This is a genomic window from Burkholderia cepacia ATCC 25416 (assembly GCF_001411495.1).
Taxonomy (GTDB): Bacteria; Pseudomonadota; Gammaproteobacteria; order Burkholderiales; family Burkholderiaceae; genus Burkholderia; species Burkholderia cepacia.
The window spans coordinates 2,426,606-2,484,276 of record NZ_CP012981.1 but is presented as its reverse complement, the minus strand read 5'-3'; the positions used below and the strand labels follow the sequence as shown (position 1 = coordinate 2,484,276).

Sequence of the window (57,671 nt, the reverse complement as noted above, 5' to 3'; positions counted from 1 at the left end):
TGCCTCCGACGCCTGCGTACGCTCGAGCAAGTGCTTCGAGAAGAAGCCGGAGCCTGCACCGACATCGAGTATCCGGTTCGCACCCGATGCACCCAGGAACCGGCGGATCGCACTCGCCTTCGACGCGTAGTACCAGTGATCGCCCACGCCCGCACCCAGTACGTCGACTTCCTTGAGATCCATGACGCTTCCCCGTGATGGCTACTTGTGCTTTGGTCGATACAGCCACTGTTGCCGATCTTACCTCGCCGCTGCCACCGATCCTACCCGTCGACGACGCACATCCGCTATCGGTATCCCGTATTCCGCCCTAATCGAAAAGGACGATGGCCGGTTCGCCGCAAATCGCTACCGTGCGCTTACCCGGTGCGAGACCGATGCGCGCGGGCGATCCGTCCGACTGCATGCCGATCGATCCGGCCCGCCCCGGCTTTGCCGCGTCGCGTGCGAGACACGAGGCGGCGGCGGTCACCACCGCGGTCGCGACCGCTTGCAACCTTCTTCGACAAAGGACATTGAATGCATCAGAAAAACGAAATTTCCCGTCGGCATTTTCTCCGGCTGGGTGCCGGCACGATAGGTGCGGCGCTCGGGAGCGCGTCATTTCTGTCGGCATGCGGGGGCGACTCGATTTCGGTCGCGCCGGTCGCGACGCCGCGGCTGGGTTCCGCATCGAATTTTCGCGACACGGCCGGGCCGGACGGAACCGGCTATGTAACGACGAGCGGCGCGAAGATGAAGAAAGGCGTGATCTATCGGTCATCCGCGCTCGCGTTGTCCGCCGCCGACATCGCCACCGTCGGCACGCTCGACATCAGGCAGGTCTGCGACCTGCGTACGCCCGCCGAGATCAAGACGCAACCGGATGCGCCGCTGGCCGGTGCCGCATGGCAAAACCTCAACGTGCTCGGAGTCGCCAGCATCACCCCGATCCCGACGACCGGCGCCACCGCGACAGCGTTCATGCTGAGCATGTATCGTGCGTTCGTCACGTCGGACTCCGCGCATGCCAGCTATCGTGCACTCTTCACCGGCTTCGCTGCCTCCGGCGAAAACCTGGTGTTCCACTGCACGGCCGGCAAGGACCGCACCGGCTGGGCCACCGCCATTCTGCACACGATCCTCGGCATCTCCGGGCAGACGATACTCGCCGACTACCTGTTGACCAACGCCTACAGCGCGTCGGAAATCTCCGCCTCGATCGCCCAGGCACAAAAAGCCGGCGGGCAAAATGCGGCAGACATGATGACCGCGCTGCAGGGCGCGCACGCTGACTATCTGCAGGCGGCATTCGATCAGGTCACCGCGTCGTACGGCTCGATGGCGTCGTATATCGCGAACGGCCTGCAACTCGACCAGGCAACGCTGAACGCCATCCGGCAGCACACGCTGGTCTGATCCACCTGCGGGCCGCTTCGACGGGGCCGGATCGAATCTGCGCTTCGATCGCAGCGGCAGCTGCACCTCGTATCCGGCGGAACCCTTACCAGCCAAGGCCTGGGCGGGTTTTCCCGGTCGCAACGAAAGCCGCCTGAGGCGGGCCGTGAGAACCAAACGACCGTTTGATCCGCGCGCCCGACCACCCCGAATCCATTGTCCCGCAGCACGCTGGCCCACTCTGCCCGGGCGCCCGTTGTTTGGTAACGCCGCTCTAGCGTGCTATGCCACACTGCACGGCATCGACGCTCGCGCCGTGTAGTGGCGCGCACCGCCGTCGATCACGACAAGACATGGAGACAGACGATGCGGAATGCGGTCCGGCGCGGCCATCGCTCGCCTTTGGCAATTTTCGACTGGATTTCCGGCCCGCAACGCGCGGCCCGGCCTATCTCGCCCGGAACATCCCGCGTGTTCGGCTGCGGCATGCTGGCGCTTGCGCTGCTTTGTACCGGTTGCGCGGAATCGTCGGCGCAGCGTGACGGCAACACGTCGGTCGCGTCGACGAAGATCGAACGCACCAAGGCCGAGCGGCTCGCCCGCGAGCAGCAGCTTGCACGTACCGTGCCGTCGCTCGCATCGATCAGCCTGACGCAACCGCGCCAGTTCACGCTGCGCGACTCGGGCCAGAACGGCGCGATGACGTTCCTGCGCGACGTCGATTTCCGTATCGTCAACAACCTCGGCTTCTTCATCCATCAGTTGTCCGCCACGCTGGTGCCGACGCAGGCCGGCGCGCCGATCGTGTTCGACGATCCGACGAGTTTCGAGATCGACGTGCATGAAGGCACGGTCACGCTCGACAACGCGAAGCTGACCGCGCTCTTCAACACCTACATCTTCGGCTACCGCAACGCGCCGCTGCGCAAGCTCGCCGTGTCGGCCGGCGACGGCGTGATTCACCTCCAAGGCGAGATGCAGCGCGACGGCTGGGTGCCGTTCTCGCTGACCGGCACGCTCGCGATCCGCGACGGCAGCCAGCTCGTGTTCCATCCGACGGGGGTGCGCGTTTCGGGCATCAACGCGCAGCCGGTGATGCGCGCGGCCAACGTGAAAATGGCCGACTTGCTGAAAGTCCAGACGCCGATCGCGCAACTCGCCGGCGACGATCTCGTGATGTCGGTCGACAAGCTGATGCCGCCGCCGCGCCTGAAACTCACGATCACCGCGGTGCGCGTGACACCGGCCGGCCTCGACCTGAAGCTCGACGACGGCACGCACGCCGGCTTCGCGATGCCTGCGAATGCGCCCCAGCAAGCCATGTACATTCGAGGCGGCGACGTGAAGTTCATGCGCTCGATGCCGATGAACGCGGACATCCTGATCGGCCCGGTCGACCCGGCGAAGCGCGACCAGACTTTCGTGTTCGACCTGTATCACTATCGCGACCAGGTGTCGGCCGGTTACTTCAATTTCGACGAAAGCGGTGCGATGGCGATCCGGATGCCTTCGTACACGGGCCCGGCCAGCGGCGCGCTGCTCGGCAACGCGGCCGCGCGCCTGAACGACAGCTTCCTCGCCGCGCAGCAGACTGCGCTGCGTGACATACGCCAGCACTGGGAAGCCTACGCACTCGCGGCGAACGCCACGCACCCCGGCATGCAGAAGGTCGCCATGCGGCGCACATCGACCACGCCGTTCAACGAGCGGCACGTGTCGAACCGCAACCCGACGATCCATCTGCGCAACGTCGATTTCAACCTGTCCGGGGATATCGGCTTTCACGTCGAGGATCTCGACGTGGAACTCGTATCGAAGCGGCCCGGCGAACCCGTCGATCTCGACGACCCGAACCAGTACGACATCCGGATTCTCGGCGGCACGGTCGTCGAGTCGTGGAAGGCGATGTCCGCGCTCTTCAACGACTATCTGCTCGACTACTCGCCGCGCTCGCTCAATGACCTGCAGCTGAGCGCGGACGGCACGAACCTGCGTGTCCAGGGCGGCATCAAGCTGTGGAACCATGTGCCCGGCGTCTGGCTGCCGACCGACATGAAGGGCTCGCTGTCCGTGCTCGACGACCGGCATCTCGCGTTCAAGCCATCCCAGGTGTCGGTGCTCGGGATTCCGCAGGCGAAGCTGCTGCGTTCGCTCGGCATCGAGCTCGCTTCGCTGACGCCGTTGCAGCGTCGCGGCGCGGAACTGCGCGGCGACACGCTCGTGCTCGACCAGTACACCGTGTTCCCGCCCCCCGTGCTGAACGGCAAGCTCGGCCAGGCAACGGTCGAGCGCGACGGGCTGCGCCTCACGTTCAGGCGTCTGGCGGGCTCGCCTGCGCCGCAACGGCCGCAGATCGATGCGCCGAGCTACATGTGGATGGAAGGCGGCGACATGAAGATGTTCAACGTGCTCGAACTGAACGTGCGCGCGCTGATCAGGAATTCGGCCGAGGCCGGCCCGATGCGTTTCGACCTGTACGGCTACCGCAGCCAGGTCGCGCAAGGTTCCGTGCGGATGCTGCCGGACGGCACGCTGGTCGTCGACATGGGCCAAAAGAATCCGCTCGCATCGCGTTGATGTGCATGCGCGACGCGCAGCAAAAAGCCCGGTGGCGCGTCGCCAACCGGGCTTTTCATTTACTCAGTCGTGCTTCAGTCCATCGATCACGTCGAGCAGCGCCTGCCGCAATGCAATTACGTCGACGGTTGCGCCCGGCTTGCCCGGTGTGCGCGCATCGGCGGCCTGGGCCTCCGGCTCGACGGGCGCCGGCGCGGCCCGCTCGCCGCCCGGCGAATCGAGCCGGTTGCGCGCGCCGTTGATCGTGAATCCCTGCTCGTACAACAACTCGCGAATCCGCCGGATCAGCAGCACTTCATGGTGCTGGTAATACCGACGATTGCCACGCCGCTTCACCGGCCGCAGTTGAGTAAATTCCTGTTCCCAATAACGCAGCACATGCGGCTTGACCCCGCACAGCTCGCTGACTTCACCGATCGTGAAGTAGCGCTTCGCGGGAATCGGAGGCAAGACGACTTTCTCAACCGTAGTGGTCATCGTCGGTTAACCGTCGGTAAAGGGTGCGCGGCGGCCGCGCGGGGACGTCAGCGCGCGGGGGCTTACTCCGCGCCGTTTTCGACCAGCGCCTTCAGCTTCTGGCTCGCGTGGAAGGTTACCACCCGGCGGGCGGCGATCGGAATCGCCTCGCCCGTCTTCGGATTGCGGCCCGGACGCTGCGGCTTGTCGCGCAGCTGGAAATTACCGAACCCCGACAGCTTGACGCTTTCGCCGTTTTCGAGCGCGTCGCGAATCACCTCGAAAAACGCCTCGACCATGTCCTTCGCTTCACGCTTGTTCAGCCCGACGCTGTCGAACAGCAACTCCGCCAGCTCCGCTTTCGTCAGCGTGGGCGTCTCGGTGGACGCCGGCGCCGAAGCATCGCGGTTCATGGCGCTGCGTTGCGCCGTCAGGAGGGCTTCGAATTCACTCGAGGTCATGTCGTTCATATCTGCCATACAGCGCGTTAAATCAAAACTTACGATCGGAAAAGGCCGCCCGCGAGCGGGCGGACCTCCTCCTTAGCCGCGCAGGCGCGCACCGGCGCGAGCCATCCGCTCGACCAGCGCCTGGATCGCCTGATCGACGACCTCGTCCTGTAGCGTGCCAGCCGCGTCCTGCAGCGTCACGCGGAAGGCAAGGCTCTTCTCGTGCGCGGCAAGGCCACCGGAAGTATTTGATTTTGCACGAAATTCGTCGAAGAGTACAACCTTCTGAACGAATCGGCAGGCCTCTTCGGCAAGCGCCTTCTTCATTTCGTCGAAAAGTGCCTGAACCTCGACCGCCTGATCGACGACAACGGCGATATCGCGACGAACCGGCGGGAATTTCGACACCTCGGTCGGCGTGGGCAACGCACGCGCAATCAGCGCGTCCGCGTCGATTTCGAACATCACCGGAGCGTGCGGCAGCTCGTACTTCTGCATCAGGCGCGGGTGCAACTCGCCGATCCAGCCAACCGCACGGCCGTCAACTTCGATTCGCGCGCTGCGCCCCGGATGGAGGGCCGGATGCTCCGCCTTCACGACGCGTGCGGCTGCCGGCGCGAGCAGCGCCTCGAGATCGCCCTTCACGTCGAAGAAATCGACCGCACGGGTCGCCACGCCCCACTGCTCGTCGAGCACCGGGCCATAGGCAAGCGCACCGACGCGCTTCGGCTGCACGTAGCCCTCGACCGTCAGCTCGCCGGCCTTCGCCGACGCATCGGCGAGGAACACACGGCCAGCCTCGAACACGCGCACGCGATCTGCACGGCGGTTCAGGTTGTGGCGCAGCACGGAAATCAGGCTGCCGAACAGCGTCGTGCGCATCACCGAGAGCTGGCTCGCGATCGGGTTCAGCAGGCGGATCGGCTGGTCGTTGCCCGCGAAATCCTGCTCCCACTCCGCATCGACGAAGCTGAAGTTGACGGTTTCCGCGTAGTCGCGCGCGGCGAGCGCGTGACGGACATCGTGGATCGAACGCCGCGTCTCGTTGGTCGCGCGCATTTCGCTCGTCGCGACCGGCGGACGCGCCGGGATCTTCTCGAAGCCGTAGATCCGCGCGACCTCCTCGATCAGGTCTTCCTCGATCTCGATGTCGAAGCGATGCGACGGCGGCGTGACGAGGAACGCGTCGTCTTCACGCTCGAACGGCAGGCCGAGGCGCGTGAAGATGCTGGCGATCTCGTCGGCGCCGATCTGCACGCCGATGATGCGGTTCGCGCGCGACACGCGCATCTTCACCGGCGCGCGCTGCGGCAGGTTCACGGACTGATCGTCGACCGGGCCGGCCTTGCCGCCGCAGATCTCGAGGATCAGCTGCGTGATGCGCTCGACGTGCTCGACGGTCGTCGCGTAATCGACGCCGCGCTCGAAGCGATGAGCCGCATCGGTCGAGAAGTTGTACTTGCGCGCGCGGCCGCGGATGCTGTCCGGCCACCAGAACGCGGCTTCCAGGTAGATGTTGGTCGTGTCGAGCGTGACGGCCGTGCTGTCGCCGCCCATGATGCCGGCCAGGCTTTCGACCTGGCGGTCATCCGAAATGACGCCGACCGTTTCGTCGAGTTCGACCGTGTTGCCGTTGAGCAGCTTCAGCGATTCGCCGCGCTTGCCCCAGCGCACCTCGATGCCACCGTGGATCTTGTCGAGATCGAACACGTGCGACGGGCGGCCGAGCTCGAACATCACGTAGTTCGAGATGTCGACGAGCGCCGACACGCTGCGCTGGCCGGAGCGCTCGAGGCGCTCGATCATCCACCGCGGGGTCTTCGCACGCGCGTTCACGCCGCGGATCACGCGACCCGAGAAGCGACCGCACAGATCGGGGGCGGCAATGCGCACCGGCAGCGTTTCGTCGAGTTCGACGCGCACCGGGCGGATATCGACCGGCGTCAGCGGCGCACCGGTGATCGCGGCCGTCTCGCGCGCAATGCCGAACACGGACAGGCAGTCGGCCTTGTTCGGCGTCAGCTTGATTTCGAAGATCGTGTCGTCGAGATTGAGCGTCTCGCGGATGTCCTGGCCGACCGGTGTATCTTCCGGCAGCACCAGCAGGCCGCTGTGATCCTCGGACAGCTTCAGTTCACGTGCCGAGCACAGCATCCCCTGGCTCTCCACGCCGCGCAGCTTCGACAGCTTGATCGCGAACGGCTTGCCACCCTCTTCCGCCGGCGGCAGCTCCGCGCCGACCAGCGCGACCGGCACCTTGATGCCGGGCGCGACGTTCGGTGCGCCGCAGACGATATTCAGCGTCGCGCCGGTGCCGGCATCGACCTGGCAGACATTGAGCTTGTCCGCATCCGGATGCTTGACGACTTCGAGCACGCGGCCGACGACGATCTTCGACGTCGGCGGCGCAGCCTTGCTCAGCGATTCGACTTCGAGCCCCGCCATCGTCAGCGCGTGCGACAGTTCGTCGGTCGTCAGCTGCGGGTCGACAAAGGTTCTCAACCAGGATTCAGGGAATTGCATGGATGTCTACGTTCGAAACAGGTTAGATCGACGCCCGGGCCCCGTCGGATCGTCCGTCGGGGTGTGCACGGGCACAGGTCGGCGCGGCGCGCGGCGTTACGCGAACTGGCGCAGGAAACGCAGGTCGTTCTCGAAGAACAGCCGGAGATCCTGGACGCCGTAGCGCAGCATCGTCAGGCGCTCGAGGCCGCTGCCGAACGCGAAGCCGATGTAGCGCTCGGGATCGAGGCCCATGTTGCGAATCACGGTCGGATGCACCTGCCCCGAACCGGAAATCTCGAGCCACTTGCCGGCGTTCTTGCCTTGCTCGAACATCATGTCGATCTCGGCCGACGGTTCCGTGAACGGGAAATACGACGGACGGAAGCGCACGAGGATGTCGTCGCGCTCGAAGAATTTTTTCAGGAAGTCGGTATAGACGCCCTTGAGATCGGCGAAGCTGATGTTTTCGTCGATCCACAGCCCCTCGACCTGATTGAACATCGGCGAGTGGGTCGCATCGCTGTCGACGCGATACGTGCGGCCCGGCGCGATCACCTTGATCGGCGGACGGTTCATGCGCGCGTAACGCACCTGCATCGGGCTCGTGTGCGTGCGCAGCAGCAGCTGGCGGCCGTCGGCATCCTTGCCTTCGACGTAGAAGGTGTCCTGCATCGAACGCGCCGGATGGTTCTCCGGGCTGTTCAGCGATGTGAAGTTGTACCAGTCGGTCTCGATTTCGGGGCCGTCTGCCACATCGAAGCCGATCGAGCCGAAAATCTGTTCGACACGCTCCCACGTGCGCATCACGGGGTGCAGGCTGCCCGCACCGGCGCCGCGGCCCGGCAACGTCACGTCGATCGACTCGGCGGCGAGGCGCTGGTTCAGCAGCGCGTCGGCCAGTGCCTGACGGCGTGCGGTCAGCGCGGCTTCAACCTGCTGCTTCGCGACGTTGATGCGTGCGCCTTCGGTCTTGCGTGCTTCGGGATCGAGCTTGCCGAGGCCCTTCAGCAACTCGGTCAGCGCACCCGACTTGCCGAGAAATCGTGCTTTCTCGTTTTCGAGCGTGGTGATGTCGGCAGCCTGTTCGAAGGACTGCTGCGCGTCGGCGACAATCTGGTCCAGATCCATAGATCCCATCATTTCCAACGTCATTCGGTCTTGGCGAGCGAAATCGCACACCAAACAAAAAAGGGGCTCGGAAGAGCCCCGTTTTCGCTGCAGCGGCCGAAACTACCGGAGCATCGCTGCAACTAACCACGCAGTGCTAATTTCGCAATTAGGCTGCAACGGCGGCTTTCACCTGCTTGACGATCGCAGCAAAAGCAGCCTTGTCGAACACCGCCATGTCAGCCAGCACCTTACGGTCGAGTTCGATCGACGCCTTCTTCAGGCCATTGATGAACACGCTGTAGGTCATGTCGTGCTGACGAACCGCCGCGTTGATACGCGTAATCCACAGTGCGCGGAACACACGCTTCTTGTTGCGACGATCGCGATATGCGTACTGACCAGCGCGCATCACCGCCTGCTTGGCGATGCGGTAGACGTTATTGCGGCGACCGCGATAACCCTTGGCCAGGTTGATGATCTTCTTGTGGCGGGCCCGTGCGGTTACCCCACGTTTGACTCGAGGCATGTTTCTCTCCTTAGAGTATCGATTGAGGGGTTACGCGAACGGCAGCATCGCGCGGACGGAGTTCAGATCGGAATCATGAACTGCCGTTGCGCCGCGCAGGTGGCGCTTGTTCTTCGTGGTTTTCTTGGTCAGGATGTGACGCTTGAAGGCTTGACCGCGCTTGACGGTACCGCCCGGACGCACCACGAAGCGCTTTGCAGCGCTCTTCTTGGTCTTCATCTTAGGCATGACGAACAACTCCAGTTTATTAGATGGCGATGGGTGTGCGGTTGGCTTGCGCCCTTGACCCGCCCTTCGAAACCCAGTCCACTTGTGTACGGCGAACCGCTTGCGCAGCCGCCGTCATTGCTGGCACGTTGCCCTGACCGGGCAACGCGCCGAACCACTGCGAACCTGCGCGCGAAGCGCGCGGGCCCGTTACTTCTTTTTCTTCGGCGAGAGCACCATGATCATCTGGCGCCCTTCCATCTTCGGCATCTGCTCGACCTGGCCGACTTCCTCGAGATCCGTGCGCAGACGCTCAAGCATCCGCATACCGATTTCCTGGTGAGCCATTTCGCGACCGCGGAAACGCAACGTGATCTTCGTCTTGTCGCCTTCTTCGAGGAAGCGCACGAGATTGCGGAGCTTGACGTTGTAATCCCCGTCATCGGTACCCGGGCGGAACTTGACTTCCTTGACCTGGATGACCTTCTGCTTCAGCTTCGCTTCGTGCTGCTTCTTCGATTCCTGGTACTTGAACTTGCCGTAATCCATCAGACGGCAAACCGGGGGAACCGCTTGCGGCGCGATTTCCACCAGGTCAACATCCAGTTCTTCCGATTTACGGAAAGCATCAGCGAGTTTTACGATACCGAGCGGTTCGTTCTCGATCCCGACCAGACGCACTTCCGGCGCAGTGATTTCACCGTTGATGCGATGCGACGACTTATCAGTAGCGATGTTACGTTTCCTCTAAAAATTAAAAAAACGAGCCGCGCTGCCAGGGCGGTTACTTGAACGAGCGCAGGTCTTCCTGCAGACGCTCAACGAAGGCTTCGACCGGCATCACGCCAAGATCGACGCCGCCACGGGCACGCACGGCTACCGTTTGCGCATCACGCTCCTTATCACCCACGACGAGGAGATAAGGCACCTTTTCCAGCGTGTGCTCGCGTATTTTATAGCTAATCTTCTCATTGCGCAAATCGGCCGTCACTCTAACCCCTTGTTTTTGCAACGATTGGGCCAGAGATTGCGCATATTCGGCCTGACTTTCGGCAATATTGAGCACAACTGCCTGGAACGGCGCGAGCCAGGCAGGCATTGCACCAGCGTGGTGCTCGATCAAAATGCCGAGGAAACGCTCCATCGAACCGACGATCGCACGGTGCAACATCACCGGCCGGCGACGGCTGCTGTCGTCGGCAACATACTCGGCGCCGAGGCGTTCCGGCAGCACCATGTCGAGCTGCAGCGTACCGCACTGCCACGAACGGCCGAGCGCATCCTTGATGTGGTACTCGATCTTCGGACCGTAGAACGCGCCTTCACCCGGCAATTCTTCCCACGTCAGACCGCAGGCGGTCAGTGCGTCGCGCAGGCCCTGCTCGGCACGATCCCACGTCTCGTCCGTGCCCGCACGCTGATCCGGGCGCAGCGACAGCTTGATGTCGATGTGATCGAAACCGAAGTCCTTGTACACGCTCATCGCCAGCGTATTGAACGCGATCGATTCCGAGATGAACTGGTCTTCCGTACAGAAGATGTGCGCATCGTCCTGCACGAAGCCGCGCACGCGCATCAGGCCGTGCAGCGCGCCCGATGCCTCGTTGCGGTGGCACGAACCGAATTCCGCATAGCGCAGCGGCAGGTCGCGATACGAGCGCAAGCCGTGCTTGAACACCTGGACGTGACCCGGGCAGTTCATCGGCTTGATCGCGTAGTCGCGCTTCTCCGACTCCGTCGTGAACATGTTCTCGCGGTAGTTCTGCCAATGGCCCGACGCCTCCCACAGCGAGCGGTCCATGATCATCGGCGTCTTGATCTCGAGGTAGCCGGCTTCGTTCACCCGGCGGCGCATGTATTGCTCGACCTGCTGCCACAGCGCCCAGCCCTTCGGATGCCAGAACACCATGCCCGGCGATTCTTCCTGCATGTGGAACAGGTCGAGCTGCTTGCCGAGCTTGCGGTGGTCACGCTTTTCCGCTTCCTCGAGCATGTGCAGGTACTGGTCCTGGTCTTCCTTCTTCGTCCAGGCCGTGCCGTAGATGCGCTGCAGCTGCTCGTTCTTCGAATCGCCGCGCCAGTACGCGCCCGCGACCTTCATCAGCTTGAAGACCTTCAGCTTGCCCGTCGACGGTACGTGCGGGCCACGGCACAGATCGGTAAAGCCGCCGTGCGAATACAGCTTGATTTCGTCGCTCTGCGGAATCGATTCGATGATCTCGGCCTTGTACTTCTCGCCGATGCTGCGGAAGTAGCCCGCCGCTTCGTCGCGCGACACGACACGGCGCGTCACGGGCTCGTCCTTCTTCGCGAGCTCCTGCATGCGCTTTTCGATCTTCTCCAGATCTTCAGGCGTAAACGGACGGTTGTACGAGAAGTCGTAATAGAAGCCGTTGTCGATCACCGGGCCGATCGTCACCTGCGCGTCCGGATACAGTTCCTTCACCGCGTATGCGAGCAAGTGCGCCGTCGAGTGGCGAATGATGTCGAGGCCATCGGCATCCTTGTCGGTCACGATCGCGAGCGACGCGTCGCGGTCGATCACGGCCGACGTATCGACGAGCTCGCCATCGAGCTTGCCACCAAGCGCAGCCTTCGCAAGGCCGGGACCGATCGAGGCTGCAACCTCGGCAACTGTCACCGGATGCTCGTATTGTCGAACTGAGCCGTCAGGCAAGCGTATCGAAACCATAGCAATCTCCGTGATGCCGACAGTGGGCGGCAGACCAGGTACGCGACATGAAAATCGCGCGGGAAAATTTCGCGACAAAAAAAATGCGGCCCCGCTTTCGAGGGGCCGCATTCGATACTTCACTCAGACTGAAAGGGCGAAAGGGTTCCTCGACTAGCGTCGCTCCGAAAAGGTTTCGGTCAACGTTCGCGGTGTCATAACCGTATTCGCCTTGTTCGCGTTGAGTTATTTACTGCATCGAACACCCGGAGACCGGGCATTCTCAATTCGTTGGTAGGCTCGATTGGACTCGAACCAACGACCCCCACCATGTCAAGGTGGTGCTCTAACCAGCTGAGCTACGAGCCTAAAGAAGCTAAGATTATATGGAGCCGTTACCGGCTTGGCAAGTGTTTTTATGCGGTCGCAGCAAAATAACGGGGCTCCAACCCCATATCATGCCTTCCGCCCCGCCCTCACGACACCTTGCACCTCGCCGAGCAGCGTGCACGCGCGCTGCACCTGCGCCGAGTTGGACACCTCGACCGTGAACTGCATGAATGCCGCATTGCGGCGACTCTGCGTCTTCACACCGACCACGTTCATCTTCTCGCGCGCGAACACTTCGGAGATATCGCGCAGCAACCCTTGCCGATCGCTTGCCTCGATCATCAGATCGACCGGATAGACGGACGCACCGCGCCCGCCGAGTACGTCGGCCGACCAGGTCGTCTGCAGCACGCGCTCCGGCGCGCGCTCGACCATCCGGCGGAACGTCGGGCAATCGGTGCGGTGGATCGACATCCCCTTGCCGCGCGTGACGAAACCGCTGATCGGATCAGGCGGCGCCGGACGGCAGCAGCGCGCGAGCTGGGTCAGCAGCGCGTCGACGCCCACGACCAGCACGCCGGTCGACGCGCCGTGCGCCACGCTCGCGCCGCTGCTGCGTTTCTCGAAATCGGCGGGCGCTTCGGGCGCCGGCTCCGGCGGCGGCGCATCGGACAGCGCGTGCTCGACATTGCGCAGGCTGAACTCTTCCTTGCCAACGACCGAGAACAGCTCCTCGGGCGACTTGAAGCCGAGCTTCGCGGCGAGATTATCCAGGTTGACCGATGTCTTGCCCTCGCGCTGCAGCGTCTTTTCGACGAGCGCGCGGCCATGCGAGATGTTTTCTTCCTGCTCGATCGAGTTGAACCATGCACGCACCTTCTGACGCGCACGCGGGCTCTTCATGTAACCGAGCTGCAGGTTCAGCCAGTCGCGCGACGGCCCGCCCTCCTTCACCGCGACGATCTCGACCGTCTGGCCGTTTGCGAGCGGCGTGTTGAGCGGCACCATCGCGCCGTCGACGCGCGCGCCGCGGCACCGATGGCCAAGCTCGCTGTGCAGGTGGTACGCGAAATCGACCGGCGTCGCGCCCTGCGGCAACGCGATCACACGCGCCTGCGGCGTCAGCACGTAGATGTGGTCGTCGTCGAGCGACGTCTCTCGCAATTGGGCCCACGCCTTGTCGCCCGACTTTTCCGCGCCGTCCTCGACGTCATCCTTCCACGCGAGCAGCTGCCGCAGCCATGCGATCTTCTCGTCGTATTTGTCGCTCGCCGAGAACTGGCCGCCGTAGCCGCGCGCGCCGGCCTCCTTGTAGCGCCAGTGCGCGGCGACGCCGTACTCGGCGAAACGGTGCATCTCCTGCGTGCGGATCTGCACCTCGAACGCGCGGCCGTCATCGCCGATCACGACCGTATGCAGCGACTTGTAGCCGTTCGGCTTCGGCCGCGAGATGTAGTCGTCGAATTCCTTCGGCACCGGCTGCCACAGGTGATGCACGATGCCGAGCACCGCGTAGCAATCCTTGATGTCCGGCACGATCACGCGAAACGCGCGCACGTCGTACAGCTCGGAGAAATCGAGCTCCTTGCCGCGCATCTTGCGCCAGATGCTGTAGATATGCTTCGGCCGGCCGCTCACATCGGCCTGGATGTGCGCGTCCGCCAGCTCCTGCTGCAACCGGTCGATCGCCTGCGTGACGTACGCTTCGCGCTCGATGCGCTTCTCGTCGAGCAGCTTCGCGATCCGCTTGTAGGTGACGGGATCCTCGAAGCGGAACGCGAGATCCTCGAGCTCCCACTTCAGTTGCCAGATACCGAGACGGTTCGCGAGCGGCGCATAGATCTCGAGCGTCTCGCGCGCGACGTCGGGCGGCGGTTCGATCTTCGCGGCCGCGTAGTAGCGCAGCGACTGCAGGCGCGACGCGAGCCGGATCAACACCACGCGGATGTCTTGCGCGAACGCGAGCAGCATCTTGCGCAGCGCCTCGATCTGCGTACGCCGCTCTTCCGCCGTGTCGCGCCCCGCATCGGGCACCGCGTTCTGCGCGGCACGCAGGCTGACGGTACCGAGCCGCAACAGCTTGCGCACGTCGGACACGAGCCGCGCCACTTCGTCGCCGAAACGCTCGGTGAGTTCGCGCTCGGGGTCGCTCAGGTGCGGCGTCAGCACGAATAGTGCGGCCGCCTGCATCGCGGGCGGATCGACGTTCAGCGTGCGCATGATCGACGCCGTGCCCGCCGAGTGATCGGCGAGCAGTTCGCCCGACGACAGGCGCGCGTCGCCGGCCCGTTCGCGCACGAACGCGAGCACGTCGTCGAACGACGGTGCCGCGACGGGGGAAGCGGAAACGGACTCGGTCATTGCTTGGCCTGGCGGAATGCGATCATCGTCGGGTTACGTCCGGTTCAGCTCCGCTGTGCGGCGACCACCACGATCTCGACGAGCAACGCCGGATCCGCGAGCTTCGCCTCGACGGTGGCGCGCGGCGGCGTGTTGCTCTGCGCGACCCATGCATCCCACTCCGCATTCATGCCGTCGAAATTCGCCAGATCGGAAATGTAGATCTGCACCGACAGCAGATGCGCCTTGTCGCTGTTCGCTTCGGCGAGCAGGCGGTCGATGTGGCCGAGCACTTCGCGCGTCTGGCCCTTGATGTCCTGCGTGGTGTCTTCGGCGATCTGGCCGGCCAGATACACGGTACCGTTGTGGATCGCGGTTTCGGAGAGTCGGGCCCCGACGTGGTGACGAATGACTGCCATGGAATGTTCCGGTCGTGAGTGGATGGAGATTCGGGTGACGGCACGGCCCGCGTGCCGTCGAACCGCATATTATGACGCGTTTATGCGCTGCCTTCGACGAAAAACCGCCGCGCGAGCGCAATCTGGCCTGCGTCGATGAACGCCGGCGCATGGCCCGCCCCTGGAATCTCGGCGTGCGTGACATGTCGGCCACGACGCACCATGTCGGCCACCGTCTCGCGCGACAGCAGGTCGGACGTCTCGCCCCGCACGACGAGCAGCGATGCATCCGTCGTCTCGATGGCGTGCCACAGCGCGGCCTCGCCGAGTGCGGCCAACTCGGGCGTGGTTGCCTTGAACGGCTCGGCGATGCGCGGATCGTAGCGGACCGTCCAGCCACCTTCGGGCAGTTCGCGCAACAGCGGCCCGTTGATCTCGCGCCACTCGTCGGCGCTCAGCGCACCGAACGGCAGCGACAGCGACGTCAAATAGTCGATGCCCTCCTGCTCGGTCGCAAAGCGCGGCTGCACGCCGAGATATTCGCCGATGCGCGTCAGCGAATCGGGTTCGATGCGCGGGCCGACGTCGTTGACGATCATCCGGCGCAGCGGCGAACCGGGCAGCCCCGCGAACGCCATGCCGATCAGGCCGCCCATCGACGTGCCGAACCAGTCGACCGATTCGACGTCGAGTCGCGCGATCAGCGTCACCATGTCGGCCACGTATTGCGGAATCGCATAGAGCCGCGGATCGGCCAGCCAGTCCGATTGGCCGCGCCCGACGATGTCGGGGCAGACGACGCGATACGTATCGGACAGCGCCGTGGCGAGCCGGTCGAAATCGCGCCCGGAACGGGTCAGGCCGTGCACGCAAACCAGCACGCGCGGGTTCGCGGGCTCGCCCCACTCGGTATAGGCGACGTGGTGAAGGCCGGCCGCGCTCGCACACTGCACGCGCCGCTGACGGGGAATCGGGGAGTTCACGGGGGAAGTGGGCATCGGAGGCGTCCTGCCGAACGGTGCGGCGCGATGGCATGTGGGCCCGGCCCGCCAGGGCAGCCGGGGGATGCGATCGATTGTAAACCCGTTCCGGATCACGAGTCGCGTGACCGCCCTTGCGGGCTTGCGGCTCGTGCGAGCGCCAATGAAATGTCACGCGGCCGTGCGGAATCGGGCGCGGTGTTCCGTGTTCAGCAGGCTACCGATCCAGCCTCCCCTGCGGCCGCGGCGACGGCGCCGCAAACGCACCATCGCGCACCATCGCGCACCGGCCCGTCATGACCGGGAAAGCGCGGCTATTTCTGCATGACCGCGCCGATGCTCGCACCGACCACGCACAGCGTGCCGGCGACCTGCAGCGTGCTCATCGGCTGCGCCAGCACGACATAACCGATCCCCGCAGCGATCGCGGGCTCGGCGCTCATCAGGATGCCGAATGCCGATGCGCTCATCCGTCGCAACGCAATCAGTTCGAGCACGTACGGAAACAGCGGGACGAGCACCGCCAGATACGCGGCATCGATCAGTTGGCCGGCCGGCAAGTGGCCGCCGCTTTGCGCCAGCCCGAACGGCGTCGTGACGAGCGCGGCCACGAACAGCGACGCGGACAGCCCTTGCAGCCCGTCGAACAGCGTGCCGACACGCTTCATCAACACGATATAGGCGGCCCAGCCAAGCGCAGAGCCGATCGGGAAGACCAGCGCGGCCGGCGCCGTCACCCACATGCCGTCCTGCCGCGCCAGCAGCAGCACGCCAACCAGCGCAAGTGCCGGCCATGCCAGCATCGCCGGCTTGCGCACGCCGATCGTGGCGACCGCCAGCGGCCCGAGAAAGTTGATCGCCACCGCGAGCCCGAGCGGCACGCGACGCACGGCTTCGAAGAAGCATAGCGTCATTGCGGCCATCGCCGTGCCGAGCGCGATGGCCGCGATCCAGCGCTGCCGGGAATAGGTGTGCAGCGGCGGCCGGACGACAACGGCCAGCGCGAGCGCGGCGAAACAGAGCCGCAGCCAGGTCGTGCTGACGGTGCCGTACTCGATCGTCGCCGGCCTCGACAGCGCCGCGCCGAGCTGCACGCTGCACATCGACGCGACGGCCAGCAGCGGCGCCACCGCATTCGTGAAAGGTGACGCCGCGCGCTGCGCGACATCCGGTCGTACCGTACTCGATTCCTCGCTCATGCAACCGCTCCGGTTTAGTGACACGCCGATGCTAACCGCGGCCGCATGCTTGATATAAGCTGATAATTCTTATGCCCGCATCAGGAATATTGATGACCCGCGATCTCGACAGCACCCTGCTGCGCACGTTCGTCACCGTGGTCGAAACCGGCAGCGTCAGCACGGCGGCAACAGCGCTGCATCGCACGCAGGCCGCCGTCAGCATGGCGCTGCGACGGCTCGAGGATGAAGTCGGCCAGCGCCTGCTCGAACGCTCGCCGCGCGGCGTCACGCCGACGGCCGCGGGCAACGTGCTGCTGCCCTATGCACACCAGCTGCTCGGCGTCGGGCTCGCCGCACGCGCCGCGCTCGCCGCAGGCGACATCTCGGGCACCGTACGGCTCGGTGTCCTCGAGGACATCGCCGTCGGCCGTCTGCCGCACGCGTTGCGACAGTTCGCAGCGTCATTTCCGAACGTCGCGCTCGAGATCGTCGTCGACACGAGCCCCGTCCTGTCGCAGCGACTCTCGAGCCACGCACTGGATTTCGTGATCGGCGACCCCGCGCTGATCCGGGGAGAGCCGCTCGCGACATGGCAGCATCCGCTGCACTGGGCCGCCGCAACCACCACCAACCGGCTCCCTCGCAACGAACCGGTGCCGATCGTTGCGTTCGGCGGCACCTGCCCGTGGCAGGAAAAGCTGTTCGCGATGTTGCGCGACGCCGGCCGTGCGTGGCGCGTCATCTGCACCAGCACGAGCCTGTCCGCGATCCAGTCGGCGGTCGAGGCAGGCCTCGGCGTCGCGGTACTGCTCGACTGGAACGTGCGTCGCGACACGATGCGCGCACTCGATCCGCTGGCAGCCGGGTTGCCCGCGCCACCCGCCGCGGATTTCGGGCTGTTCAGCCGCGCGGACCTCGGCGATCACACGTCGGCGGCAGTCACGCTGCAACGCTTCCTGTTTCATGCGCTGCAGCTGGGTTCGCCCGACGACGGCACGCCCACCGGCGAACAGCGCGTGGAATCGTTGCAGACCGCCGTCTGACGCGGCAGGGCGCGCATGCCGCAAACATAAACGCCCCGCATGCCTGACGGCATGCGGGGCGAATCGACATGAAGAAAACTCAGGCGACCGCGCTGACGTCGAGCGGCGCGCCCGTCTTTGCCTGGATCTCGTCGGCGCTCACGCCATCGGCGAGCTCGAGGACCTTCAGGCCGGACGGCGTCACTTCGATCACGCCGAGATCGGTGATGATCAGGTCGACCACACCGACACCCGTCAACGGCAGGTTGCATTCCTCGAGGATCTTGTGCTGATCGCCCTTCGCGACATGCTCCATCAGCACGACGACACGCTTCACGCCGGCGACGAGATCCATCGCGCCGCCCATCCCCTTGATCATCTTGCCGGGGATCATCCAGTTCGCGAGGTCACCCTGCTTGCTGACCTGCATCGCGCCGAGGATCGCGAGGTTGATGTGGCCGCCGCGGATCATCGCGAACGAATCGGCCGACGAGAAGATCGACGAGCCCGGCAGCGTCGTGACGGTTTGCTTGCCGGCGTTGATGAGATCGGCGTCGACTTCGTCTTCGGTCGGCGACGGGCCGATGCCGAGCAGGCCGTTCTCCGACTGCAGCCACACCTCGACACCATCCGGCACGTGGTTCGCGACGAGCGTCGGCAGGCCGATGCCGAGGTTCACGTAGAAGCCGTCCTGCAGTTCCTTCGCCGCGCGCGCGGCCATCTGGTCACGATTCCAGGCCATGTCAGTCTCCTTTCGCGCGTACGACGCGTTGTTCGATGCGTTTTTCGGGCGTCGCGTTCAGCACGATGCGCTGCACGAAAATCCCCGGCGTGTGGATGTGATCCGGATCGAGCTCGCCGTTCTCGACGATTTCCTCGACCTCCGCGACGGTGATCTTGCCGGCCATCGCGCACATCGGGTTGAAGTTGCGCGCGGTGCGGCGATAGATCAGGTTGCCCGACTTGTCGGCCTTCCAGGCCTTCACGAGCGCGACATCGGCCGTCAGCGACGGCTCGAGCACGTAGTGGCGATCGCCGAACTGGCGCGTTTCCTTGCCTTCCGCGATCACGGTGCCGTAGCCCGTGTTCGTGAAGAACGCCGGGATGCCCGCGCCGCCCGCACGCAGCTTTTCGGCGAGCGTGCCTTGCGGCGTGAATTCGAGTTCGAGTTCGCCGGCCAGGTACTGGCGCTCGAACTCCTTGTTCTCCCCGACGTACGACGAGATCATCTTCTTGATCTGGCGCGTTTCCAGCAACAGGCCGAGGCCGAAACCGTCGACGCCCGCGTTGTTGCTGATGCAGGTGATGCCCTTGACGGCCGAATCGCGCAACGCCGCGATCAGCGCCTCCGGAATCCCGCACAGGCCGAAGCCGCCCACCGCGAAGGTCTGTCCGTCACGGACGATCCCTTCCAGCGCGGCAGCCGCGCTTGGATAGACTTTGTTCATCTGTTGTCCCTTCCTCTATGGAAACCAGCGAAACCGGTTCACGCGCCACGTGGCCCGCAAGCCCGCCGCATCATTCTATGCATGCACGGCGATGCCTGCGTCGAGGCGCGCTGTTTTTATACCGCGGCAAACCGCCACGAGATGCCTGAAAGGGTACGATGCGGCGCGGATGCGGCACAATACGCAAAAATACATAAGCGTTTGCCTCCGCTTGCCTGCGCCATGCCCGCTCTCGATTACCAGACCGCCTTCCACCTCGCGCCGCTCGGCCTCGTCCTGTCGCGCGACCGCGTGATCGAGGATTGCAACGACGCGCTCGCGTCGATCTTCCGCTGCGTGCGGGCCGACCTGATCGGGAAATCGTACGAGGTGCTCTACCCGTCGACGGACGAATTCCAGCGAATCGGCGAACGTATCGCGCGCATGATGGCCGCGAACGGCATCTACTCGGACGACAGAATCATGAAACGAGCGGACGGCGAGCTGTTCTGGTGCCACGTCACCGGCCGCGCGCTCGACCGCACCGCACCGCTCGCGGCAGGCGTCTGGACCTTCGAGGATTTGAGCGCGACGCGCCGGGTCGCCGTCGAACTGACCCCGCGCGAGCGCGAGATCGCCGCCCAGCTCGCAACCGGCAAGACCAGCAAGCAGATCGGGCGCGTGCTCGACATCAGCTCGCGCACGGTCGACATCTACCGCGCGCGTCTGATGCGCAAGTACGGCACCAACAATACGCCGGAGCTGCTGCAGCGCCTGCTCGGGCAGTGAACGGCGGCTCCCGGATGACAATCGGCCGCGCATGGCGGCCGATTCGTGAAACAGCAGGCATGGCGTGCCGCCGGCGCCCGGGCGGCGGCCTCGCCGTGCCGGCGCTCAGCCGACCTTCGTCGCGAGCGCGCGCTCGATCGTGTCGCGCAGCAACTGGGGCAGCGGTACCGACTTGCCGAGCGCGTAGTCGACCCACACGCAGCGCGCCTTGCCGCGCGCATAGACATGCTGCGGATCGTCCGCGCGCGTAAGCTCGAAACCGGTGTCGAAGCTGCTCCGGCCGGGTTTCGCGGCCGACATCTTCGCGATCACGTCGCCCGGATAGTGCAGTTGCTTGAGGAATTCCATCGACGCCGTGACGATGACGGGCCCCTGCCCCTCGCCATTGCCGCCGGCGATGCCGAGCTCCTCGAACCACGAGATCCGCGCCTGCTCCATGTAGCGGAAATAGACCGTGTTGTTCACATGGCCGAACGCGTCCATGTCGCCCCAGCGGATCGGCATCGACATCTCAAATACGGGGGAGTAATCGCTTGTTGCGCTCATTGCAGTCTTCTGTGTTGCTGAATGTCATCCGCTCAGGCGAGGCCGAAGCCGTCGTCGGCGGAGATAATCGAGCCATTGATGAACTGCGACTCGTCGGCCGCGAGCAGCAACAACAGCCCGTCGAGATCCTGCGGCTTGCCGACGCGCCGGCGCGGCAGCATCGACTGCAGCTTCTGGCCCTGCTCGGTTTCCCACAGGTAATGATTGATTTCGGTGTCGATATAACCCGGACAGATCGCGTTGACGTTGATCCCGTGGCGCCCCCACTCAAGCGCCATCGCGCGCGTCATCTGCACGACTGCGGCCTTGCTCATCGCGTACAGCCCGATCTGCGGGAACACGCGCAGGCCGGCCACCGACGCGATATTGATGATCCGGCACGGCGGCTTGCCGTTGCCGCTGCCGTTCGCGCGCATGATCATCCGCTTCGCGACTTCCTGCGCGACGAAAAACGCGCCGCGCGTGTTGGTGTCGAACACGAACTCGAAATCGGCCGGCGTCACGTCGACGAGCTTCTGCATCGTCGAGACACCCGAATTGTTCACGAGGATGTCGATCGTGCCGGCCTCCGTTTCCGCATGCGCGACCGCCGCCTTGATGCTCTGGACGTCGGTGACGTCGAGCGACACGACGTGCGCGGCGCCGCCCGCCGCCTCGATCTCGGCACGCAACTCCTTCAGGCGCTCGACGCGACGACTCGCGAGCACGACCTTTGCACCGGCCTGCGACAGCACCTGCGCAAAACGCTGCCCCAGGCCGCTCGACGCCCCCGTGACCAGCGCAACCTTGCCTTCCAGATTGATCGAACGACCCATTTGCACATCCCCTTTCGATGTCGTTTCGCCGCTACGGGCAGCACGGCCCGAGCGGCATTACCCTAGCACAAAAATAGAACGATCGTGCTAATCTAGCCGCATGCTGTTGCGGCAAGCGTTTCGTTTCGCAGACAATACGCTCCCGAATAAAAGCATTCTAACGGTTAGAGGAACGCCAATGACCCCCGCAAGCCTCATCGAGCAATATGGCCCGCGCGAATCGATGGAATACGACGTCGTGATCGTCGGCGGCGGCCCCGCCGGGCTGTCGGCGGCGATCCGGCTCAAGCAGCTGGCCGCCGAGAAAGGCACCGAGATCGGCGTGTGCGTGCTCGAGAAAGGTTCCGAGATCGGCGCGCACATCCTGTCGGGTGCGGTGATGGACCCGCGCGCGATCACCGAACTGTTCCCCGACTGGAAGGAACGCGGCGCGCCGCTCGACGTCGAGGTGACGGAAGACCGCTTCCTGTTCCTGTCCGAGAAAAGCGCGGTCACCACACCGAACTGGGCGCTGCCCGCCAACTTCCAGAACCACGGCAACTATGTGATTTCGCTGGGCAACGTCACGCGCTGGCTGGGCCAGCAGGCCGAAGCGCTGGGCGTCGAGATCTTCCCCGGCTTCCCGGCCGCCGAGATTCTCTACAACGACGACGGCTCGGTGAAAGGCGTCGCCACCGGCAACATGGGCGTGGGCAAGGACGGCGAGCCGACCGAGAACTTCCAGCTCGGCATGGAACTGCACGCGAAGTACACGCTGTTCGCCGAAGGCTGCCGCGGTCACCTCGGCCGCCAGCTGATCGCGAAGTTCAAGCTCGACGCGAACGCCGATCCGCAGGCGTACGGGATCGGCATCAAGGAGCTGTGGGAAATCGATCCCGCCAAGCACAAGCCGGGCCTCGTGATCCACACGGCCGGCTGGCCGCTGAAGTCGGACACCTACGGCGGCTCGTTCCTGTATCACATGGACAACAACCAGGTCGTGGTCGGCTTCGTGGTGGGCCTGGGCTACACGAACCCGTACCTGTCGCCGTTCGAGGAATTCCAGCGCTACAAGACGCACCCGTCGATCCGCGCGTTCCTGGAAGGCGGCAAGCGCGTGTCGTACGGCGCGCGCGCGATCACGGCGGGCGGGCTGCTGTCGCTGCCGAAGACGGTGTTCCCGGGCGGTGCGCTGATCGGCGACGACGCGGGCTTCCTGAACGCGTCGCGGATCAAGGGCAGCCACGCGGCGATCAAAACCGGCATGCTGGCGGCCGACGCCGCGTTCGACGCGGTGCAGGCGGGCCGCCAGTCGGACGAGCTCAACGCGTACCCGGATGCGTTCAAGCAATCGTGGCTGTACACGGAGCTGTACCGCGCGCGCAACTTCAAGCAGTGGATGGCCAAGGGGCTGTACCTCGGTACGCTGATGGTCGGGCTCGAGCAGAAGGTGATGGGCGGCAACGTGCCGTGGACGCTGCATCACAAGCACGCGGATCACGAGATGCTGAAGCCGGCGTCGCAGTGCGAGCCGATCGAGTACCCGAAACCGGACGGCAAGCTGACGTTCGACCGGCTGTCGTCGGTGTTCATCTCGAACACGAACCACGAAGAGAACCAGCCGGCGCACCTGACGCTGAAGGGTGCGAACGTGCCGGTGAACGTGAACCTGCGCACGTATGCGGGGCCGGAAGGACGTTTCTGCCCGGCGGCCGTGTACGAGTTCGTGAAGAACGACGACGGCAGCGATCGACTGGTGATCAACGCGCAGAACTGCGTGCACTGCAAGACCTGCGACATCAAGGACCCGACGCAGAACATCGTGTGGGTCACGCCGGAAGGCGGTGGCGGGCCGAATTACCCGAACATGTAATCCGGCCACGACGCGCCGCCACGAGCGGCGCGTTTTTGCCGGTCGCCACAAACGAAACGGGGCGCTGCCTGAAGCAGCGCCCCGTTTTGCATTCCCTGCGCGTTCGCGAGGCGCGCCGCGCCCCGCCCGCTTGTGTCAGGTCGCGCTACCGGCGATTTTCGGCGTCGACGTCTCGACGTCCCCGCACTGCGCGCGATGGCGCAGCGCATGGTCGATCAGCACCAGTGCGAGCATCGACTCGGCGATCGGCGTCGCGCGGATGCCGACGCACGGATCGTGGCGGCCGAACGTTTCCACCGTCGCCTCGTCGCCCGCCTTCGTGATCGAACGGCGCGGCGTACGGATGCTCGACGTCGGCTTGATCGCGATCGACACGGTGATGTCCTGCCCCGTCGAAATCCCGCCGAGCACGCCGCCCGCATGGTTGCCGACGAAACCGCCCGGCGTCAGCTCGTCGCCGTGCATCGAGCCGCGCTGCGCGATACTGTCGAAACCCGCACCGATCTCGACGCCCTTCACCGCGTTGATGCTCATCATCGCCTTCGCGATATCCGCATCGAGACGGTCGAACACCGGCTCGCCCCAGCCGACCGGCACGCCCGACGCGACGACGTCGATGCGCGCGCCGATCGAATCGCCATCCTTGCGCAGCGCATCCATGTACGCCTCGAGCTCCGGCACGACCGCCGCATTCGGCGAGAAGAACGGATTCTCGTGCACGTGCGACCAGTCGACGAACGGCACGTCGATTTCGCCAAGGCCGCTCATGTAGCCGCGCACCTCGACGCCGAAGCGCTCGCGCAGCCACTTCTTCGCGACCGCACCCGCGCCGACGATCGGTGCGGTCAGGCGCGCGGACGAACGGCCGCCGCCGCGGTAGTCGCGGATGCCGTATTTCTGCCAGTAGGTGTAGTCGGCGTGGCCGGGACGGAACGTCTCGACGATGTTGCCGTAGTCCTTGCTGCGCTGGTCGGTGTTGCGGATCAGCAGTGCGATCGGCGTACCGGTCGTCACGCCTTCGAACACGCCCGACAGGATCTCGACCTGGTCAGCCTCCTGCCGTTGCGTCACGTGACGCGACGTGCCCGGCTTGCGGCGATCGAGTTCGACCTGGATGTCGGCTTCGGTCAGCCCCATTCCCGGCGGGCAGCCGTCGATCACGCAACCGATCGCGGGACCGTGCGATTCGCCGAAGGTCGTGACAGTGAAAAGCGTGCCGAGGGTATTGCCGGACATGATGGAACCGCCCAAAGAGAAATGAGCAAACCGATGCGCTGCCCGGGCCGCAGGCAGATCGATCGTTTGCCGGTCGAGAAAAGAGGTAAGCCGCTATTATGCCAGCCGTCCCGCACCCGCGGGCCGCAGGCCGCATGAAAGGCAGCCCGGACGCGCGGAACGTGCGCGCGCGGCCCGGCTTGTGCGGCGCAAGCCCGTCCGGCCCGGTTGCAGCCGAACGCATCCGGACAGGCGCCCGCCTACTTCCGCGCGCCGCGCAGTTCGGTTACCGCCGCCTGCAGCGACTCGGGCGTCGCGACCGACGCCGGGACCGGCTCGCCGACCGCCAGCGTCAGCCGGCTCATCACGCCGCGCTTGATGGGTCGCGGCATCCGCGCATCGGAATGCCGCGAAAAATAGCTGCCCCACAGCCCGCGCAGCGCCATCGGAATGACCGGCGCCGGCGTGCGGCCCAGGATCTCGGTGATGCCGTGATGGAACGTGTTGATGTCGCCCGTCTTGGTCAGCTTGCCCTCGGGGAAGATGCACACGAGTTCGCCGTCCTTCAGCGCGGCCTCACATGCGTCGTACGCGCGCGCGAGCATCGCGGGATCCTCGTGGCGCGGCGCGATCGGGATCGCCTTCGCATGCCGGAATACCCAGCTCGCGAAGCGCGTCTTGAAGATCCGGTGATCCATCACGAAACGGATCGGGCGCGGGCTCGCGGCGGCCAGCACGAGCGCATCGACGTAGCTGACGTGGTTGCACACGAGCACGGCCGCGCCTTCCGCCGGAATCCGCTCCGCGTGCACGAGACGAATCCGGTAGAACGTGTGGACGAGCACCCACGCGACGAAGCGGAGCAGGAACTCCGGCACGAGCAGATAGATATAGGCCGCGACGATCACGTTCAACAGCGCGGTGACGAGGAACAGCCCCGGGATGTCGACGCCGGCCTTGGTCAGCCCCATCGCCATCACGGCCGACAGGATCATGAACAGCGCGTTCAGGATGTTGTTCGCGGCGATGATCCGCGCGCGGTGCGTCGGCGCGCTGCGGCTCTGGATCAGCGCGTACAGCGGCACGCTGTAGAAGCCGCCGAACATCGCGAGCAGGAACAGGTCCGCCAGGATGCGCCAGTGGCGCACGCCGGCCAGGAATTCGCCGACCGACAGCAGATGGCCGGGCGACGGCAGCGCGCGGCTCGCGAAATACAGCTCGATCGCGAACACGCTGATGCCGATCGAGCCGAGCGGCACAAGGCCGATCTCGACGCGCCGCTGCGACAGCCGTTCGCACAGCAGCGAACCGAGGCCGATACCGACCGAGAACGTCGCGAGCAGGATCGTGACGACGTCGGGGCTCGCCGACAGCACGTCCTTCGCGAAATTGAAGAACGACGTGAGGAACGTCGCGCCGACGAACCACAGCCACGAGATGCCGAGCAGGCTCAGGAACACGGTGCGGTTCTGGCGTGCGAGCCCGAGGTTGCGCCAGGTCTCGCTGACCGGATTCCAGTTGATCACGAGATCGGGCTGCGGCGCCGGCGTGGAAGGCACGCGCTGCGCGACGAGGCGCCCCGCGATCGCGATGACGAGCACGCTCACCGCGAGCACGCGCTCGCCGGCACCTTCGATGCCCGCGGCCGCGCCGCCGATGATCGTGCCGATCAGGATCGCGATGAACGTGCCCATCTCGACGAGGCCGTTGCCGCCGACCAGCTCATGCTCGCCGAGATGCTGCGGCAGGTACGAATACTTGACGGGCCCGAACAGCGTCGAGTGCATCCCCATCATGAACGTGCACAGATACAGCAGCGGCGCGCTGTGCATGACGAAGCCGGCCGCGCCGACCAGCATCAGCACGATCTCGAAGGTCTTCACGAAACGCGTGAGGGTCGCCTTGTCGTACTTGTCGGCGATCTGGCCGGACGTCGCCGAGAACAGCACGAACGGCAGGATGAAGATCGCGGAAATCAGGAAGGCCGCCGTCTTCGCATCGACACCGGCGAACCGCGCGGTGTGATAGGTGACGAGCGACGTGAAGCCGATCTTGAAGACGTTGTCGTTCAGCGCACCGAGGAACTGGGTCGTGAAGAACGGCGCGAAACGGCGCTCGCGCAGCAGGTCGAACTGCGACGCGTGCGCGTGCCGTTCGTCGCGCCGCCTGGAAGTGGCTTGCGTTTGATCGCTCATGCGGAATACGCGCGCGCCGTCTGGGCGACGCTGCGCGGGCCTTGTGTGGTCATTGAAAAAACGGCGGCGCAGGACAAGCCTGCGCCGCCGCGTGCCGGGTGGCGGCGCCCGCGCATGACGGCGACGGGCGCGGCGTGGTTCACGACTTGTGCGCTTCGGCTTCCGATTCCGGCCAATCGCGGATGTACGCCTTCAGCATCCGGTTCTCGAAGCTCTGCGCCTCGACGACCGTCTTTGCGACGTCGTAGAACGAAATGACGCCCATCAGCACCTTCTTGTCGAGCACCGGCATATAGCGCGCATGGCGCTCGAGCATCATCCGGCGCACTTCGTTGACGTCCGTTTCCGGCGTGCACGTGAGCGGCTCGTCCATCACCTTGCGCACCTGCACGTCGCCAATCGCGCCGCCGTTCACGTGCAGGCGCAGGATGATCTCGCGGAACGTCAGCATCCCGACGAGATCGCCGTACTCCATCACGACGAGCGAACCGATGTCGTGCTCGGCCATCGTGTCGACCGCTTCGCGCAGCGGCTTGTCGGGCGTCACCGTAAACAGCGTGTTGCCCTTAACTTTCAGAATATCGCTGACGCGCATCGTAGTCCCCTCATGCTTGAATGCAAAACCTCTTTCGATCCTATCGGAAAGCCTGTCAAAAGGAAAGCGCGGGCCCGTGCGGCGGGCCGCCGCCCCGCTTGCGGAAGCAGGCCGCCGGCAGCACAATGGCCCCATGAACAGCGGCCCGAGGAGACGGCCATGGCGCATACGCATACGGAGCAATTCGCCAGCTTCGCTGATTTCTACCCGTATTACCTGAACGAACACCAGAACCTGACGTCGCGGCGGCTGCACTTCGTCGGCTCGCTCGGCGTGATCGGCTGCGTCGCGATGGCGATCGCGACCGGCGACTGGCTGTGGCTGCCGGCGGCGATCGTCTGCGGCTACGGGTTCGCGTGGGTCGGACACTTCTTCTTCGAGAAGAACCGCCCGGCCACGTTCCGGCACCCGATCTACAGCCTGATGGGAGACTGGGTGATGTTCAAGGACATCTGCACCGGCAAGATCCCGCTGTAACGGCCAGGCACCCCGCTCACGCGGGCCGCGGCGGCCGCGCGTGCGGGTCGGACACGCCGCCCGGCGCCTGCCCCGGGACACCCGCCGCTTGTGCGCCGGCCGGCCGGTGCGCGGCGATCAGCGACGCGAGCGACACGTCGAAGCGATCGCTCGACAGCACCGCGAGCAGCGCCGCGCCATCGACATGGCTGCGGCGTCGCTGCAACTGGTAGGTCAGCTCCGTGCGGTCGATCACCAGCACGTCGAACAACTGCGCGAGCGTCAGCTGCTCCGGGTTCGCGAGCAGGATGTAGCGCGGCGTGGTCTCGCCGCCGCCGTCCAGCCGCGCGATCCATTCCCGCTCCTCCATCGTCGTCAGCAGGCGCTGCGCGGTTTCCATGTCGCAGCGCAGCATGGTCGCGAGCCGCATCGCCGTGTAGCCGCGCTTGCCGGCCGTGCGCGCTTCGGCCAGCCGCGCGAGCATTTCCAGTGCGTCGAGCAGGTCGCTGCCCGGATAGTGGATGCGGTGGAACTGGCCGACGCGGATCGCCGGCAGCGCGGAGGCCACCATCGCGCCGAGCAGCGCGATGAACCAGCTCAGGTACACCCATAACAGGAACACGGGCAACGCCGCGAACGCACCGTATACGGCCGTATAGGTCGGAATGCGCCGCACGTAGTAGCCGAAACCGCGTTTCGCCAGCTCGAACGCAATTGCCGCGAACAGCCCGCCGATCACCGCATCGCGCCACGCGACCGTGCAGTTCGGCAGGTACACGTACAGCAGCGTGAACGCGAGCACCGCCAGCGGCAGCGACACGAGCGCCAGCAGCCACTCGACGATCGACGTGGACGGCCCCGCGCCGGTAAACGCGAGCGACTGCGTGAACAGGTACGACGAGATCGACAGGCTCACACCGAACAACAGCGGGCCCAGCGTGATCAGCGCCCAGTACGCGAGCACGCGCTGCGCGAACGGTCGCGGCTTGCGTACCCGCCAGATCAGGTTGAACGCCGACTCGATCGTCATCATCGTCATCACCGACGTGACGACGAGCACGATCAGGCCGGCCGTCGTCAGCCCCTTGGCCTTCGAAGCGAACTGGTTCAGGTACTTGAATATCTGGACGTTGAACTGCGCGGGCATCAGGTGATCCGCGAGGAATCCCTGCAGCGAGATCTGGAACGACGCGAACATCGGGAACGCGGTGAACAGCGCGAACGCGACCGTCACGAGCGGCACGAGGGCCAGCATCGTCGTGAACGTCAGGCTGCCCGCCACTTGCGGGATGCGATCCTCGGCGCTGCGCCGGGCCGCGAACTGCGCCAGGCGCTTGAGGGTGTCGAGATCGACGCTCAACTTCGGCAAACGGCTTCTCCTTCTTGATACCGCGCGCCCGACGGCGCGCCGCCGCCGCGCTGCGCGACGGCTTCAGCCCCTATAATAGCCGCTCGATTCCAGCAGGGGCCGACTGCACCGGGCACGCGCGCGGCCGCACGCGGTTCCGTCGCCCATGAAAGACATCCTCGTTCTCTATTACAGCCGTCACGGCGCCACGCGCGATCTCGCACTCGCGATCGCGAACGGCATCGACAGCGTGCCGGGCATGCAGGCCCGCATCCGCACCGTGCCGCCCGTGTCGACCGTCTGCGAAGCCACCGCCCCCGACATCCCCGCCGACGGCCCGCCGTACGCGGAACTGCGCGATCTCGAGGAATGCGCGGGCCTCGCGCTCGGCTCGCCGACCCGCTTCGGCAACATGGCCGCGTCGCTCAAGTATTTCCTCGACGGCACCACGCCGCAATGGTTGTCGGGTGCGCTGACCGGCAAGCCGGCAAGCGTGTTCACGTCGACGGGCAGCCTGCACGGCGGCCAGGAATCGACGCTGCTGTCGATGATGCTGCCGCTGCTTCATCACGGCATGATGATCGTCGGGATCCCGTACACGGAATCCGCACTCAGCACGACGCGTACCGGCGGCACGCCGTACGGCGCATCTCACGTCGCGCAGCACGACCGCTCGGCCGCCGGCGGGCTGTCGGCGGACGAAAAGACGCTCGCGGCCGCGCTCGGCGTGCGGCTCGCTCGCGCGGCGGCCGCCCTCTCCAGCGCCCAGGCCGCCGAAGCCGCATGAACGCCCCCGCCCGTCCCGCCGTCACTGCCCGGCCGCGCTACGCGCTGATTGCCGCCGCATGCCTCGTCGTGCTGATCGCGCTGTCGCTTGCGTGGGAGCTGCGGCTCGCGCCGCTGCGCCCGGGCGGCTCCGCGCTGATGCTCAAGGCCATACCGCTCGCGCTCGCGCTGCCCGGCGTCTGGCGGCGTAACATCTATACGATGCAGTGGGCGAGCATGCTGATCCTCGTCTATTTCGCCGAAGGCGTCGTGCGCGGCATGTCCGATCGCGGGCTGTCCGCGACGCTCGGCTGGTGCGAAACCGCGCTCGCCGTCGGTTTCTTCGTGACGGCGCTGGCATACGTCGCGCCGTTCAAGCGCGCGGCGAAAAAGTCGCGCGCCGCGTCCTGACCCTTACGCGACAAGGTGATGATGTCCTCCGAAGCTTTCGTTTCCGCGTGCCGCGATGCGATCGGCGCCGATCATGTGCTGACCGACCCGCACGATACCGAACCGTTCCTGACCGACTGGCGCCGCCGCTACAAGGGTGCCGCGTGCGCGGTGCTGAAACCCGCGAACACGGCCGAGGTCGCCGCCCTCGTCAAGCTGGCCAACGCACACGGCATCGCGCTCGTGCCGCAAGGCGGCAACACCGGCCTTGCCGGCGGCGCCACGCCCGACGCGAGCGGCAGCCAGGCCGTGCTGAGCGTCGCGCGCCTGAACCGCGTGCGCGCGCTCGATCCGCACAACAACACGATCACCGTCGAAGCCGGCGTGATTCTCGCCGACGTGCAGGCACGTGCCCGCGAAGGCGGCCGGCTGTTCGCGCTGAGCCTCGCGGCGGAAGGCAGCTGCACGATTGGCGGCAACCTGTCGACCAACGCGGGCGGCACCGCGGTGCTGCGCTACGGGAACGCGCGCGAACTGTGCCTCGGGCTCGAGGTGGTAACGCCGCAAGGCGAGATCTGGGACGGCCTGCGCGGACTGCGCAAGGACAACACGGGCTACGACCTGCGCGACCTGTTCATCGGCGCGGAAGGCACGCTCGGGATCATCACGGCGGCCGTGATGAAGCTGCATCCGCTGCCGGCCGCGCAGGTCACGGCACTCGCCGCGCTCGAATCGCCGCACGCGGCGCTCGATTTCCTCGCGCTCGCGCAGCGCGCGGCCGGGCCGCTCCTGACCGGCTTCGAGCTGATGTCGGATTTCTGCATGCAGCTGGTCGGCAAGCACTACCCGCAACTGCGCTACCCGTTCGCGCAGACGCACGCGCAAACGGTGCTGCTCGAACTGTCCGACAACGAAAGCGAAGCGCATGCGCGCGCGCTGTTCGAGAAACTGATGGAGGAAGCGTTCGAGGCCGGGCTCGTGGTCGACGCGGTGGTCGCGGAGAATCTCGCGCAATCGCGCGCGTTCTGGGATCTGCGCGAGCACATCCCGCTCGCACAGGCCGACGAGGGGCTCAACATCAAGCACGACATCGCGGTGCCGATTTCGTCGATCGCGCGCTTCATCGACGAAACCGACGCGGCGATCCAGCAGGCCGCGCCGGGCGCGCGGATGGTCACGTTCGGCCACCTCGGCGACGGCAACCTCCACTACAACGTGCAGATGCCCGAAGGCGGCGATCCGAAGGCGTTCCTCGCCGCGTTCCAGGCGCCGATCAACCGGATCGTCTACGACAACGTGCACCGCCACCACGGCACGATCAGCGCGGAGCACGGGATCGGCCAGCTGAAGATCGACGACGCGCAGCGCTACAAGTCCCCGGTCGAAACGACGCTGATGCGCACGCTGAAGACCGCGCTCGACCCGCGCGGCCTGATGAATCCCGGCAAGGTCCTGCGCTGAAGCCGCCCACTCCGGAGCCCCGCCCGTGAAAATCCGCGTCCTGTCCGATCTGCACCTCGAAAGCAACCAGCCCGACGCGATCGCGCATGCCGACGCGGATCTCGTCGTGCTGGCCGGCGACATCCACAATCATGCGGAAGGCCTGCGCTGGGCGGCCGAAACGTTCGATCCCGCGGTACCGGTGATCTACGTGCCAGGCAACCACGAGTACTACGACGGGGAATTCGGCGCGCTGGAGACGGCGATGCGCGACGCGGCGCAGGCGCTCGACAACGTGCATTACCTGAACAACGACGTCTACGTCGATCCCGGGCAGCGGTTCCGCGTGCTCGGCACGACGCTCTGGGCCGATTTTTCGCTGTTCGGTACCGACGAAGCCAGCCTCGCGGGCGCAATCGACGCCGGGCTGCGCGTGATGCTCGATTTCAAGGGCTTGATCCAGGTGACCTGGCCGCATGACGCGGCGCTGCATGCGGCGCCGGGCACGCCGGAACGGGATTTCTCGCCGGCCGACGCGATCGCGCTGCATCGACGCAGCCGCGCATGGCTGGAGACGCAACTCGCAACGCCGTTCGCGGGCCGGACGATCGTCGTTACCCACCATGCGCCGCACCGGCGCTCGCTGGCGCAGCGCTATGCGGACGATCTTGCGTCGGCGGGATTCGTCACGGACATGGCGGAACTCGTGCAGCCGCCGGTGGATCTGTGGCTCCACGGCCACACGCATACGTCATTCGACTATGTGGCGGACGGTGGCACACGCGTGGTATGCAATCCGCGCGGCTACATCCACCGGCGCACCGGCGAACGGGAAAACACCGCGTTCACGTGGGACAAGGTCGTCGAGCTCGGCTGAACGCCGGCCCGCCCGGCCGCATTGCGCGGCCTTTTCGACCCGGAGCGTGACCGCGGATCAGCGCCCCGGGCGGCGCGGCTCGCGCACCCGTACCGGCACCGGCTTCATCTGCGCCTTCGCCTTCATCGCGCGCAGCAGGTCGCGGGTCGCCGCGGCGGCCGCGGCCGCGCCCAGCAGGACTCCAAGGCCGATCATCAGGTGCGTATCCATCGCTACTCCGGGGTTGCGTATCTCGTTAATTTCCACAGTATCAAACTGTCCGGCACGCGTTCGTAAAAAAATGTTGCGTGAAGGACAAATCTCGTCAGATTGCGGCCAACCGCGCGGTCATGTCGCACGCGTGTACTGTTCGAGCGCGGCTTCGTCGGCTGCCAGCGTGGCCGGCAGCTCGTCGCGCAGGAAATCGACCCAGGTACGGATTTTCGCGTCGAGGTACTGACGCGACGGATACAGCGCGTAGATGTTCATCACGTGCGACCGGTATTCGGGCATCACGCGCACGATGTGCCCGCTGCGCAACCAGCCGATCGCCGAATAGAGCGGCAGGCCGCCGATCCCCATCCCTTCGCGCACGGCCACGGCGAGCGCCTCGGCGACGTTCACGCGAAACGGCGGCGCCGTGATCGGGACGACTTCGTCGCCGTTCGGCCCCGCGAGCGCCCATTCGTCGAACTGAAAGCCCGGCGCGACCATCCCGAGGCATACGTGCTGCGCGAGATCCGCGGGCCGCTGCGGCACGCCGTTCGCCTCGACGTAGCCGCGCGACGCGCACACCACGCTGTAGCTCTCGCCGAGCCGCTGCGACACGAGCCCCGAATCCGGCAGGTCGCGGCCGACGACGATCGCGACGTCGTAGCCCTCGTCGAGCAGGTCGGGCATCCGCTGCGCGAGCGTCAGCTCGACGTGCACGTCCGGGTAGCGCTCGCGATAGCGCGCGATGGCCGGCACCAGGTAGTGCTGGCCGAGGCTCGTGAAGCAATGCACCTTCAGCTTGCCCGACGGGCGCGCATGCGCGTCGCCCGCCTCGGCTTCGGCCTGGTCGACATACGCGAGGATCTGCTCGCAGCGCTGCAGGTAGCGCTCGCCGGCTTCGGTCAGTGCGATCCGGCGCGTCGTGCGGTTCAGAAGGCGCGTGCGCAGGTGCGCCTCGAGATCCGAGACCGCGCGCGACGCGTAGGCAGTGGTCGAATTCATCTGCTGGGCGGCCGCGGTAAAGCTTCCCGCGTCGACCACGCGGACGAATACCCGCATGTTTTGTAACGTATCCATCCCATTACCCGTTTGAATCCGGACGGATTGTTGCACAGAGGCAAACAAGTATTGTCTCAGGATTCGTAAAAATGACTTGCACCCTTGTCCATATATTCAGGAATCGCTGAAAAATATAATCGCATCCGACTCATCTATATCCGAAAGGGAGAAAATCGTGCAGTCTCCGGCGACAAAAGGGACGCTCGCACTGGCGGTTCTTGCAGTCTCATTAATAATGGCCGGGTGCGCGAGCATGGGCGACAACAAGCCGCAGTCGGCCCGCATCGAAGCGAACGCGCTCGATGCCGGCGCGGCCATCCGCGCGGCCGACCGCGACGCGGGCTGGCCCGCGGCCGACTGGTGGCGCGCCTACCGCGATCCGCAGCTCGACACGTGGATTGCCGCCGCGCAGGCCGGCAACCCGACGCTCGCGGCCGCCGAGGCCCGCGTGCGCGAAGCGCAGGCGATGGCGCGCGTGGCCCGCTCGGCCGAATTGCCGCAGATCAACGGCAACCTCTCGCTGATGCGCCAGCACTGGCCGGACAACGTCTATTACGGCCCCGGCCCGCTCGCGAACACCGACACCTGGAACAACACCGGCACGCTCGGCCTGTCCTACCACCTCGACCTGTGGGGCAAGGACAAGAACGCGACCGAGCGCGCGCTCGATACCGCGCACGCGACCGCCGCCGACGCACGCGCGGCGAAGCTCGAACTCGAAGTCAATGTCGTGCGCGCGTACGTCGGCATGTCGATGAACTACGCGCTGCTCGACCTCGCGCACGAAACGTTCGAACGCCAGCGCTCGCTCGCCGATCTCGCGCGCAAGCGGCTGCAGGCTGGCCTCGGCACGCAGCTCGAGGTAAGCCAGGCGGAATCGACGCTGCCCGACTATGAGCGCCAGATCGACAGCTACGAGGAAGCGATCCAGCTCGCGCGGCACCAGCTCGCCGCACTGGCCGGCAAGGGCCCGGGCGCCGGCGATGCGATCAAGCGGCCTCGGCTGTCGCTCGACGCACCGGCCGGCTTGCCGTCGGCGATGCCGGCCGACCTGCTCGGCCGCCGCCCCGACGTCGTCGCGGCACGCTGGACGGTCGACGCGCAGGCGCGCGGCATCGACGTCGCGAAGGCTTCGTTCTATCCGAACATCGACCTGCTCGCGACGGTCGGCGGCTTCGGCGTGACCGCGCCGTTCACCGACTTCCTGCGCGCGATGAACGGCGGCTGGACGGCCGGCCCCGCGCTGTCGCTGCCGATCTTCGAAGGCGGCCGGCTGCGCGCGCAGCTCGGCGCGGCGAATGCCGGCTACGACCAGGCGGTCGAGCAATACAACCAGACGATCGTCGGCGCGCTCAAGGACATCGCCGACCAGGTCGTGCGGATCCGTTCGCTCGATACGCAGAAGAAGGACGCCGCACGCTCGGTGGCCGCCAACGACCGCAGCTACCAGCTGTCGCGCGAAGGCTTCCGCCGCGGCCTGACCGACTACGTCAACGTGCTGGTCGCGCAGCAGCAATTGTTGCGCGCGCAGGAAACGGCCGCCCGCATCGATGCGGAACGCCTCGCCGCGCACGCTCAGTTGATGGCCGCGCTTGGTGGCGGCGTCGAGACGGGCACGGACGTGCGGGGCGGCCATCCGCCGGGCAGCCAATCGTCGCATGGCGAATCCGCCGCGGGCGCAGCCGCGCCGGCCGCCGCGTCGGGTGCGAAACCCGTGGCAGCCGCCGCCCGGCCCGCGCAGGTCGCGGCCGCCGGTGCCGCCGGCGTGCCGGCCGCACGGTAACCCGGAGCGACGCCATGTCAGCCTCCTCCCCCCTCTCCCCGACCGCCGGTGGTCCGTTCGCGGCCTGGTATGCCGCGTTCGGCGACTGGGCCCGCACCGACGGTGCCGCGTGGCTCTACCTGTTCAAGGCACTGCTCGCGGCCTTCATCGCGCTCGGCGTGTCGATGCGGCTCGACCTCCCGGCGCCGAAAACGGCAATGACGACCGTCTTCATCGTGATGCAGCCGCAAAGCGGCGCCGTGCTCGCGAAAAGCTTCTACCGGGTCGCCGGCACGATCTTCGGGCTCATCGCGACGCTCACGTTCGTCGGGCTGTTCCCGCAGCAGCCGCAGCTGTTCCTGCTGGCGATCGCCCTGTGGATCGCGCTGTGCACCGCCGGCGCCGCGCGCAACCGCAACTTCCGCAGTTACGGCTTCCTGCTCGCCGGCTATACGACCGCGCTGATCGGCCTGCCCGCGTCGCAGCACCCGGATGGCGCATTCATGAGCGCGATGACGCGGGTCTCCGAAGTCATCATCGGGATCGTGTCGGCCGGCGTCGTCAGCGCGCTCGTGTTTCCTCGGTACACGGGCGAGCAGATGCGCACGACGGTGCGCAAGCGCTTCGGCAGCTTCGTCGACTACGTCGCGTCGGCGCTGTCGGGCCAGCTCGACCGCGCGCACATCGAGACCATCCATACGCGCTTCGTCGCCGACGTGGTCGGCTTCGAGGCCGCGCGCAGCATGGCCGTGTTCGAGGACCCGGACACGCGCATGCGCAGCGGCCGCCTCGCGCGGCTGAACAGCGAGTTCATGAGCGCGTCGAGCCGCTTTCACGCGCTGCACCAGCTGATGAACCGGCTGCACGCGGCCGGCGCGCAGGCCGCGATCGATGCGATCGAGCCGTATTTCCGCGAGATCGCGCCGCTGCTCACGCGCAATGGCGAACCCGTGCGCACGTCGATCGACGCCGCGCACTCGGCCGAGCAACTGCTCGCGTGGCGCGACGCGCTGCCGCGCCGTATCCGCGCGACACGCGCGGAACTCGAAACGCAGCCCGACTTCCCGCTGCTCGACTTCGATACCGCCGCCGAACTGCTGTACCGCTTCATCACCGACCTGCAGGAATACGCGGCGACCTATGCGTCGCTCGCGACCGCGACGCACGAGCGCGAACGCTGGATCGAACGCTACGAGCCGCGCACCAACAAAACGGCCGCCACGATCGCGGGGATCCGCACCGCGACGGTGATTCTCGCGCTCGGCTGGTTCTGGATCGAGACTGCGTGGCCGAGCGGCGTGATGCTGGTGCTGAACGCCGCGGCGACCTGCGCGCTCGCGTCGTCGGCGCCGCGCCCGACCGCGATGGCCGCGCAGATGGGGATGGGCACGGCGCTGGCCGTCTGCACCGGCTTCCTGCTGACGTTCGGCATCTACCCGCGGATCGACGGCTTCGTCCTGCTGTGCGCGGCGCTCGCGCCGTTGCTCGCGATCGGCATCTACATGGCGCTGAAGCCGAAGCTCGCCGGCTACGGCGCGGGCTATCTGATCTTCTTCTGCTTCCTCGCCGGCCCCGACAGCATCACGCACTACGATCCCACGAGCTTCATGAACGACGCGCTCGCGCTCCTTTTGTCGATGCTCGTCTCGGCGATCGCGTTCGCCGTGCTGTTCCCGCCGACCGCGCCGTGGCTCAAGAAACGCCTGTTGGCCGACCTGCGTCACCAGGCCGTCGCGGCCTGCCACGCGCGGCTCGCCGGACTGCGCACGCGCTTCGAGAGCGGCGCGCGCGACCTGATGTACCAGGCGCACACGCTGTCGGCCGACCAGCCTGACGTGCAGCGCGACGCGCTGCGCTGGATGTTCGCGGTGCTCGAAACCGGGAATGCGGCCATCGACCTGCGCCACGAGCTGGCAACGCTGCCGTCCGACCCGCGCTACGCGCCGACGACGCCGTGGCGCCGTGCGATCGAAACGATGCGCGCCGCGCTGTCGTCGCTGTTCGCGCGGCCGGACGCCGAACGTTTCGATACAACGCTCGCCGCGGTAAACGATGCGATCGACGCGACCCGGCAGACGCTCGACGCGTTCACGCCGACGCGCGAGGAACGCCACCGGCTGCAGCGCATCCTGAGCCATCTGCATTTCGTGCGCACGGCACTGCTCGATCCCGAATCGCCGCTCGCCGCGCTCAACCGCAACCGCCCCGTGCGTCCCCAACCAGGAGCCTCGTCATGATGCCGCGTGAAATCGCCATTCTCGATGCCTACATGCCCACGGTGGTGCTGATGTTCGTCCTCGGCGCGCTCGCGACCTGGGCCGTCGACCGCCTGCTCGCCTATACGGGCCTCTACCGTCTCGTCTGGCACCCGTCGCTGTTCCGGGCCTGCCTCCTCGTCTGCATTTGCGGCGGACTGAGTCTTGCCGTTTACCGTTGATTCCGAACCATCATGATTCTCAGAAAACTCTTCGGCTTCGTCGCGACCGCCGTCATTCTTCTCGTCGCGATCCTAATCGGGCGCTCGCTGTGGGTGCACTACATGGACGATCCGTGGACGCGCGACGGGCGCGTGCGCGCCGAGATCGTCAACGTCGCGCCGGACGTGTCGGGCGCGATCGTCGAACTGCCCGTGCATGACAACCAGCTCGTGAAAAAGGGCGACCTGATCATGCAGATCGACCCGTCGCACTACCAGATCGCGGTCGAGCAGGCGCAGGCGGCCGTCGCCGCCCGCCGCGCGGAACTGCAGATGCGCCGCGACGACGCGGCGCGCCGCGCGGATCTCGATGCGCTCGTCGTGTCGAAGGAAAACCGCGAGAACGCCGCGCACAGTGCGTCGAGCGCCGATGCGCAGTACCAGCAGGCGATCGCCGCGCTCGATGCCGCGAAGCTCAACCTCGAGCGCACGCGCGTCGTCGCGCCGGTCGACGGCTACATCACGAACCTGCAGACGTTCAAGGGCAACTATGCGGTGGCCGGCCAGGCGAAGCTCGCGATCGTCGACAGCCACTCGTTCTGGGTCTACGGCTACTTCGAGGAAACCAAGCTGCCGCGCGTGAAGATCGGCGCGCCGGCCGAAATGCGGCTGATGAGCGGCGGCGTGATGAAGGGCCACGTCGAAAGCATCTCGCGCGGCATCTACGATCGCGACAACCCGCAAAGCCGCGACCTCGTCGCGGACGTGAACCCGACCTTCAACTGGGTGCGCCTCGCGCAGCGCGTGCCGGTGCGCATCAGGATCGACGAAGTGCCGGCCGACGTGGTGCTGTCGGCGGGTACGACCTGCACGGTCATCATCGATCCGGACAAGCAGAAGAAGTCGTAAGCGCAACGCGCGCCGGGCGGCATCCCGCCCGGCGGCGTCACTCCCAGAAGAACCGGTAAGGCAGGAACGGCGACGGGCCGAGCCCCGCTTCGCCGATCATGTTGCGCAACCGCATCGCAAAGCCGATGGCGCCGATCACGACGAGTGCGGCGATCACATACGGGCGCCGCACGTACGGCACGCGTTGCAGCGGCACGAACTGGCAGCCCATCGCGAACAGCACGAGCCACTGGAAGCGCAGTCCCGCATAGCTGACCCGCGCGAGCGCGAAACTCGCGATCTCGCAGGCGAACAGGAACACGAGCGTGCGCGGCATGCGGGCAAGCAGCGCCCAGCCGGCCGCGAGGGTCAGCAGCGCGAGCACGAGCGGTGCGCTGCCCGACATCTGTGCCGGCGGCGTGAATGCCGCATAGAGTCCGAACTTCGCCAGCAACGCGTCGTGGTGCATCGCGAACAGCACGCCGCCGATCGCGACCGCCAGCCCCGCATAACGCAGCAGGCGCAGCCGCCGCACCTGGAGCAGCACGACGAGCAGCACCGCCGACACGTGCATGCCGGCCGCCGCGGCCGCCAGCGCGATCGACGCGCCATGCCGCCTGCGCGCCCATTCGTCCGACGCGATCTTGGCCGCGCAGAACGCGAGGCCATAACGCAGCCCGCTCATCGCCATGTCGTAGAAGAACAGCGGAAAGATCAGCGTGGCGAACACGCACGCATCCTCGGCCGTCCGCCCGAACGCGACGACACATGCGATGACGATCAGCAGCGACAGGATTGCCGTCACGATGCGCGGGTCGTGCCCGACCCATTCGAGCGCGCGCACGAGCCATACGAAGCCCGGCTCGAGCGTGCGCGGTACGACCTTCAAGTTGCCGCTCCAGATGCCGGCGATGATGCCCTGGTAAATCGCCGTGTCGGTGCCCGTCCGGCCACGCAGCACGGCGAACGTGGCGGCCGGTGCGATACCCGCCGCGAGCCACCGCCACGGCGGCATGCGCGTGCGCATGCCGAGCGCGGCGGAGACGAGGATGCACAGGTATCCGCTCAGATAAATCGTCGTTGTCATTGTTATGAATGACCCGCTCGGCGCAGTGCCGCACCGGTGTCGATGCGCGCGCCGCGGGTTCTGGTCCCCAGCTGTGTGGAAGCGCATTGTAGGGGATCGCGCGGCGCGTGACTGCCGGTTTTGTCACCCACCGGCGGATGAGCGGCGGATTGCGCGTGTCGCGGGTGGCCGGCCCGCGACCGCGCGGCGCTCGGGCCGCGTCAGGCCGCGATACGAAAGCGCCCGACCAGCGACTTCAAGGCCTGCGCCTGCTCGTCGAGCGCGTTCGCCGCGGCGGCCGCCTGCTCGACGAGTGCCGCGTTCTGCTGGGTGCCGGCGTCCATCTGCGTGACCGCGCGGCCGATCTCGTCGATCCCCGCGCTTTGCTCGTCCGATGCCGCGGAAATTTCGCCGATGATGTCGGTCACGCGCTTGACCGCGCGCACGACGTCGCCCATCGTGCGGCCCGCATCGTGCGCGAGCGCCGCACCGTTCGCGACTCGCTCGACCGACGCGCCGATCAGCGCTCGGATCTCCTTCGCCGCGGTCGCCGCGCGTTGCGCGAGCAGGCGGACTTCACCCGCGACCACCGAGAAGCCGCGCCCCTGCTCGCCCGCGCGTGCGGCCTCGACGGCCGCGTTCAACGCGAGAATGTTGGTCTGGAACGCGATCCCCTCGATCGTGCCGATGATGTCGCGGATGTTCTTCGCGCTGTCGTCGATCTCGCTCATCGTCGCGACGACGCGCCCGACGACTTCCCCGCCCGTCTCCGCAACGGCCGAAGCATTGGCCGCGAGCGCGCTCGCCTGCCGCGCGTTCTCCGCGTTCTGCCGTACGGTCGACGTGAGCTGCTCCATGCTGGCCGCGGTGCGCTCGAGCGCGACGGCCTGCTGCTCGGTGCGCCTGGACAGATCGAGATTGCCGGTGGAAATCTCGCCCGACGCGGCCGCGATCGCCTCGGCGCTGACGGCGATCTCGCCGACGGTCGCCGCAAGCCCCGTCTGCATCTCGGCCAGCGCACGCACCATGCTGTCGCGGTCGTGCCGGCCCAGCGTGATCGGTCGCGTCAGGTCGCCGCGCGCGATGTCCGCGGCAATCGCCTTCGCATGCGCGGGCTCGCCGCCGAGCTGCGACGCGAGACGGCGCACGACGCGCTCCGCGATGACGATCGCGAGCACGATCAGCGCAACCGTCATCGCCGCGATCATCGCGAACGACGACGAGAAGATGGTGGCGGACGCATCGAGCGTCGCCTTCGACTTCGCACCGCGTGTCTTCACGAGTTCGGCGACCAGTTTTTCGAGCTTGCCGGTTTCGACCAGCAGCGACACGTCCTGCGTGCCGACCTGCCAGCTCATCTGCGACAGGTCGAGCGGCTGTGCCTGCACGAGCGCGACGAAATCGCGCAGATGCGCGCTCCACGCGCCGACCGCCGTCGAGAATGCGCGCAGCCGCGCCGAATCGTCGACGTCGGCCGGATCCGCATAGCGCTGCAGCGTGCCGAGCGCCTGGCCGATCGACGCGAGCCCGGCGCCCACGTCGGCACCCAACTCGTTGCGTTCCTTCGCGGTGGTCGCGGTCAGCAGCATCTTCTGGGCACGGCTCGCACGCAGCACTTCGGCCCGAACCTCCTCGGCCGCGCGGCTCGCGACGTGACCCTGCTCGTAGACGGAGGCGATCGACGCATTCAGCCGGCTGATCTGCCAGAGCGAAAACATGCCGATCGCCAGCGTGCCGGCGAGCAGGATCGCGAATGCGGCGCGCAACGTCGCCTTGACGGTCCACGGCCGGCGCTCGCGACGCGCCGCCCGCGGGCGCCGGGCGGCGCGACCGGCGGCGACGTCGGGTGCGGCGGCGGCCGCACCGGGCTGTGGACGCAAAGATGCTGCTTTCATCGATATATCCCCGTATTGATCACGCGGCCGGAAAGGTCGGTCCCGGCGTACCCGCGATGGCTGGCCATGCCGCGCGTCCTGCGCCCGCACGGCGGATAGCCGGTGCCGGGCGCGGCGCGCCTGTTGTCATTGGGTCGTTCTACGGCCGCCACCGCCGTTTCTTGAGTCCGGTAAACCACGCACCGGCCCCGGGCGCCCGCCCCGCTTGCGGGCGAGCGTGCCGCCAGCGTTATACCCGGCCAAAAAAGCGGGCATCGATCGATCCGTCGGATGAATGTCCGATTCACGATAAAACTTGTCCGGACATTCCTGATACGCCACATTACACTTCTTTGACGCAGCAACGATTCAAGACGCGCCGATCCCCAGCAGAGCGCTCCCGCCACCTCAACTCGTTCAGCTCTCACATGGAAACCAGCCTCGACACCGGCTCCGCCGGCGCAGCCGCCACCCAGCCTTCCGCGCCACCCGTCGCCCGCACCGTCTACCCGGTGCTCGGCGCAATCAGCTTCTCGCACATGCTCAACGACATGATCCAGTCGTTGATCCTCGCGATCTACCCGATGCTCAAGAGCCAGTTCGCGCTGTCGTTCGCGCAGATCGGCCTGATCACGCTCACCTACCAGATCACCGCGTCGCTGCTGCAGCCGCTCGTCGGCCTCTATACCGACAAGCGTCCGAAACCGTATTCGCTGCCGGTCGGCATGGGTTTCACGCTCGCCGGGCTGCTGCTGATGTCGGTCGCGCCGAACTTCCCGATGCTGCTGGTGGCCGCGGCGCTCGTCGGTTGCGGCTCGTCGGTGTTCCATCCCGAATCGTCGCGCGTCGCGCGGATGGCGTCGGGCGGCCAGCACGGGCTCGCGCAGTCGGTGTTCCAGGTCGGCGGCAACGCGGGTTCCGCGCTCGGGCCGCTGCTCGCCGCGCTCGTGATCATTCCGCACGGCCAGCACAGCATCGCGTGGTTCTCGGCAGCCGCGCTCGTCGCGATGATCGTGCTCACGCAGATCGGCCACTGGTACAAGAAGCATCCGTCGATGAAGAAGAAGGCCGCGGCGGCCGGCCACCCGACGCTGTCGCGCGGCCGCGTGATGGGCGCGATCGGCGTGCTGGTGCTGCTCGTGTTCTCGAAGTACTTCTACCTCGCGAGCATCAACAGCTATTTCACGTTCTACCTGATCGACAAGTTCCACCTGTCGGTGCAGGCCGCGCAGATCCACCTGTTCGTGTTCCTCGCGGCCGTGGCGGCGGGTACGCTGATCGGCGGGCCGGTGGGCGACCGGATCGGCCGCAAGTACGTGATCTGGGTATCGATCCTCGGCGTCGCGCCGTTCACGCTGCTGCTGCCGTACGCGAACCTGTTCTGGACCAGCGTGCTGACCGTGATCATCGGCATCGTGCTCGCGTCCGCGTTCGCCGCGATCCTGGTCTACGCGACGGAGCTGATGCCCGGCAAGGTCGGGATGGTCGCGGGCCTGTTCTTCGGCTTCGCGTTCGGCCTCGGCGGTGTCGGCGCGGCCGTGCTCGGCCAGCTCGCCGACGCGACGAGCATCACGTTCGTCTACAAGGTGTGCTCGTTCCTGCCGCTGATCGGCGTGCTGACGGTGTTCCTGCCGAACCTCGAAAGCAGCCGGCGCAAGAAGGCGTGAAAAAACGGCCGCGGCGCGCCTGCCGGCGCCGCGGCCGTGATGCTCCGATCGACGGGATCGACGGCGGCTTCAGGCCGCCGTCGTCGCATGCAGCGTCAGGAAACGCTTGAGGATGCCGGACGAATAACTGCTCGCGATCGCCGACAGGAAGTGCGAGAACGACTGCGTCGCGTGATCGTCGGCCGTATCGGAGATCGTGCGCACGAGCGCGAACGGCACGTCGTGCTCCGCGCACACCTGCGCGATCGCCGCCCCTTCCATTTCGACCGCGAGCGCATCCGGCAGCGCGTCGCGCAGCGCGACGACCTCGCGCTCGCTCGACACGAAGCGGTCGCCGCTGATGACGAGCCCCGCGTGCAGCGTCGCGCCGGCCAGGCTGAAGCGTGCGGCGAACTGCGCACCCTCTTCCGCGACGAATTGCGTGCACGCGGCCCGCAGGCGCGCGGTCAGTGCGGCGTCGGTCGCGAAACGCGTGATGCCGAGCAAAGGCACCTCATAGCGCGGAAACAGCGGCGACGCGTCGAGATCGTGCTGCAGCAGCGTATCGGCCACGACGACATCGCCGACACGCACCGTGCGCGACACACCGCCCGCGACGCCGGTGAACACGATGCCCGACACGCCGAACACGTGGATCAGCGCGCTGACCGTCGCGGCGGCAGCGACCTTGCCGACCCGCGCGAGCGTCACCACACAGGCCGCGCCGTGCACGGTACCGACGTGATAATCGCGGCGGCCGAGCGTGACCGTCTTCATCGCGCCGTCGGCGCGCATCGCGGCGATCAGGTCGCCGAGTTCCTCGGGCAGCGCGGCCAGGATGCCGAGCGGTCGAATCGAAGCCGTGCCCACCATGTCGATGCCGGTCATTCCACCGCCTGCAGTTTCGCGACCGCGAGCGCGAGCCACTTCTCGCCGTGCCGCTTGAATTTCACCTGTGCCTTCGCATCGGTGCCGTTGCCTTCGAGCGCGGTGACCGTGCCTTCGCCGAACTTGGTATGGAACACCTGCTGGCCGACGCGGAAACCGGTATCGGCGGCCCGCTGCTTGTTCGCGAACGCCGGCAGCGGCGCGGACACGGCCGCATCGACGATCTGCTCGCGACTGCCGCCGCCCGGCCGCGCGAACCAGTCGCGCCCGTACCCGGCGTTGTCCGACCGGCCACCCCAGCGTGAACCGACCTCGACCTTCGGCGTCAGCCACTTGAGCACGTGTTCGGGCAGCTCGTCGAAGAAGCGCGAGCGCACGTTGTAACGCGTCTGGCCATGCAGCATCCGGCTCTGCGCGAACGACAGGTAGAGCCGCTCCTTCGCGCGCGTGATCGCGACGTACATCAGCCGGCGCTCTTCCTCGAGGCCGTCCGATTCGAGCACGCTGTTCTCGTGCGGGAACAGCCCTTCCTCGAGGCCCGTGATGAACACGGCCGAGAATTCGAGCCCCTTCGCCGCGTGCACCGTCATCAGCTGCACGGCGTCCTGGCCGGCCTGCGCCTGGTTGTCGCCGGCCTCCAGCGACGCATGCGACAGGAAACCGGCGAGCGGCGTCATCGTATCGGGGTTCTGTGCCGGATCGGCAGGCGATACCGGGTCGAGCACGTCGACCGCCTGATCGTCCGCCGCAGAGCCGAGCTCCGGGGCCGCGATCGCGCCTGCGCGCAGCGGAATCGAACGGGCCGGCGTGTCGAGCCCGTAGCCCTCCTCGGCAATGAACGCGGTGGCCGCGTTCACGAGTTCCTGCAAGTTCTCGAGACGGTCCTGGCCTTCGCGCTCGCCCTGGTAGAAATCGGCGAGACCGCTGGCGCGCACGATGTGCTCGACGGTGTCGGGCAGGTTCATCTGCTGCGTGTCGGCGCGCATCTTCGCGACCAGGTTCGCGAACCCGCCGAGGCTCGTGCCGGCCTTCCCCGTCACGTACGGAATCGCGGCGGCCATCGAGCAGCCGTACAGGCGCGCGGCGTCGGCGAGCTGCTCGATCGAGCGCGCGCCGATTCCGCGGGTCGGGAAGTTCACGACGCGCACGAACGCGGTGTCGTCGTTCGGGTTGTCGATCAGGCGCAGGTACGCGAGCGCGTGCTTCACTTCCTGGCGTTCGAAGAAGCGCAGGCCGCCGTACACGCGGTACGGGATGCCCGACGACATCAGCGTGTGCTCGATCGAGCGCGACTGCGCGTTGCTGCGGTACAGGACGGCCACTTCGCTGCGCGCCATCCCGGTGTTGATCAGCGAGCGGATCTCCTCGACGATCCAGCCGGCTTCCTGCGAATCGGTACTCGCCTCGTACACGCGCACGGGTTCGCCGTGGCCGGCGTCGGTACGCAGGTTCTTGCCGAGGCGGTGCGCGTTGTTCGAGATCAGCTGGTTCGCCGCGTCGAGGATGTTGCCGTGCGACCGGTAGTTCTGCTCGAGCTTGATCAGGTTGCGCACCCGGAATTCGTCTTCGAAGTCGCGCATGTTGCCGACGTTCGCGCCGCGGAACGCGTAGATCGACTGATCGTCGTCGCCGACCGCGAAGATCGCGTTCTGGCCGCCCGCGAGCATCTTGAGCCACGCGTACTGCAGCTTGTTGGTGTCCTGGAACTCGTCGACGAGGATGTGCCGGAAGCGCGCCTGGTAGTGCGCGCGCAGCGGCGCGTTGTACGCGAGCAATTCATAGCAGCGCAGCAGCAGCTCGGGGAAATCGACGACGCCCTCGCGCTGGCACTGCTGGTCGTATGCCTGGTACAGCTCGACGAACTTGCGGTTGAAGTTGTCGGTCGCGTCGACCTTGTCGGGACGCAGCCCCTGCTCCTTCGCATTGTTGATGAAGTACTGGACGTTCTTCGGCGGGTACTTCTCGTCGTCGACGTTCGCCGCCTTCATCAGCCGCTTGATCGCGGACAGCTGGTCGGCCGTGTCGAGGATCTGGAAGGTCTGCGGCAGGCCGGCGTCGCGCCAGTGCGTGCGCAGCATCCGGTTGCACAGGCCGTGGAACGTGCCGATCCACATCCCGCGCGTGTCGATCGGCATCATCGCCGACAGGCGCGCCATCATCTCGCGCGCGGCCTTGTTCGTGAAGGTCACGGCGAGCACGGTGGGCGGCGATGCGTAGCCCTGCTGGATCAGCCACGCGATGCGCGTGATCAGCACGCGGGTCTTGCCGCTGCCCGCCCCTGCGAGGATCAGCGCCGGTTCGTTCGGCAACGTGACGGCGGCGAGTTGTTCGGGGTTCAGATTGGCGAGCAGGTCGGGCATGGAGCGGCAGCGAACGGGCGAGGAAAATGCGGACCCGACATTATAAGTCGGCCGGACGATGCCGTTCCCGATCCGTTCGACCGCCCGTCGCGCGTACGTTGCCGGCACGTGGCGGCCGCGTCGCGGCGGGCCCGCGCCGGCAAGGCGATGGCTGGTCGATGTGCATCCATTTATAATTGTCGGATTCGGCATCCAATTCACGCATTTTTCGGCAGATTTCCAACATGAGCGACAACACGCTTGCGAAGAGTTTCGAGCCCCACACCATCGAGTCCCATTGGGGGCCGGAGTGGGAAAAGCGCGGTTACGCGGCCCCGGCATTCGATCCGGCCCGCCCCGATTTCTCGATCCAGTTGCCGCCGCCGAACGTGACGGGCACGCTGCACATGGGCCACGCGTTCAACCAGACGATCATGGACGGCCTCGCCCGCTACCACCGGATGCTCGGCGAGAACACGCTGTGGGTGCCCGGCACCGACCACGCGGGGATCGCGACCCAGATCGTCGTCGAGCGCCAGCTCGACGCGCAGGGCGTGTCGCGCCACGACCTCGGCCGCGAGAAGTTCGTGGAGCGCGTGTGGGAATGGAAGGAAAAATCCGGTTCGACGATCACCGGCCAGGTGCGCCGCATCGGCGCGTCCACCGACTGGTCGCGCGAATACTTCACGATGGACGACAAGATGTCGTCCGCCGTGCGCGACGTGTTCGTCACGCTTTATGAACAGGGCCTGATCTACCGCGGCAAGCGCCTCGTCAACTGGGATCCGGTGCTGTTGACCGCCGTGTCGGATCTCGAAGTCGTGAGCGAAGAGGAAAACGGCCACCTGTGGCACATCCGCTACCCGCTCGTCGACGGCTCGGGCTCGCTGACCGTTGCCACGACGCGCCCGGAAACGATGCTCGGCGACGTCGCGCTGATGGTCCATCCGGAAGACGAGCGCTACGCGCACCTGATCGGCAAGCTCGTCACGCTGCCGCTGACGGGCCGCGAGATCCCGGTGATCGCCGACGACTACGTCGACCGCGAGTTCGGCACGGGTGTCGTGAAGGTCACGCCCGCGCACGACTTCAACGACTACCAGGTCGGCCTGCGCCACAACCTCGCGCCGATCGAGATCCTGACGCTCGACGCGAAGATCAACGACAACGGCCCCGAGCAGTATCGCGGCCTCGACCGCTTCGACGCGCGCAAGGCGATCGTCGCCGACCTCGACGCGCAGGGCTTCCTCGATTCCGTGAAGCCGCACAAGCTGATGGTGCCGCGCGGCGACCGCACGGGCGTCGTCATCGAGCCGATGCTGACCGACCAGTGGTTCGTCGCGATGACGAAGCCGGCGCCGGAAGGCACGTTCAATCCCGGCAAGTCGATCACGGAAACGTCGCTCGACGTCGTGCGCAACGGCCAGATCAAGTTCGTGCCGGAAAACTGGACGACCACCTATTACCAGTGGCTCGAGAACATCCAGGACTGGTGCATCTCGCGCCAGCTGTGGTGGGGCCACCAGATTCCCGCGTGGTACGGCGAGAACGGCGAGGTGTTCGTCGCGCGCAACGAGGAAGAAGCGCGCGCGCAGGCTGCCGCGAAGGGTTACGCGGGCGCACTGAAGCGCGACGAGGACGTGCTCGACACGTGGTTCTCGTCGGCGCTCGTGCCGTTCTCGTCGCTCGGCTGGCCGAACGAAACGCCTGAACTGAAGCACTTCCTGCCGTCGTCGGTGCTCGTCACGGGCTTCGACATCATCTTCTTCTGGGTCGCCCGGATGGTGATGATGACCACGCACTTCACGGGCCAGGTGCCGTTCCACACCGTCTACGTGCACGGCCTCGTGCGCGACGCGGAAGGCCAGAAGATGTCGAAGAGCAAGGGCAACACGCTCGACCCGATCGACATCGTCGACGGCATCGACCTCGACACGCTGGTCGCGAAGCGCACGACGGGCCTGATGAACCCGAAACAGGCCGCGACGATCGAGAAGAAGACGCGCAAGGAATTCCCGGACGGCATCGCCGCGTTCGGCACCGATGCGCTGCGCTTCACGATGGCGTCGATGGCAACGCTCGGCCGCAACGTGAACTTCGACCTCGCGCGCTGCGAGGGCTATCGCAACTTCTGCAACAAGCTGTGGAACGCGACGCGCTTCGTGCTGATGAACTGCGAAGGCCACGACTGCGGCAGCGACAAGCCGGAAGTCTGCGGCGCGGGCGATTGCGGCCCGGGCGGCTACCTCGACTTCTCGGCGGCCGACCGCTGGATCGTCTCGCTGCTGCAGCGCACCGAGGCCGACATCGCGAAGGGCTTCGCCGATTACCGCTTCGACAACATCGCAAGCAGCATCTACAAGTTCGTGTGGGACGAGTACTGCGACTGGTATCTCGAACTCGCGAAGGTGCAGATCCAGAACGGCACGCCGGAACAGCAGCGCGCAACGCGCCGCACGCTGCTGCGCGTGCTCGAAACGGTGCTGCGCCTCGCGCACCCGATCATCCCGTTCATTACCGAAGCGCTCTGGCAGAAGGTCGCGCCGCTCGCCGGCCGCTATCCGGAAGGCAAGGCCGACGGAGAAGCGTCGCTGATGGTGCAGGCGTACCCGGTCGCGAACCTGCAGAAGATCGACGAGGTGTCCGAACAGTGGGCGGCCGACCTGAAGGCGATCGTCGACGCGTGCCGCAACCTGCGCGGCGAGATGAACCTGTCGCCGGCAACCAAGGTGCCGCTGCTTGCCGCCGGCGATGCCGAGCGCCTGCGCTCGTTCGCGCCGTACGTCCAGGCGCTCGCGCGCCTGTCGGAAGTGCAGATCCTCGCGGACGAAGCGGCGCTCGACAAGGAAGCGCACGGCGCGCCGATCGCGATCGTCGGGCCGAACAAGCTGGTGCTGAAGGTGGAAATCGACGTCGCGGCCGAACGCGAGCGCCTGTCGAAGGAAATCGCGCGCCTGACGGGCGAAATCGCGAAATGCAATGCGAAGCTCGGCAACGAGGCTTTCGTCGCGAAAGCGCCGCCGGCGGTGGTCGAACAGGAGCAGAAGCGCGTCGCGGAATTCCAGAGCACGCTCGAAAAACTGCGCGCGCAGCTCGATCGGTTGCCTGCGTAACAAAGGGTAAGGTTGTTTGCGTTCACTATAATGCGGACGTGAACATAAACCGTCTGACAAGTCGATTACAGAAATAAAGGTTCGATCATGTTGAAAGTCACCAAGGCGGTATTCCCTGTTGCCGGCCTCGGCACGCGCTTCCTCCCGGCAACTAAGGCAAGCCCGAAGGAAATGCTGCCGGTCGTCGACAAGCCGCTGATCCAGTACGCGGTCGAGGAAGCGATCGCCGCCGGCATTACCGAGATGATCTTCGTCACCGGGCGCAGCAAGCGCGCGATCGAGGACCACTTCGATAAGTCGTACGAAATCGAGGCCGAACTCGAGGCGCGCGGCAAGGAGAAGCTGCTCGAACTCGTGCGCAGCATCAAGCCGAGCCATGTCGACTGCTTCTACGTGCGCCAGCCGGAAGCGCTCGGCCTCGGCCATGCGGTGCTGTGCGCGGAAAAGCTCGTGGCCGACAACCCGTTCGCGGTGATCCTCGCCGACGACCTGCTCGACGGCAACCCGCCCGTGATGAAGCAGATGGTCGACGTGTTCGACCACTATCACAGCTCGGTGATCGGCGTCGAAGAGATCCCGCCGTCGGAGACGAAGTCGTACGGGATCGTCGACGGCAAGGAGTGGGAGGAGTCGATCGTCAAGATGTCGGCGATCATCGAAAAGCCGGCGCCGGAAGTCGCGCCGTCGAACCTCGGCGTGGTCGGCCGCTACATCCTGAAGCCGAGGATCTTCGAGCACCTGCGCGCGCTGAAGCCCGGCGCGGGCGGCGAACTGCAGCTCACCGACGCGATCCAGGCGCTGCTCGCCGATGAACAGGTGCTGGCCTACAAGTACCAGGGCACGCGCTACGACTGCGGCAGCAAGCTCGGCTACCTGAAGGCAACGGTCGAATTCGCGCTGCGCCACGCGGAAGTCGGCGCGGAATTCGACGCGTACCTGCGCGCGCGCGCCAGCGCACACCCGGCCGACTGAACGCGGCAAGGGCGCAAGGGCTCACTCCGGCGAGCCCGCCCTCACCTCACCGGCCGGCGCTCAGCGCGCTTCGGCCGGCTTCACCGAGACGACGCCCGGCATCCCGCCCGCGTCGTCTTTTTTCGTCTTGACGAGCCAGCCGTTGCCCGCGTCGAACGGCATCTTCGCGAGCGCGCTCTTCACGAGCGCCGGCGCGGCCTGCTGCGTGCCCGGCTCGCGATCGCGCAGCGACGCCGTCACGCGATAGACGTCGGCCCCCGACTTCGCGTCGACGAACCGCAGCGTCAGCACGTGGCGGTATACCTTCCCGGCGAACGGCAGCGCGAGCGGCGACGGCCCGTCGACGGTCACGCACGCGCTGCTCGCCGCACCGCACTGGTCGGCGACGGCCGCGACCGCCGTCGGCTGCGTCGCGTAGGCGACCGACAGCCGGTAGCGCGCGTCCTTGAGCGGTTTCGCATCGAAGCCGCGGTGCGCGAGTTCGTCGCGCACGAGCGTCTCGATCTGCCGGTATTCGGCATCGTTGGCCTGCGCGGCCGTCCGCACGAAATCGTAGCCGTGTGCATCGGATGCGAACGCGTTCGGCTGCCCGACCGCACTCACGCCGCTCGTCACGCCGGCGCAACCCGTCAACAGCGACGCCGCCAGCGCGGCCGCTGCCCATTCCTTTCTCATGGCTTTCCCCAAATACCTGCCGTCGTGCCCGGCCCTATCAGGCGGACGGCTCGTCGATCGCGGGCAGCGACACCGTCACCGCGGTGCCGACACCCACCTCGCTGTCGACCGACACGCTGCCCCCATGGCGCGTGACGACCGTCTTCACGAATGCCATGCCGAGCCCGGAACCCGAGATTTCGGGCCGCTCGCCGGCATGGAACCGCTTGAAACGCTCGAACAGATGCCGCTGATCTTCCGGCGCAATGCCGTACCCCTGATCGCGAATCGTACAGAACATCCGTTTCGACGCATGCTCGACCGCCAGCGTACACGTGATCACGGTATCGGACGGACTGTATTTGACCGCATTGTTCAGCAGGTTCACGAATGCGCGCGTGATCAGCGAGCGGTCCGCGCGCACCCAGCACATGTCGGTGCCGACGTCGGTGTCGATGCGGATGTGCTTCGCCTGCGCCTGCGGCCATACCTCGTCGCTCGCGTCGATCAGCACGTCGACGAGGCTCGTCGCCTCGAGCTGGTACGCCTGCGACTCCGCGCGCGCCAGCTGCACGAACTCGTCGGCGAGCGACAGCGCGCGGTGCGCATAGCGCTCGATCCGCGCGAGCAGCCCGCGCATCGCGTCGGTCTCGACGCGGTCGCGCTCGATCTCGACGAGCGCGAGGATCGACGACTGCGGCGAGCGCATGTCGTGCGACAGCAGGTGCAGCGCTTCCTCGCGATGCCGCTCGGCCGCATGCAGTTCGGTCACGTCGACGAGGCCGGCGATCCAGCCCGTCACGCGGCCCTGCGCGTTCGTGCAAGCGGCGTAGCGTAACAGATGGTCGAGCCCGTCGCGATCGCGCACCTCGATGCCGCGTGCCATCGCGTCATGCTCGTCCTCGAGCGTCGGGTCGAGCACGGCCGGCCAGCGCTCGCGAATCGCCGCGTCGTGTTCCGCGTTGCCGTCGACGGTCTTCATGAACGTCAGCTCGCCGAGCGCGGTGCGCAGCGGCCGCCCTTCCGGCAGCGGCAGCGACAGGCGCGACCCGTAGCGCTTGGCCGCATGGTTCGCAATCAGCACGGTGCCGGCCAGGTCGGTCACGAAGATCGGCTCGGGCATGCTGTCGAGGCTGTCCCACACGAAGCGCTTCATGTCCTGCACGCGCTGCGCGGCTTGCGCCATCAGCGCCATCTGCCGCTCGAGCACGTCGCCGCCGACGCTGCGCGTGCGCGGCGCCTCGGGCAGCAGATGCGGCTCGTCGGCGAGCCGCTGCAGCTCGCGGCGCAGGTACGACATCGTCATTTCCAGGCGCCGCCAGTTCCAGATCGGGTAGACGGCGACCAGCCCGAAGATCGCGGGCGCCGGCGACAGCCAGATGCGCGCCTCGAACAGCAGCGCCATGCTCGCGACGACGGCGAGCCCGGCAAGGCTCAGCGTGAGCAGCAGCGCGCGCCACGGCGACAGCATCAGGAAGCCGCCCAGCAGCACGGCGAGCGGCAGCAGCGACGCGGCGAACAGCCCGGCGCGCGACGCGGGCGAGATCGCGCTGCCGGTCGCCAGCATGTCGAGCACGTTGGCGTGGATGTACACACCGGCGAGCGGCCCGAACTCGCCGGAGACGGGCGTCGCGAAGCGGTCGTACAGCCCCGACGCCGTCACGCCGACGACGACGATCTTGCCGCGCAGCGCGTCGGGTTTCACGCGCCCTTCGAGCACGTCGTCGAACGACAGCGTCGGATACGCGGGCGTGTTGCGGCTGAACGGGATCAGGTAGCGGCCCTCGCCCGCCGCGTCGCGCGACAGGTCGTGCGCATGCGCACCGGGCACGCCGCCGACCGGATGCAGCCGGCCGCCCTGGATCGCGCGATACACGGGCACCATCAGTTGCGGCCAGCGCACGCGGCCGTCGCTTTCGAACAGCGCGACGCTGCGTACGATACCGTCGCGGTCGACTTCCAGGTTGATGTGGCCGAGCCCGACCGCGCGCGCCGCGAGCGCGGCCACCGGCGGATCGACCGCGCGCGTGCCGTCCGCCTGTTCGGGGCTCAGCAGCACGGGCAGGAAGGTCGGCACGTGGCTCATCGCGTCCGCGAACGCACGATCCTCCGCGGACGGTTCGGTAAACAGCACGTCGTAGACGACGGCAGCCGGCTGCGCGCGCGCGAGCGTATCGAGCAGCCGCGCGTGCACGTTGCGCGACCACGGCCAGCGGCCGAGCGCGGACACGCTCTGGTTGTCGATGTCGACGACCACCACGTCGGGCGACAGCGGCAGGCTGCGCAGCATCAGCAGCCGGTCGTAGATCAGGCCGTCGACGCTCGTCGACAGGCGGCCCAGCGCGCACGCGAGGATCACCGCGATCCCGAGGCAGCCGATCGCGATCCATTCGATCAGGAAGCGGCGGCCGAGGCGCCGCCGCGGGGAAACGGAGTCGGGTCTCATGCGCCGCGGATCAGCGCGACAGCGTGAACGCGCTGACCGGACTGGTCTTCTCGTAGAACTTGCCGCCTTCGAATTCCTCGACGGTCACGGCCCAGAAATAGTCGCCCGGCGGCAGGTGCGCGACGGTGATCTGGCGCGCATGCAGGCCGACCTGGTCGACGACCGGTGCGCTCAGGTCCTTCGAGCGCGACAGCACGAACCGGTAGCGCGCATCCTTGCCCGAACCGTTCGGCGACCAGCGGAACTCGTAGCCGTCGGCGCCGGGCGACGCGCTCGCGTCGAGCCCCATCACGCGGCGCTCGAACGCATACGTGCGCGGCCGGCCCTCGAGGCCGTTCGCGTCGATCGCGGCGACCCGCACGAAGTAGTTCCCGTTCGGCACGTCGTGAAAGACCGCCCGCGGAGAATCGGTGCGCGTTTCGCGGAACAGGTCGAGCAGCCCGGCGTCGTGCGCGAGCTGCAAGCGGTAGCCACGCGCGTCGCCGAGCGGCGCGACGTCGAATGTGACGTCGGGCTCGTCCTGCACCTTGTCGGGATGCGCGAGCGCCGGCGCGGGCAGCAGCTCGACGGGCGCGCCGACCGCGCCGGACGATGTCGCGACGCTGCCGAAATTCGCATGCACGAGCGTCGGGCCGGCCGGCTGCCGATCGCCCGCGACGCCGACGGTGCCGTCGAGCACTTCGACGCGCGTCGACGCGCTACCGGCTGCGTCGTAATTCACGCGAAAGTGCGTACCGCGCACGCCGGCCACGACCGACGGCGAACGGATCTGGAAACGGTCGTCGCGTTTCTTCAGATGGGTGACCTCGCTGTCGACCGAGCCGCGCGTGAGTTCGAACTCGCGATCGAGCGTGCCGGTCAGCACCGTGCGGCGCAGCGCCTTCAGGTCGAGCTGGCTGTCGGGCGGCAGGCTCATGTGCGTGCCGTCGGCGAGCTCGAGCGTCACGAAGCCGTTCGGGCCCGTGCGCACGCGATCGCCCTCGGCAAGCGTCGCATCGTTCGCGAGCGGCGCGTAAGCGTCGCCGGACGCGCGTTCGGCCGTCCCCTGTACCGCGACGACGCGCGCGGTCAGTTTTTCCTTGCGCAGACGCGCCACCGGCAGCTTCAGCGCGATGCCGGGCTGCAGGTGCTTCGGCGCGGGTACGCCGTTGATCTGCTGAAGCAGCTGCCAGTCGTCCGCGCCCTGCAGGTAGCGCGCGGCGACGTCGTACAGCGTGTCGCCCGCCTGCGTGCGGTAGACGACCATCTTGCCCGCCGCGGCAGGCGGCTGCGCGGCCGCATGCTGCGCGGCGAACGCAAACGCGACCGCGCAGGACACACGCAGCGCCGCCGTCCGCAGGTTCGCCGTGTGCTGCGTGATTCCCGTGGTCACTCCGGTTCTCCCTGGCCGACCCGCTCGAGCCGGTAGCCGTAGCCGTAGATCGGCGCGAGGCGATAGCCGTTTTCGGGCCGCAGGCCGAGCTTGGTGCGCAGCATCGAGATGTGCGTATCCATCGTGCGCGACGGGATGTCGGTCGCCTGCTTCCACACGAGATCGAGAATGTGCGCGCGCGACAGCGGCCGGTCGAGGTGCTGGAACAGCAGCAGCGCGAGCTCGAATTCCTTCTGCGTGAGGCTCACGGCCTTGTCGCCGACGTAGGCCTGCTTCAGGTTCACGTCGAAGCGGAACTGGTCGAACTCGCGAACGGTTGCCTCGGCGTTGACCGGATACGCGCGGCGCAGCAACGAGCCGATGCGCGCACGCAGGATCGGGCCCGACACGGGCTTGACCACGTAATCGTCGGCGCCGGCGTTGAGGATCTGCGTGATCCCCGCCTCGTCGTCACGGCTCGTCATGAAGATGATCGGCAGGCTGTGCTCGGTCTGATTCGCACGCACCCACTTCAGCACTTCCTCGCCGGACATGTCGGGCACGTTCCAGTCGAGCACCAGCAGATCGAACGTCTCGCGCTGCAGGCGCTTCTTCAGGGCCTTGCCTTCCTTGAACGCATAGCACGTATGGCCGACGGCCGTCAGCGTTTGACTGACGAAATCCGTCTGGGCCGGATCGTCATCCAGTACAGCAATTCTCATAGCACCCCGCAAATCGAAATCGATTCGTCCAGTTCAGCTCCCCGCCCCCACCCCAGCCGCGCAGCACATGCGCGGCTTCCGGATACCGGCCGGCGAGCCGTCGTTCGCCGCTCGCGCCACCTGCGCAAACCGGCGACCCCGGCTAAATATCTCAAAAACGGGGCACGGACGAACCGGCGATTTCATCATAGTAGTATGAAATTCGCCAATAAATTGCGCGGACTACCGTCTTTTCTTCGAATAATGCTTCCTGTCGCGCAATCGGGCGTCTAGTCGGCGCCCGCGATGCCGGCCACCGGCTCGACAACATCGTCGGCCGGCACGTGCTGCGACAGCGGTTCCGCATGCGCCGGTTGTACAAGCATCCGCTGCAGCTGGCCGCGCACGCGCTCCCACGCGGCGGCCGCGTAGTCCGGCTGGCTCGCCGCCCACGCCTGCGCCAGATCGAACACGCGCTCGATCGTCGCACCGCAGTAGGTCAGGCCCGAGCCGTCGTCCAGCGCGGCGTCGCGCAGCCGTTCGTCGAGCCACTCGGCCAGCCACGGCATCTCGGCCGCGGCCGAATCCGCGTAAGCCTCCAGCGCCGCACGCGCGTGACGATCCTGCTGCGGATCAAGCTCGATACGGCTCAGTCCCGATACGCTGCGTTCCGCTCCGGACGGACTTCGAATGGTCCCTGGTCTGAAGGACATGTCCTCTCCCCGTTGTACGACGGTAGCGTCAGGCATGGCCCCCGTGCCCGCCGTAAGACGTACCGTGGCCGGCGCATCCGCTGGGAGCGGACGACCGGCCGGGTCAGTATACGCAGCCGGTCACGAAGCGAGGTTTAAGAATTGTCAGAAACGCGCGGCCCGGCCAGGGCAATCGCATGAAGGGGCTTACCAGCCAAGGAGTTGAGCGCGATAGTTGTCGCTGGTGGCGGCCTTGAGCCGGCGGATCTTGAGGCCCGCCTTGGTTTGCGTGTCCTTGCGCAGCAGGTTCATCGTAATGCGGCGCAGAATTGCAAAGTTCTGCGCCGCATGTTCGACCCGCACCCTGCATTGATCTTCGCCGAACGCCACGTCGAGCACCCAGTGCATCGAGTTCTCGATCCGCCAGTGTGAGCGTACGGCGTGTGCAATGCGCGTTGCATCGGCGGGCAGGCTGCTCACGTAATATCGGCGCTCGACCGACACCGTCTCGCCGATCTCACGCGTGGCCTCGACCATAGCGATCGAGCGCATGCCCGGCCAGAGCGCGGCCGCGCGCCATGTGTTCATCACATCACTGACCAGGCAACGACGTGTTTCGATCCGGCCGTGGTCCTTCTCGACCTCCCGATATTCACTCGAACAGTCCCATCGGTCATCGGATGCAAGACGGTCGATGGCTTCGAGCGTGGTGCGAACTTCCACCAGCAGCGTCGGCTGGTTTTCCTTGACCGCCAGCACGTAGTCGGCTCCGC

Annotated in this window: 50 protein-coding genes and 1 tRNA gene (2 of these 51 running past the window's edge); 17 read left to right on the top strand and 34 right to left on the bottom strand. The window is 66.5% G+C overall.

The window, feature by feature from the left end; genetic code table 11:
* Positions 1–183: the 5' end (the start) of a class I SAM-dependent methyltransferase gene (locus APZ15_RS11260; RefSeq protein ID WP_027787698.1), read on the bottom strand. 531 nt of this gene lie to the left of the window's left edge; 183 of the gene's 714 nt are visible here — the first part of the coding sequence; it begins with the start codon at positions 181–183; the stop codon falls past the left edge of the window.
* A gap of 336 nt (positions 184–519) precedes the next feature.
* Between APZ15_RS11260 and APZ15_RS11250 the strand changes: the two genes are divergently transcribed.
* Positions 520–1,398, top strand: coding sequence for a tyrosine-protein phosphatase (locus tag APZ15_RS11250; RefSeq protein ID WP_027787700.1), 879 nt, complete (start codon positions 520–522; stop codon positions 1,396–1,398).
* A 345-nt stretch (positions 1,399–1,743) separates the two neighbouring features.
* Positions 1,744–3,954, top strand: coding sequence for a hypothetical protein (locus tag APZ15_RS11245; RefSeq protein ID WP_027787701.1), 2,211 nt, complete (start codon positions 1,744–1,746; stop codon positions 3,952–3,954).
* Between the two features lie 63 nt (positions 3,955–4,017).
* Here APZ15_RS11245 and APZ15_RS11240 read toward each other — a convergent pair whose 3' ends face one another.
* The 13 genes from APZ15_RS11240 to APZ15_RS11180 form a co-directional block, all read right to left on the bottom strand.
* Positions 4,018–4,431 carry a MerR family transcriptional regulator gene (locus APZ15_RS11240; protein ID WP_027787702.1) on the bottom strand — a complete coding sequence of 138 codons (414 nt, stop codon included), beginning with the start codon at positions 4,429–4,431 and terminating at the stop codon, positions 4,018–4,020.
* Positions 4,432–4,493: 62 nt separating this feature from the next.
* Entirely contained in the window at positions 4,494–4,880 is a 387-nt protein-coding gene (locus APZ15_RS11235; RefSeq protein ID WP_006486093.1) for an integration host factor subunit alpha, read from the bottom strand.
* Positions 4,881–4,952: 72 nt separating this feature from the next.
* Positions 4,953–7,382, bottom strand: coding sequence for a phenylalanine--tRNA ligase subunit beta (pheT, locus tag APZ15_RS11230; protein ID WP_027787703.1), 2,430 nt, complete (start codon positions 7,380–7,382; stop codon positions 4,953–4,955).
* A gap of 96 nt (positions 7,383–7,478) precedes the next feature.
* Complete coding sequence (pheS, locus tag APZ15_RS11225; RefSeq protein ID WP_021162419.1) at positions 7,479–8,492, bottom strand: phenylalanine--tRNA ligase subunit alpha; 1,014 nt, start codon at positions 8,490–8,492, stop codon at positions 7,479–7,481.
* A 148-nt stretch (positions 8,493–8,640) separates the two neighbouring features.
* Positions 8,641–9,000: a 50S ribosomal protein L20 gene (rplT, locus tag APZ15_RS11220; protein WP_004192938.1), complete on the bottom strand. Its 360-nt coding sequence runs from the start codon at positions 8,998–9,000 to the stop codon at positions 8,641–8,643.
* Between the two features lie 30 nt (positions 9,001–9,030).
* Complete coding sequence (gene rpmI, locus APZ15_RS11215; RefSeq protein ID WP_004191477.1) at positions 9,031–9,228, bottom strand: 50S ribosomal protein L35; 198 nt, start codon at positions 9,226–9,228, stop codon at positions 9,031–9,033.
* 189 nt (positions 9,229–9,417) lie between these two features.
* A complete protein-coding gene (gene infC / locus APZ15_RS11210; RefSeq protein WP_071734130.1) occupies positions 9,418–9,942 on the bottom strand; it encodes a translation initiation factor IF-3 in 525 nt (174 codons plus the stop codon).
* A gap of 49 nt (positions 9,943–9,991) precedes the next feature.
* Positions 9,992–11,899: a threonine--tRNA ligase gene (thrS, locus tag APZ15_RS11205; protein WP_027787704.1), complete on the bottom strand. Its 1,908-nt coding sequence runs from the start codon at positions 11,897–11,899 to the stop codon at positions 9,992–9,994.
* Between the two features lie 271 nt (positions 11,900–12,170).
* Positions 12,171–12,247: transfer RNA gene (locus APZ15_RS11200), tRNA-Val, on the bottom strand.
* Between the two features lie 87 nt (positions 12,248–12,334).
* Positions 12,335–14,569 (bottom strand): RelA/SpoT family protein, encoded by a 2,235-nt coding sequence (locus APZ15_RS11195; protein WP_027787705.1) that lies wholly within the window; start codon positions 14,567–14,569, stop codon positions 12,335–12,337.
* Between the two features lie 44 nt (positions 14,570–14,613).
* Positions 14,614–14,967 carry a RidA family protein gene (locus tag APZ15_RS11190; RefSeq protein WP_027787706.1) on the bottom strand — a complete coding sequence of 118 codons (354 nt, stop codon included), beginning with the start codon at positions 14,965–14,967 and terminating at the stop codon, positions 14,614–14,616.
* Positions 14,968–15,047: 80 nt separating this feature from the next.
* Entirely contained in the window at positions 15,048–15,944 is an 897-nt protein-coding gene (locus APZ15_RS11185; protein ID WP_027787707.1) for an alpha/beta fold hydrolase, read from the bottom strand.
* 296 nt (positions 15,945–16,240) lie between these two features.
* Positions 16,241–17,125: an EamA family transporter gene (locus APZ15_RS11180; protein WP_027787708.1), complete on the bottom strand. Its 885-nt coding sequence runs from the start codon at positions 17,123–17,125 to the stop codon at positions 16,241–16,243.
* Between the two features lie 92 nt (positions 17,126–17,217).
* Between APZ15_RS11180 and APZ15_RS11175 the strand changes: the two genes are divergently transcribed.
* The gene (locus APZ15_RS11175) at positions 17,218–18,150 is read left to right on the top strand and encodes a LysR family transcriptional regulator (protein WP_027787709.1); all 933 of its coding nucleotides are present in this window, start codon (positions 17,218–17,220) and stop codon (positions 18,148–18,150) included.
* A 79-nt stretch (positions 18,151–18,229) separates the two neighbouring features.
* On the opposite strand, the gene APZ15_RS11170 is transcribed toward APZ15_RS11175, so the two are convergent.
* Both APZ15_RS11170 and APZ15_RS11165 read right to left on the bottom strand, forming a co-directional pair.
* On the bottom strand, positions 18,230–18,871 hold the full coding sequence (locus tag APZ15_RS11170) for a CoA transferase subunit B (RefSeq protein ID WP_027787710.1): 642 nt from the start codon (positions 18,869–18,871) through the stop codon (positions 18,230–18,232).
* A 1-nt stretch (position 18,872) separates the two neighbouring features.
* Positions 18,873–19,577: a CoA transferase subunit A gene (locus APZ15_RS11165; protein WP_021162428.1), complete on the bottom strand. Its 705-nt coding sequence runs from the start codon at positions 19,575–19,577 to the stop codon at positions 18,873–18,875.
* Positions 19,578–19,799: 222 nt separating this feature from the next.
* Here APZ15_RS11165 and APZ15_RS11160 point away from each other — a divergent pair, with 222 nt between their 5' ends.
* Positions 19,800–20,345 (top strand): LuxR C-terminal-related transcriptional regulator, encoded by a 546-nt coding sequence (locus tag APZ15_RS11160; protein WP_027787711.1) that lies wholly within the window; start codon positions 19,800–19,802, stop codon positions 20,343–20,345.
* A gap of 105 nt (positions 20,346–20,450) precedes the next feature.
* On the opposite strand, the gene APZ15_RS11155 is transcribed toward APZ15_RS11160, so the two are convergent.
* A complete protein-coding gene (locus tag APZ15_RS11155; protein WP_027787712.1) occupies positions 20,451–20,891 on the bottom strand; it encodes an acyl-CoA thioesterase in 441 nt (146 codons plus the stop codon).
* Positions 20,892–20,923: 32 nt separating this feature from the next.
* Positions 20,924–21,706, bottom strand: coding sequence for an SDR family oxidoreductase (locus APZ15_RS11150; RefSeq protein ID WP_011351770.1), 783 nt, complete (start codon positions 21,704–21,706; stop codon positions 20,924–20,926).
* Between the two features lie 178 nt (positions 21,707–21,884).
* On the opposite strand from APZ15_RS11150, the gene APZ15_RS11145 reads away from it, so the two are divergent.
* Positions 21,885–23,558, top strand: coding sequence for an electron transfer flavoprotein-ubiquinone oxidoreductase (locus tag APZ15_RS11145; protein ID WP_027787713.1), 1,674 nt, complete (start codon positions 21,885–21,887; stop codon positions 23,556–23,558).
* A 135-nt stretch (positions 23,559–23,693) separates the two neighbouring features.
* Here APZ15_RS11145 and aroC read toward each other — a convergent pair whose 3' ends face one another.
* The 3 genes from aroC to APZ15_RS11130 form a co-directional block, all read right to left on the bottom strand.
* Entirely contained in the window at positions 23,694–24,794 is a 1,101-nt protein-coding gene (gene aroC / locus APZ15_RS11140) for a chorismate synthase (RefSeq protein ID WP_027787714.1), read from the bottom strand.
* Positions 24,795–25,033: 239 nt separating this feature from the next.
* Positions 25,034–26,968 carry an MFS transporter gene (locus APZ15_RS11135; RefSeq protein ID WP_027787715.1) on the bottom strand — a complete coding sequence of 645 codons (1,935 nt, stop codon included), beginning with the start codon at positions 26,966–26,968 and terminating at the stop codon, positions 25,034–25,036.
* Positions 26,969–27,107: 139 nt separating this feature from the next.
* The gene (locus APZ15_RS11130) at positions 27,108–27,563 is read right to left on the bottom strand and encodes a CBS domain-containing protein (protein ID WP_006755543.1); all 456 of its coding nucleotides are present in this window, start codon (positions 27,561–27,563) and stop codon (positions 27,108–27,110) included.
* Positions 27,564–27,722: 159 nt separating this feature from the next.
* Between APZ15_RS11130 and APZ15_RS11125 the strand changes: the two genes are divergently transcribed.
* Entirely contained in the window at positions 27,723–28,040 is a 318-nt protein-coding gene (locus tag APZ15_RS11125) for an Mpo1-like protein (protein WP_021160807.1), read from the top strand.
* Between the two features lie 16 nt (positions 28,041–28,056).
* On the opposite strand, the gene APZ15_RS11120 is transcribed toward APZ15_RS11125, so the two are convergent.
* The gene (locus tag APZ15_RS11120; protein ID WP_027787716.1) at positions 28,057–29,388 is read right to left on the bottom strand and encodes a YihY family inner membrane protein; all 1,332 of its coding nucleotides are present in this window, start codon (positions 29,386–29,388) and stop codon (positions 28,057–28,059) included.
* Positions 29,389–29,533: 145 nt separating this feature from the next.
* Between APZ15_RS11120 and wrbA the strand changes: the two genes are divergently transcribed.
* From wrbA to APZ15_RS11100, 4 genes are read left to right on the top strand one after another with little or no spacing between them, the layout of a single operon-like run.
* Entirely contained in the window at positions 29,534–30,154 is a 621-nt protein-coding gene (wrbA, locus tag APZ15_RS11115; protein ID WP_027787717.1) for an NAD(P)H:quinone oxidoreductase, read from the top strand.
* A complete protein-coding gene (locus APZ15_RS11110; RefSeq protein WP_027787718.1) occupies positions 30,151–30,543 on the top strand; it encodes a DUF2069 domain-containing protein in 393 nt (130 codons plus the stop codon). Before wrbA ends, APZ15_RS11110 begins: the two co-directional genes overlap by 4 nt.
* 18 nt (positions 30,544–30,561) lie before the next feature.
* The gene (locus tag APZ15_RS11105; protein ID WP_027787719.1) at positions 30,562–31,983 is read left to right on the top strand and encodes an FAD-binding oxidoreductase; all 1,422 of its coding nucleotides are present in this window, start codon (positions 30,562–30,564) and stop codon (positions 31,981–31,983) included.
* Positions 31,984–32,008: 25 nt separating this feature from the next.
* Positions 32,009–32,839 (top strand): metallophosphoesterase, encoded by an 831-nt coding sequence (locus APZ15_RS11100; protein ID WP_027787720.1) that lies wholly within the window; start codon positions 32,009–32,011, stop codon positions 32,837–32,839.
* A gap of 57 nt (positions 32,840–32,896) precedes the next feature.
* Here the strand turns inward: APZ15_RS11100 and APZ15_RS41730 are convergent, their stop codons facing one another.
* Together APZ15_RS41730 and APZ15_RS11095 are read right to left on the bottom strand one after the other, a co-directional pair.
* The gene (locus APZ15_RS41730; RefSeq protein ID WP_006476208.1) at positions 32,897–33,049 is read right to left on the bottom strand and encodes a hypothetical protein; all 153 of its coding nucleotides are present in this window, start codon (positions 33,047–33,049) and stop codon (positions 32,897–32,899) included.
* 117 nt (positions 33,050–33,166) lie between these two features.
* The gene (locus APZ15_RS11095; RefSeq protein ID WP_027787721.1) at positions 33,167–34,108 is read right to left on the bottom strand and encodes a LysR family transcriptional regulator; all 942 of its coding nucleotides are present in this window, start codon (positions 34,106–34,108) and stop codon (positions 33,167–33,169) included.
* A gap of 157 nt (positions 34,109–34,265) precedes the next feature.
* Between APZ15_RS11095 and APZ15_RS11090 the strand changes: the two genes are divergently transcribed.
* From APZ15_RS11090 to APZ15_RS11075, 4 genes are read left to right on the top strand one after another with little or no spacing between them, the layout of a single operon-like run.
* On the top strand, positions 34,266–35,873 hold the full coding sequence (locus tag APZ15_RS11090; RefSeq protein ID WP_080982021.1) for an efflux transporter outer membrane subunit: 1,608 nt from the start codon (positions 34,266–34,268) through the stop codon (positions 35,871–35,873).
* Positions 35,874–35,887: 14 nt separating this feature from the next.
* The gene (locus APZ15_RS11085) at positions 35,888–38,089 is read left to right on the top strand and encodes an FUSC family protein (RefSeq protein ID WP_027787723.1); all 2,202 of its coding nucleotides are present in this window, start codon (positions 35,888–35,890) and stop codon (positions 38,087–38,089) included.
* Positions 38,086–38,289 (top strand): DUF1656 domain-containing protein, encoded by a 204-nt coding sequence (locus APZ15_RS11080; RefSeq protein WP_011351756.1) that lies wholly within the window; start codon positions 38,086–38,088, stop codon positions 38,287–38,289. Before APZ15_RS11085 ends, APZ15_RS11080 begins: the two co-directional genes overlap by 4 nt.
* 12 nt (positions 38,290–38,301) lie before the next feature.
* On the top strand, positions 38,302–39,177 hold the full coding sequence (locus tag APZ15_RS11075; protein WP_014897260.1) for an efflux RND transporter periplasmic adaptor subunit: 876 nt from the start codon (positions 38,302–38,304) through the stop codon (positions 39,175–39,177).
* 37 nt (positions 39,178–39,214) lie between these two features.
* On the opposite strand, the gene APZ15_RS11070 is transcribed toward APZ15_RS11075, so the two are convergent.
* Both APZ15_RS11070 and APZ15_RS11065 read right to left on the bottom strand, forming a co-directional pair.
* Positions 39,215–40,243, bottom strand: coding sequence for an EpsG family protein (locus APZ15_RS11070; protein WP_027787724.1), 1,029 nt, complete (start codon positions 40,241–40,243; stop codon positions 39,215–39,217).
* 200 nt (positions 40,244–40,443) lie between these two features.
* Positions 40,444–42,117, bottom strand: coding sequence for a methyl-accepting chemotaxis protein (locus tag APZ15_RS11065; protein WP_027787725.1), 1,674 nt, complete (start codon positions 42,115–42,117; stop codon positions 40,444–40,446).
* A 407-nt stretch (positions 42,118–42,524) separates the two neighbouring features.
* Between APZ15_RS11065 and APZ15_RS11060 the strand changes: the two genes are divergently transcribed.
* Complete coding sequence (locus tag APZ15_RS11060; RefSeq protein ID WP_021162356.1) at positions 42,525–43,763, top strand: MFS transporter; 1,239 nt, start codon at positions 42,525–42,527, stop codon at positions 43,761–43,763.
* A gap of 69 nt (positions 43,764–43,832) precedes the next feature.
* Here APZ15_RS11060 and APZ15_RS11055 read toward each other — a convergent pair whose 3' ends face one another.
* On the bottom strand, positions 43,833–44,630 hold the full coding sequence (locus tag APZ15_RS11055; RefSeq protein WP_027787726.1) for a 5'-methylthioadenosine/adenosylhomocysteine nucleosidase: 798 nt from the start codon (positions 44,628–44,630) through the stop codon (positions 43,833–43,835).
* The gene (locus tag APZ15_RS11050; RefSeq protein WP_027787727.1) at positions 44,627–46,990 is read right to left on the bottom strand and encodes a UvrD-helicase domain-containing protein; all 2,364 of its coding nucleotides are present in this window, start codon (positions 46,988–46,990) and stop codon (positions 44,627–44,629) included. The genes APZ15_RS11055 and APZ15_RS11050 overlap by 4 nt, the downstream gene beginning before the upstream one ends.
* Positions 46,991–47,214: 224 nt before the next feature.
* Here APZ15_RS11050 and APZ15_RS11045 point away from each other — a divergent pair, with 224 nt between their 5' ends.
* Both APZ15_RS11045 and galU read left to right on the top strand, forming a co-directional pair.
* Positions 47,215–50,082: a valine--tRNA ligase gene (locus tag APZ15_RS11045; protein ID WP_027787728.1), complete on the top strand. Its 2,868-nt coding sequence runs from the start codon at positions 47,215–47,217 to the stop codon at positions 50,080–50,082.
* Between the two features lie 87 nt (positions 50,083–50,169).
* Complete coding sequence (gene galU / locus APZ15_RS11040) at positions 50,170–51,054, top strand: UTP--glucose-1-phosphate uridylyltransferase GalU (protein WP_027787729.1); 885 nt, start codon at positions 50,170–50,172, stop codon at positions 51,052–51,054.
* 60 nt (positions 51,055–51,114) lie between these two features.
* Here the strand turns inward: galU and APZ15_RS11035 are convergent, their stop codons facing one another.
* The 6 genes from APZ15_RS11035 to APZ15_RS11010 form a co-directional block, all read right to left on the bottom strand.
* Positions 51,115–51,729 carry a DUF4136 domain-containing protein gene (locus APZ15_RS11035; protein WP_027787730.1) on the bottom strand — a complete coding sequence of 205 codons (615 nt, stop codon included), beginning with the start codon at positions 51,727–51,729 and terminating at the stop codon, positions 51,115–51,117.
* Positions 51,730–51,766: 37 nt separating this feature from the next.
* The gene (locus APZ15_RS11030; RefSeq protein WP_027787731.1) at positions 51,767–54,154 is read right to left on the bottom strand and encodes a CHASE2 domain-containing protein; all 2,388 of its coding nucleotides are present in this window, start codon (positions 54,152–54,154) and stop codon (positions 51,767–51,769) included.
* A gap of 10 nt (positions 54,155–54,164) precedes the next feature.
* Positions 54,165–55,526: a FecR family protein gene (locus APZ15_RS11025; protein ID WP_027787732.1), complete on the bottom strand. Its 1,362-nt coding sequence runs from the start codon at positions 55,524–55,526 to the stop codon at positions 54,165–54,167.
* Complete coding sequence (locus APZ15_RS11020; protein ID WP_006490421.1) at positions 55,523–56,227, bottom strand: response regulator transcription factor; 705 nt, start codon at positions 56,225–56,227, stop codon at positions 55,523–55,525. Before APZ15_RS11020 ends, APZ15_RS11025 begins: the two co-directional genes overlap by 4 nt.
* 269 nt (positions 56,228–56,496) lie before the next feature.
* Entirely contained in the window at positions 56,497–56,919 is a 423-nt protein-coding gene (locus APZ15_RS11015; RefSeq protein ID WP_027787733.1) for a hypothetical protein, read from the bottom strand.
* Positions 56,920–57,105: 186 nt separating this feature from the next.
* Positions 57,106–57,671 carry the 3' portion of an ISAs1 family transposase gene (locus APZ15_RS11010; protein WP_049098614.1) on the bottom strand. 559 nt of this gene lie beyond the right edge of the window, so only the last 566 of its 1,125 coding nucleotides appear in the window; its start codon lies beyond the right edge, outside the window — the gene reads right to left on this strand; its stop codon occupies positions 57,106–57,108.

Bases quoted from the DNA above. Each gene is read 5' to 3' on its own strand.
- APZ15_RS11250 (WP_027787700.1), top strand. From the start codon at position 520: ATGCATCAGAAAAACGAAATTTCCCGTCGGCATTTTCTCCGGCTGGGT.
- APZ15_RS11245 (WP_027787701.1), top strand. From the start codon at position 1,744: ATGCGGAATGCGGTCCGGCGCGGCCATCGCTCGCCTTTGGCAATTTTC.
- APZ15_RS11240 (WP_027787702.1), bottom strand. From the start codon at position 4,431: ATGACCACTACGGTTGAGAAAGTCGTCTTGCCTCCGATTCCCGCGAAG.
- APZ15_RS11235 (WP_006486093.1), bottom strand. From the start codon at position 4,880: ATGAACGACATGACCTCGAGTGAATTCGAAGCCCTCCTGACGGCGCAA.
- pheT (WP_027787703.1), bottom strand. From the start codon at position 7,382: ATGCAATTCCCTGAATCCTGGTTGAGAACCTTTGTCGACCCGCAGCTG.
- pheS (WP_021162419.1), bottom strand. From the start codon at position 8,492: ATGGATCTGGACCAGATTGTCGCCGACGCGCAGCAGTCCTTCGAACAG.
- rplT (WP_004192938.1), bottom strand. From the start codon at position 9,000: ATGCCTCGAGTCAAACGTGGGGTAACCGCACGGGCCCGCCACAAGAAG.
- rpmI (WP_004191477.1), bottom strand. From the start codon at position 9,228: ATGCCTAAGATGAAGACCAAGAAGAGCGCTGCAAAGCGCTTCGTGGTG.
- thrS (WP_027787704.1), bottom strand. From the start codon at position 11,899: ATGGTTTCGATACGCTTGCCTGACGGCTCAGTTCGACAATACGAGCAT.
- APZ15_RS11195 (WP_027787705.1), bottom strand. From the start codon at position 14,569: ATGACCGAGTCCGTTTCCGCTTCCCCCGTCGCGGCACCGTCGTTCGAC.
- APZ15_RS11190 (WP_027787706.1), bottom strand. From the start codon at position 14,967: ATGGCAGTCATTCGTCACCACGTCGGGGCCCGACTCTCCGAAACCGCG.
- APZ15_RS11185 (WP_027787707.1), bottom strand. From the start codon at position 15,944: ATGCCCACTTCCCCCGTGAACTCCCCGATTCCCCGTCAGCGGCGCGTG.
- APZ15_RS11180 (WP_027787708.1), bottom strand. From the start codon at position 17,125: ATGAGCGAGGAATCGAGTACGGTACGACCGGATGTCGCGCAGCGCGCG.
- APZ15_RS11175 (WP_027787709.1), top strand. From the start codon at position 17,218: ATGACCCGCGATCTCGACAGCACCCTGCTGCGCACGTTCGTCACCGTG.
- APZ15_RS11170 (WP_027787710.1), bottom strand. From the start codon at position 18,871: ATGGCCTGGAATCGTGACCAGATGGCCGCGCGCGCGGCGAAGGAACTG.
- APZ15_RS11165 (WP_021162428.1), bottom strand. From the start codon at position 19,577: ATGAACAAAGTCTATCCAAGCGCGGCTGCCGCGCTGGAAGGGATCGTC.
- APZ15_RS11160 (WP_027787711.1), top strand. From the start codon at position 19,800: ATGCCCGCTCTCGATTACCAGACCGCCTTCCACCTCGCGCCGCTCGGC.
- APZ15_RS11155 (WP_027787712.1), bottom strand. From the start codon at position 20,891: ATGAGCGCAACAAGCGATTACTCCCCCGTATTTGAGATGTCGATGCCG.
- APZ15_RS11150 (WP_011351770.1), bottom strand. From the start codon at position 21,706: ATGGGTCGTTCGATCAATCTGGAAGGCAAGGTTGCGCTGGTCACGGGG.
- APZ15_RS11145 (WP_027787713.1), top strand. From the start codon at position 21,885: ATGACCCCCGCAAGCCTCATCGAGCAATATGGCCCGCGCGAATCGATG.
- aroC (WP_027787714.1), bottom strand. From the start codon at position 24,794: ATGTCCGGCAATACCCTCGGCACGCTTTTCACTGTCACGACCTTCGGC.
- APZ15_RS11135 (WP_027787715.1), bottom strand. From the start codon at position 26,968: ATGAGCGATCAAACGCAAGCCACTTCCAGGCGGCGCGACGAACGGCAC.
- APZ15_RS11130 (WP_006755543.1), bottom strand. From the start codon at position 27,563: ATGCGCGTCAGCGATATTCTGAAAGTTAAGGGCAACACGCTGTTTACG.
- APZ15_RS11125 (WP_021160807.1), top strand. From the start codon at position 27,723: ATGGCGCATACGCATACGGAGCAATTCGCCAGCTTCGCTGATTTCTAC.
- wrbA (WP_027787717.1), top strand. From the start codon at position 29,534: ATGAAAGACATCCTCGTTCTCTATTACAGCCGTCACGGCGCCACGCGC.
- APZ15_RS11110 (WP_027787718.1), top strand. From the start codon at position 30,151: ATGAACGCCCCCGCCCGTCCCGCCGTCACTGCCCGGCCGCGCTACGCG.
- APZ15_RS11105 (WP_027787719.1), top strand. From the start codon at position 30,562: ATGATGTCCTCCGAAGCTTTCGTTTCCGCGTGCCGCGATGCGATCGGC.
- APZ15_RS41730 (WP_006476208.1), bottom strand. From the start codon at position 33,049: ATGGATACGCACCTGATGATCGGCCTTGGAGTCCTGCTGGGCGCGGCC.
- APZ15_RS11095 (WP_027787721.1), bottom strand. From the start codon at position 34,108: ATGGATACGTTACAAAACATGCGGGTATTCGTCCGCGTGGTCGACGCG.
- APZ15_RS11085 (WP_027787723.1), top strand. From the start codon at position 35,888: ATGTCAGCCTCCTCCCCCCTCTCCCCGACCGCCGGTGGTCCGTTCGCG.
- APZ15_RS11080 (WP_011351756.1), top strand. From the start codon at position 38,086: ATGATGCCGCGTGAAATCGCCATTCTCGATGCCTACATGCCCACGGTG.
- APZ15_RS11075 (WP_014897260.1), top strand. From the start codon at position 38,302: ATGATTCTCAGAAAACTCTTCGGCTTCGTCGCGACCGCCGTCATTCTT.
- APZ15_RS11070 (WP_027787724.1), bottom strand. From the start codon at position 40,243: ATGACAACGACGATTTATCTGAGCGGATACCTGTGCATCCTCGTCTCC.
- APZ15_RS11065 (WP_027787725.1), bottom strand. From the start codon at position 42,117: ATGAAAGCAGCATCTTTGCGTCCACAGCCCGGTGCGGCCGCCGCCGCA.
- APZ15_RS11060 (WP_021162356.1), top strand. From the start codon at position 42,525: ATGGAAACCAGCCTCGACACCGGCTCCGCCGGCGCAGCCGCCACCCAG.
- APZ15_RS11055 (WP_027787726.1), bottom strand. From the start codon at position 44,630: ATGACCGGCATCGACATGGTGGGCACGGCTTCGATTCGACCGCTCGGC.
- APZ15_RS11050 (WP_027787727.1), bottom strand. From the start codon at position 46,990: ATGCCCGACCTGCTCGCCAATCTGAACCCCGAACAACTCGCCGCCGTC.
- APZ15_RS11045 (WP_027787728.1), top strand. From the start codon at position 47,215: ATGAGCGACAACACGCTTGCGAAGAGTTTCGAGCCCCACACCATCGAG.
- galU (WP_027787729.1), top strand. From the start codon at position 50,170: ATGTTGAAAGTCACCAAGGCGGTATTCCCTGTTGCCGGCCTCGGCACG.
- APZ15_RS11035 (WP_027787730.1), bottom strand. From the start codon at position 51,729: ATGAGAAAGGAATGGGCAGCGGCCGCGCTGGCGGCGTCGCTGTTGACG.
- APZ15_RS11030 (WP_027787731.1), bottom strand. From the start codon at position 54,154: ATGAGACCCGACTCCGTTTCCCCGCGGCGGCGCCTCGGCCGCCGCTTC.
- APZ15_RS11020 (WP_006490421.1), bottom strand. From the start codon at position 56,227: ATGAGAATTGCTGTACTGGATGACGATCCGGCCCAGACGGATTTCGTC.
- APZ15_RS11015 (WP_027787733.1), bottom strand. From the start codon at position 56,919: ATGTCCTTCAGACCAGGGACCATTCGAAGTCCGTCCGGAGCGGAACGC.